Raw genomic sequence first — 54,713 nt, forward strand, 5'->3', positions numbered from 1 at the left:
AGCGGCTGCTCCGGCCGGATGAAGTACGCGCCCACCAGCACCACGACCCACAGCACGAGGCTGCCCAGGATCGTGCGCTTCGCTCCCAGCCGGCGCGCGACCAGGCCGTGCAGCACCCCGCCGACGTAGGCGAGGAACTGGATCACCAGCACCGTCACGATCAGCACCTCGTCGGAGAACCGCAGCTCGTCCTTGCCGTACTGCGCCGAGACCGACACCACGGTCGAGATCCCGTCGGCGAAGAGCAGGTAGCTGCCCAGGAACGCGAGCGTGAGCGGGAACGCCTTCGCCTCCACGATCGTCCGCCGCAGCTCCCGGAACCCGGCACGCAGCACCGGCACCCCCGGCTCGACGTTCACGGGCGTGTGGGTGCGGGGGAGCCGGCGCAGCACCGGGATGGTGAACACCGCCCACCACAGCCCCGAGGTCAGGAAGCAGATCCGCACCGCCGTGCCGGTGTCCACGCCCAGCGCGTCGCGGCTGAGGTAGAACGCCAGCTGTAACGCCAGCGCCAGCCCGCCACCCAGGTACCCGAACGCCCAGCCTTTCGCGGACACGTCGTCGCGCTCGTCGGGCTCCGCGACGTCGACCAGGAACGAGTAGTACACGACCAGCGAACCGCCGTAGCCGATGTTCGCGACGACGAACAACGCCGCACCCAGCTGCCAGTCGGACCCGGCCATGAAGAACATCAGCGCCGACGCCACGGCACCCAGCCACGCGAACCAGCCCAGGATCCGCCGCTTGTTCCGGCTGCGGTCGGCCACCGCGCCCGCGATCGGCAGCACCAGCACCTGCACCACCGTCGCCACCGACAGCAGGTACCCCCACATCGAACCGGCCGGGAAATGCAGCCCGAACAACGACACGTCGCAGTTGTTGAGCTTGTCGTCCACACCGGACGCATCGAGGCACGCCCTGTCCCCGTTAAGGGTGATGTTCTGCTTCGCGTCCGCTGCCGCGACAGTGCTCATGTAAAGCGCGCCGAACACGGTGATCACCGACGAATAGAAGGGCGAATTGGCCCAGTCGTAGAAGTACCAGCCCCACCGTTCCCGCTTCCTGTCACGGGTTTCGGCCAGCGTCATCCACGGCTCCTCAGCGGTCGCGTATCTCCAGGTCAGGCGGCAGACTACTGGGGCGGGACCCCGCGACAGACGCCGAACGGGCAAACCGTGTCCGGTTCGTCGCCCGGTGATCATCCGCATTCACCGAACGGCCTCCGAAACAGCGCTCGCGGCGTGTCGCTCACGTGATTTTTTCGCGTTTTGTGTGAGACTGATGTGTGTGGTGTGACTCTTGTGGTCAATGGGTCGCGTGCTTACTGTGCACCCATGACCAACCGCGTTCGCACTGCTCACCGCGGTGCCGCGAGGATCCTGCTCCTCGCGGCCGCCGTCCTGGGGCTGCAGCTCGCCGTCACCGGCGCCGCGTCCGCGGACCCCGCCACGACCGCCTGGGCCAAGCTGCGCATGTGCGAGTCGAGCGGCCGCTACACCATCAACACCGGCAACGGCTACTACGGCGCCTACCAGTTCGACCTGCCCACCTGGCGCAGCGTCGGCGGACAAGGCCGCCCCGACCAGGCCAGCCCCCGCGAACAGGACTACCGCGCCCTCTACCTCTACCGCATGCGCGGCTGGCAGCCCTGGCAGTGCGCCGGGATGCTCAAGCTCACCGGCGACGCCGACGCCCGCAGCAAACGCGTCCCCTCCTACGACGAATCCGCCTACATGGGCGGCACCGGCCTGCCCGCCCCGCCGCCCCCGAAGCCGACACCCCCGCCGGCCCCGCCCGCCGGCGGCATGCCCGCCTGGCCCGGCGTCGTCTACGCCTACGGCGACTGCGCCCCCGCGCTCAAGACCTTCCAGCTGCGCATGAACGCCTTCGGCTACGGCTTCACCGGCACCGGCTGCTACTACGACAAGACCAAGACCGCCGTCCTCGACCTGCAGCGCGCCAACGGCATCAAGGACTCCGGGCGCCTCGGCCCCCTCACGTGGAAAGCCGCGTGGGAAGGCAAACGCCCCAGGTGAGCCCGGCCGCGGTGACGCTCACCGCCCCCGGCCGCACTCAGCCCGCCTGTTGCTGCCACACACCCCGCTCGACGAGCACCTCGCGCAACAAGTCCGGCCGATCCGTCACGATCCCGTGCACACCCAGGTCCAGCAGCTCCCGCATCTGCGCCGGATCGTCGATCGTCCACGTGTGGACCTCGAACCCCGCCCGCTCCGCCGCCCTCACGAACGACCGGTCCACCACCGTCAACGGACCCTGCTTCACCGGCACCTGAGCCAGACACCCACCCGCGAACCGGCTCAACGGCAACGGCGGCACCCACCCGTTGGCCCAGACCATCAGCACCGACCGCGGCCCCATCGCCGTGCACAGCTTCGGCCCCGCCAACCGCCGCAACCGCGCCAGCCGCGAGTCCGAAAAGGACGCCGCCGCCACCCGGTCGAACGCCCCCGTGCGCTCCAGCACCCGCAGAAACGGCTCCACCGCGCTGTTCGCCTTCACATCCACGTTGAACCGCACCTGAGGAAGCTCCTCCAGCACATCCTCCAACCGCGACAGCACCGCCCGGCCGCCCACCTTGACGCCCTTCACCTGCTCCCACGTCTGCGCCGCGATCGAGCCACGACCATCTGTCGTCCGGTCCAGCGTGTCGTCGTGGTGCACCACCACCACACCGTCCGACGTCGCGTGCACATCGGTCTCGACGTACCGGTAACCCTCCTCGACCGCCCGCTTGAACGCCGGCAGCGAGTTCTCCATCCCCTCCAGCTCGTCGAGGTGCCACCCACGGTGGGCGAACGCACGGGGGAGCGGATCGGCCAGGTACGGAAACGAGGGGCGCATCCCCACAGTGTGGCTCACCGGCATGGCCTCGGCATGAGAACACGATGGCCAGCTAGGGTCGGGCGGGTGAGGGAACTGGCCGAGCACCCGATGACCGGCGACGAACTGGTCGTACCACGCCGCAGCAACGCACCCAAGCACTGCGGCTGGTGCGGCCGCCGCCTGCCCGAAGCCGGCAACGTCGGCCGCCGCCGCCGCTACTGCGGACAGTCCTGCCGCCAGCGCGCCTACGAACGCCGCACCGCCCTGCAACGCAGCGGCCTACCCGAAGACGCCGTCGTGCTCTCCGACACCGAGATCGCCGCCCTCCAGGACCGCCTCTTCCAGCTCCGCTGCGCCGCCGAAGACATCGCCACCGCCACCCAGGACGGCGCCGACACCGACGAACTCCGCCGCCTCGCCGAAGAAATCGTGCACGCCGCCAAAGACCTCGAACAGCTCCGCTGAATTTCGGCCACCCTCGCACACCACCCCGGCGGACTACAGTCCGAAATGCCCCCCGGAGGACCAGCCGGCACCGTCGCCCGACCGCCGGCCGAGCGAGGGAGACGCCCGTGCCCAAGGCCGCGTTCACACCCGCCACCGAACTCGACGCCGTCCTCGAACTCACCGTCGGCGACCTGCTCCGCGAAGCCACCGCACAAGCACCCGACGCGCCCGCCCTCGTCGAAGGCGTTCCCGACCCCACCGAACGCCGCCGCTGGACCTACACCGAACTCCTCACCGAAGCCGAAGACGCCGCCCGCGCCCTGCTCGATCGCTTCGACCCCGGCGAACGCGTGGCCGCCTGGGCCAACAACATCCCCGAATGGGTCGTCCTCGAACTCGCCACCGCCCTCGCCGGCCTGACGCTCGTGACCGTCAACCCCGCCCTGCGCGAAAACGAAGTCCGCCACGTCCTCGGCCAATCCGAAGCCTCCGGTGTCTTCCTCGTCGCCGAATACCGCGGCACCCCCATGGCCGCCATCCTCGACCACGTCCGCCCCGACCTGCCCCACCTGCGCGAAACCGTCCGCTTCGAAGACTGGCTCGCCTTCCGCGGCTCCGGCTCACCCAGCCAGACCCTGCCGACCGTCCACCCCGGCGACCCCGCCCAGATCCAATACACCTCCGGCACCACCGGCACCCCCAAAGGCGCCGTGCTCCACCACCGCGGCATCACCAACAACGCCCGGCTCTCCTACGTCCGCGCCCTCGACATGCAACCCGGCGAGAACTTCGTCAACCCCATGCCCCTGTTCCACACCGCCGGCTGCGTCCTCGCCACCCTCGCCCCCATCGCCAGCCTCGGCACCCAGGTCCTCATGCCCTGGTTCGACCCCGCACTCCAGCTCGCCCTGCTCGAGCAGGAAAGGGGAGTGGTCTTCGGCGGCGTACCCACCATGCTGCTCGCCCTCCTCGGCCACCCCGACTTCCCCCGAACCGACCTCAGCTCAGTCCGCTACGCCCTCAGCGGCGGCGCCACCGTGCCACCCGCCCTCGTCCGCCGCGTCGAAGCCACCCTCGGCGTCCCGATGTGCATCATCTACGCCCAGACCGAAGCCTCACCCGGCATCACCATGACCACCCCCGCCGACGCCGCCGACGACCGCGCCGAAACCCTCGGCCGCGCCCTGCCCGCCTGCGCCGTGAAAATCATCGACCCCGTCACCGGCGAAGTCGCCGCCACGGGGGAGACCGGCGAACTCTGCACCCGCGGCTACCACGTGATGACCGGCTACCACGCCAGGCCCGACCAGACCGCCGAGACCATCGACCCCGAAGGCTGGCTCCACACCGGCGACCTCGCCCGCATGGACGACCGCGGCTACCTCACCATCGAAGGCCGCGTCAAAGAGATGATCATCCGCGGGGGAGAGAACATCTACCCCCGCGAGATCGAACACGTCCTGCTCGACCACCCCGCAGTCGCCGACGTCGCCGTGATCGGCATCCCCGACCCCGAATGGGGCGAACAAGTCGGCGCCTTCGTGCTCCTGCGCCCCGGCGCCGACGTCGGCGAAGACGAACTTTTCGCCCACGTCCGCGAACACCTCGCCCCGCACAAGACACCCAAGGTCTGGCAGTTCATGACCGAGTTCCCCCTCACCGGCTCCGGCAAGATCCGCAAACACCTCCTGCGCGAGCAGTACCTCGCACACCACTGAGCCCCAGCCGGTCAGCCCTGGCCGCCGAGCCGCGCTCAGCCGCCATCACCCGCGCCCAACCCGTCCAGCGCGCGGTAGGTCCGGTTGCTCGCCGCCGCAGCCCGCTGCTCCCGGCCCGTCGCCTCGATGTAGTTCTGGCTCGTCGCCAGGCTCGCGTGGCCCAGCAACGTCATGATCTCCGACGCCGTCGCCCCGTCCTCGGCCAGCCGCGTCGCGAACGTGTGCCGCAACGCGTGCAGATTCGCCCCCGCCGGCACCCGGTCGTGCAACCCCGCCCACCGATAACACGACTTCACCAGGTACTCCAACGCGCCCCGCCCGATCGGCTCACCCGCCCGATCCCGCAACAAGGGCTCCGACGCCGGGAACCGCTGCCGCGGAAACCGCCGCCGGCACGACTTCCCGTAGTCCTCGATCAGCTTCGCCAGCACCGGCTGCACCGGGATCGACCGATCCCGGCTGCCCTTGCCCGACACGTGCAACCGCAACTCACCCTCACGCCCCACCACCGAACGCGGCGTCAGCGCCCGCATCTCCGCCGCCCGCAACCCCGCCACCAGCCCGAGCGCCAGCACCAGCACGTCGCGCTCCGGCCACGGATCCCGCGTCCGCCGCGCACCGTCGGCCGCCGCGGCCAGCAACCGCTCCGGAGTTTCCTCCCCCCGCAACGGTTTCGGAACCAGCGGGGGAGTCTTCGGCCGGGCGACCGCACCCATCGGGTTGCCCGCCAAGAGCCCGTCGGACACGCAGAAGGTGAGGAACTGGTTCCACGTCGACCACGCCCGCAGCACCGAGCTCTTCGCGTGCCCGTCGGCGAACGCGCCGAACGCCGCCCGCAACGCCGCCGTCGTCAGATGCTCGACGTGCAGCTCCTCGGGCGCACGACCCAGCTCCTGGAGCAGGAGAGTGGTGATCCCGGCCAGGTCACGACGGTAGGCGGCGGTGGTGTGCGGCGAGTCCTTGCGCGGCCGCCGTGCCGCGAAGAACGCTTGCTGCGCCTCGGAAACCAGCATCCCGATCTTGTACCGCACGACACCGACAGTTCCGCACGGCGGATGGTGCCGTCGATATGCTGCATAATGGCGATTATGCATGAAACATGGCTACGGAAGGGCTGGATCCCCTTGGGGGACAACGGTTCTCTCGTTCTGGCCCACTCGGTCTGAGTGGTTCGTTCCGCGGGTTTTCGACCGTCGCGTGGTGAGCGCTCGGGGAATCGTTCATCTGTTCGAGTGGTTGTCCTGGCAAGCCCCAGCGGGGCCGGCGTTGATCGACTCGTGGCGCGTTGGTGAACTCGTCAGCCCCGTGGTTTCGATGTCCAGTCAGTCACGTTCAATTCGTCACGGTGACGAATTGAACGTGAGGTTTGGTGTGTCGTGCTGCTTGAAATCGGGGATCTCCGGCGGAGTTCTCCCGATGGCTTCAGTCGGCTTCATTGAGTGAGGGCTCGACGGGGCCGCGTTGCGGCCAGCGGGATCGACGACGCGGTCTGTGGCTGTCTCTCGCACACGGACGACTCTCTCGTCGGCTGCGTGCGCAACCGCCCGAATCGGCTGCCTGAGGCCCCTCTCCGGGCTTCCTTCAGCAGGTCAGCCATATGCCGATAATGTACATTATGTCAAGTGACGTTATCCGGCGGGCTCCTCCGTCGGTACCTCGCCGGACGAGCGGCGAAGTCGGGTCCGCGACCGGCCCGCCCAGAAGACCCAGCCGAAGACCATCAACAGATCGATGGCTCCGACCACGACCCCGACGGTGAAGTCGACCTCATCGGGTCGATGCAGATCCACCGCCGCAGCCGGATCGGCGACCACGGCGACGACCGAGCCCGGCTTGTCCCCGTCCACGGCCACGATGCCGTGCTGCCCGTCCGGCGTGACGACGGCCAGCGCCTGGCGCGTGTACTTGCTCGGCGGCGTGAACTGAGCGGCGGTCCAGTGGTCGGTGTAGCCGGTTGCGGTCGCCTGCACCTGCACGCCACGTGTCTCGAGGACGAATCCGTCGACAGCCGTGAGTCCGGCCATGAAGATCATCACGAGGTGGATGCCGGCGACGAAAATGCTCAGCAGGACGAACGCGCCGGACCGCGCGAGGATCGCCGGGATCACGAGGATCAGACCAGCGCTGACCCAGATCAGCAGCGTGCCGCCGGTGCCGTGGAACACGGTCAGCGCGACGCCGATCCAGGTCACCGCGACCAGTCCGAGTGTGGCCAGTACCGTGCGCACCCACAGCATGGCCGAATCGTAGCGGCGCGAGACGGCGGGACGCCGGGTGTTGCTCCCGGTGATCGCCCGGTCGAGGTCTCTGCGGGTGTGGAGCGGCCGGTCTCGGCTGCTTCTCCCCTGGCCTCACTGCTTCGCGAGCATGTCGACGTAGTGCGGGTTGGACATGATGCCGAGGACGTTGCCGAACGGGTCGACGACCGAGGCGGTGACGAAACCGTGGCCGCGTTCGCGCAGGCCGTCGTGTTCGGTGGCGCCGAAGGTCATGAGGCGGTCGAGTGCGGTGGGCAGGTCGTCGACGTGCCAGTACAGGATCGCGCCGGCGGGGCCGTCGGGTGCCGGGGGCAGGTACCGGCGGTCGATGATGCCGAGTTCGGCTTCGTGGTCGCCGAGGCGGTATTCGATGTAGCCGGGCCGGGCGAAGTACGGCTCGATGCCGAGCACGGCCGTGTACCACGCCTGGGCGGCGGTGAGGTCGTCGGCGGAGAAGTTCAGGGTGGCCATTCCTCGCAGCATGGTGTGGTCCTTTCGTCCGGTTTCCCAGCCAAGCACGCCCTGCTCCCCTTGTGTGCGTCACTTTTTTGGGGTGCGCCGGCGTGGTTGACCGAAGTAGTGAAACGGTGATTCACTTCTTCACATGCCCTACCGGCGGACTCCCCAGGTGCAGGAGCGGCTCGACGCGCTGCGCGGCACGATCGTCGCCGCGGCGGTCGAGCAGCTGGCCGAGTACGGGTATGCCGGGTGTTCGGTGGTGGCGGTCGCGGAGCGGGCCGGGGTGGCCGTGGGCACGCTGTACCGCCACTTCCCCACGAAGGCCGAGCTGGTCGTGCGGGTGTTCCGCCAGGTCGTGACGCGTGAGGTCGAGGCGGTGCGCGAGGCGTCGGCGGGGCCGGGTGAGCCGGCGGAGCGGGTGGCGGCGGTGTTCGAGACGTTCGCGGCGCGGGCGTTGAAGGCGCCGCGGCTGGCGTATGCGTTGCTGGCCGAGCCGGTGGATCCGTTGATCGACGCGGAGCGGCTGGAGTTCCGGCGGGCGTTCCGGGATGTGGTGGCCGAGCACGTGGCCGCCGGTGTCGAGGCGGGTGTGCTGCCCGCGCAGGATTCCGTGCTGACGGCGGCGGCGCTGGTGGGTGCCGCGGCCGAGGTGTTGATCGGGCCGCTGCGGGACGGTGTGGTGAGTGATGTCGTCGAGTTGCGGACGTTCGTCGTCCGGTCTTTGGGAGGTTCCGATGTCGGCCACGCATGAGGTCACGAACCAGGCGCCGCCGTTGGTCTACGACGTCGCGCGGGATCCGGCGCTGCTGGAGGCGCTGGACCGGGCGGATGCCGGTTGGGCGGCCGAACAGGTGCACGAGCTGGGCCGGCTCGCCGGGGGTGAGCAGGCCCAGGAGTGGGGCCGGCTGGTGAACGAGAACGAGCCGGTGCTGCGGACGCACGACCGGTTCGGGCATCGGATCGACGAGGTCGAGTTCCACCCGTACTGGCACGAGCTGATGAAGGTCGCGGTGTCGCACGGGTTGCAGGGTGCGCCGTGGCGGGACTCCCGCGCTGGGGCGCATGCGGCGCGGGCGGCGAAGATGTACGTGTGGGGCCAGGTCGAGGCGGGGCACACGTGCCCGATTTCGATGACGTACGCGGCGGTTCCGGCGTTGCGGGCGAATGCCGAGCTGGCGCAGCGGTACGAGCCGTTGCTGGCTTCGACCGAGTACGACTTCGGGTTGCGGGAGCCGAGCTCGAAGGTCGGGTTGATCGCGGGCATGTCGATGACGGAGAAGCAGGGTGGCTCCGACGTGCGGGCGAACACCACGACGGCGACGCCGGTGGCGGACGGCAGTTATCGGCTGGTGGGTCACAAGTGGTTCACGTCGGCGCCGATGTCGGATCTGTTCCTGACGTTGGCGCAGGCGCCGGGTGGGTTGTCGTGTTTCCTGCTCCCCCGCGTGCTGCCGGACGGCACTCGTAACGCGATCCGGTTGCAGCGGTTGAAGGACAAGCTGGGCAACCGGTCGAACGCGTCGTCGGAGATCGAGTACGAGAACGCGGTGGGCTGGCTTGTCGGCGAAGAGGGTCGTGGGGTGCGCACGATCATCGAGATGGTGAACAACACGCGGCTGGACTGCGCGCTGGGCAGCGCGTCGGGGATGCGGCTGGGTGCGGTGCGGGCGGTGCACCACGCGACGCACCGGTACGCGTTCGGGAAGGCGCTGGTGGACCAGCCGGCGATGGCGAACGTGCTGGCCGATCTGGTGGTGGAGTCGGACGCCGCGGCGACGGTGGCGATGCGGCTGGCGGCCGCGGGTGACAAGCCGGGTGACGCGCAGGAGCAGGCGTTCCGGCGGCTGGGGCTCGCGGTGACGAAGTACTGGGTGTGCAAGCGGGCGCCGGCGCACGCGGCGGAGGCGCTGGAGTGCTTCGGGGGCAACGGGTACGTCGAGGAGTCGGGGATGCCGCGGCTGTACCGGGAGGCTCCGTTGATGTCCATTTGGGAGGGTTCGGGCAACGTGGCGGCGCTGGACGCGTTGCGGGCGATGGCTCGGCAGCCGGAGTCGATGGCGGCGTTCTTCGGTGAGGTGGAGCTGGCCGCGGGGGCGGACTCGCGGTTGGACGACGCGGTGGACCGGGTGAAGAAGGAGCTGTCGGATCCGGCGGATCTGGAGTTCCGGGCGCGGCGGGTGGTGGAGTCGATGGCATTGGTGCTGCAGGGTTCACTGCTGGTGCGCCACGGTGACCGGGCGGTGGCGGACGCGTTCTGCGCGTCGCGGTTCGCGGGTGACTGGGGTATCGCGTTCGGGACGTTGCCGGCGGGCACGGACACGGCGGCGATCATCGAGCGGGCGCGGGTGTAGGCGGCGGGTTTTGTCGGGGTGGCGCGCTAGCGTCGTGGGTCATGACCGACTTCGATTTTGTGTCCGCCACCCGTGCTGCTTACGACACCGTGGCCGTGTCCTACGCCGAGGTACTGAAGGATGCGCTGGCCGAGAGCCCGTGGGACCGGGCGATGCTGGACACGTTCGCGGAGCTGGTCGGGCCTGGTGCCCGGGTCGGTGACTTCGGGTGTGGTCCGGGGCGGGTCACGGGCTACCTGGCGGGGCGGGGGCTGGCGGCGTTCGGCGTGGACCTCTCCCCCGGGATGGTCGAGGTGGCGCGGGCGGCGCATCCTGAGCTGGCGTTCGAGGTGGGGTCGATGGCCGCCTTGCCGGTGGGTGACGCGGAGGTGGCGGGTGCGCTCGCGTGGTACTCGCTGATCCACACGCCGCCGGAGCGGCTGCCGGTGCTGGTGGCGGAGCTGGCCCGGGTGCTCGTGCCGGGCGGGCGGCTGCTGACGGCGTTCCAGACCTCGTCGGAGGTCGGGGTTGGGGCCGAACCCCGGCACGTCAGCACTGCGTACGGGCACGACGTCTCGCTCGACGCGTACCGCCTGGACCCGGATTTCGTGACCGGGCTGCTGGGTGCGGCCGGGTTCGCGGTGGAGGCCCGGCTGGTCAGGGAGGCGGCGGCGCACGAGAAGACGCCGCAGGCGTATCTCTTGGCGCGCAAGGAAAGCTGAGCTGCTCGCGGAGGCGGGCGAGGACCGCGTCGAGGCCGCGGCGCACCGAAGTCGGGCACGCCGTTGTGGGCAGGTCGGTCATGAGCTGCTCGTCGATCCCGTTGGTCTCGCCCATCGGTGCCGTGGCAGGCAGTGGTGAAGTCGGTACGGTGAGCGTCGGACACGACCGAGGGAGCGCACCATGAGCCGCCTGCACGATCGCCGGATCTTCGTGACGGGTGCCGGTTCCGGCATCGGGCGCGCGACGACGTTGCGGTTGATCGAGGAGGGCGCTCGGGTGGTCGCCACCGATGTGTCGGGCGAGGGCGTCGCGGGGACGGCCGAGCTGGCCGGTGGCTCGCGGCTCGAGACGTTCGTGATGGATGTGGCCGACGAGGAGTCGGTGGTGCAGGGCACGAAGGCGGCGGTCGAGCACCTCGGTGGGCTCGACGTCCTGGTGAACGCGGCCGGGATCCTGCAGGCCGCGCACACGCACGAGACGTCGCTGGAGTTCTGGAACCGGATCGTCGCGGTGAATCTCACCGGCACGTTCCTGGTGACGCGGGAGGCGCTGCCGGCGTTGATCGCGGCCGGGAAGAGCGTGGTGATCAACTTCAGTTCGACGTCGGCGGCGTTCGCGCACCCGTACATGGCGGCGTACGCGGCGAGCAAGGGCGGGATCCAGGCGTTCACGCATTCGCTGGCGCTGGAGTACAGCAAGCAGGGCGTGCGGGCGGTGAGTGTCGCGCCGGGCAGTGTGAAGAGCGGGATCACGGACAACGCGGCAAGCTGGATGCCGCAGGACGTGGACTTCGGGTTGTTCGGCAAGCTGCTGCCGATCCTGCCGACGGGGCTCACGACGGCGGTGGGCAACCCGGTCGGGCCCCCGGAGGCAGTGGCGGGGGTGGTCGCGATGCTGGCGTCGGACGACGGGGAGTTCATCACCGGCACCGAGATCCGCATCGACGGCGGCACGCACGCCTAACGCGGCACCGGCGTGAACTCGGCGAGGTCCGGCAGCGGCGGCACCACCCTGGTGTAGGCGTCGGCGGCGAGGATTCCGTCTTTCCGCTGCCCGAGCTGGTCCAGCACCTCGCGTTCGCTGCGGCCGCGGGCGAGCAGGAGCACGAACGGGTCGGCGTCGAGCAGCCACGACACCTGGAACGACAGCGCGGCCGCGTGCCGGCACGGCAGGTCGAACCCCGGGCAGTCGCAGTCCGGGTCGAGGTCGCCGATGCCGGGCAGGAGCGGGACGTCGTCGGCGAGCTCCGGGGGCAGGTGGCGGTCGAGCAGGGCGGCGAGGTTCCCGGCGCGGGCGGCGGCGCGGCCGAGGAGCAGGTCCCAGTCCGGTGTGGACAGTTCGGCCAGGTGCACGCTCGTGCGGAACGGTCCGCCGTCGGCGTCGTCCACGGTCGCCGCGATCCGCCCCGGGCTCACGGTGATCGGTCCGACCAGGCCGGCGACGGCGTAGCGGCGGCCGTGGCGCAGCTGACGCAAGTCGAGCGCGGTGTCCTCCATCGCGCGCAGCCAGGCCCGGCCCCACCAGGTGCGGGCGAACGGGCCGCGGCCTTCGCGGGCGGGGAAGGCCGGAAATCCGCGCACGCGCTCGGTCATGCCTGCCTCCTCAGCCGCACGAGCTCGGCGAGCTCGGTGTCGGTCAGCTCGGTCAGCGCCACCTCTCCCCCGGCCAGTACGGCGTCGGCCAGGGCGCGTTTTTCCCGCAGCAGCGCGGCGATGCGGTCTTCGACCGTGCCTTCGGCCACGAGCCGGTGGACCTGCACCGGGCGGGTCTGCCCGATCCGGTACGCGCGGTCGGTCGCCTGGTCCTCCACGGCCGGGTTCCACCACCGGTCGTAGTGCACGACGTGGTCGGCGCGGGTGAGCGTGAGCCCGGTGCCGGCGGCCTTGAGCGACAGCAGGAACACGGGCACGGCGCCGTCCTGGAAGCGGCGCACCAGCTCTTCGCGCTGGGCGACGGGGGTGCCTCCGTGCAGGAGCTGGCTGGGGATCCCGCGGCCCGCGAGGTGGCGCCGCAGGAGCCGGGCCATCACCACGTACTGGGTGAACACGAGCACGGCACCGTCCTCGGCGAGGATCGTGTCGAGCAGCTCGTCGAGCAGGTCGAGTTTGCCCGACCGGCCGGCCAGCGGGGCGTCGTCGCCTTCGGCCAGGTAGTGGGCCGGGTGGTTGCAGATCTGCTTGAGGGCGGTGAGCAGCTTGACGATCCGGCCGCGGCGCGCCATCCCGTCGCTCGCACCCACCTCGGCCAGCAGCTCCCGCACCGCCGCCTCGTACAGCGCGGCCTGCTCGGCGGTCAGCGCGACGGGCCGGTCGGTCTCGGTCTTCGCGGGTAGCTCGGGGGCGATGCCGGGGTCGGACTTGCGCCGCCGCAGCAGGAACGGGCGCAGCAGCCGCGACAGCCGTTCGGCCGCTGCCGGGTCGCCGGTTTCCACGGGTTTCGCCCAGCGCGCCCGGAATTCGGTGAGCGTGCCGAGCAGGCCAGGGGTGGTCCAGTCCAGGATCGCCCACAGCTCGGCTAGTGTGTTCTCCACCGGTGTGCCCGTGAGCGCCACCCGTGCGGACGCCCGCAGCGTGCGCAGGGCTTTCGCCGTGCCCGAGCGGTGGTTCTTCACGTGCTGCGCTTCGTCGGCCACCAGCAGATCCCACGCCACGGCGGCCAGTGGCCCCGGGTCCGCGCGCAGCGTGCCGTAGGTGGTGAGCGCGAACCCGTCGAGGTCGTCGAGCGAGCGGGCGCCGCCGTGGAACCGCCGCACCGGCACGCCGGGAGCGAAGCGGTGGATCTCGGCTTCCCACGTGCCCAGCAGCGACGCCGGGCACACGACCAACGTCGGGCCGGTCGCGCGGTGCAGGTGCAGGGCGATGAGGGTGAGTGTCTTGCCCAGTCCCATGTCGTCGGCGAGGCAGCCGCCCAGGCCTAGCGACGTGACCGTGTCGAGCCAGCGCAGGCCGCGCAGCTGGTAGTCGCGCAGGGTCGCGGTGAGCCCGGCCGGCTGCGGCGCCGGCCCGGGCAGCTCGGCGAGCCGGGCGCGCAGCGTGGCCAGCCATCCGTCGGTGCCGATCTCGACCTCGGCGCCGTCCACCTCGGTCGTCCCGGCCAGCACGGCGGCCAGGGCGTCGACGGGGGTGAGGGGTTTCAGTGCCCGCTCGCGCGCGCGGCTCACCGACGCCGGGTCGAGCAGCACCCACCGGTCCCGCAGTCGCACCACGGGCCGGTGGGCTTCCGCGAGCACGTCCAGTTCGGCCGCCGAGAGCCGGGCTCCGCCGAGGGCGAGCTGCCAGTCGAGCTCCAGCGCGCGGCCGCCGGCGAAGAAGGCGGCGACGTCGTCGGGTGCGGTGTCGGCGCGCACGACCGCGCGGGCGCTCAGGCCCGTGAGCTCGGCGGGCCAGTGGACGGCGACCCCCAGCTCGGCCAGCCGTGCCGCCGCCGAGCCGAGCAGCTCGCGGATGTCGTCGTCGCCCAGGGTCACCTCGGCGGGCACGGGCGCGGCCAGCAGCGGAGTGAGCGGTGGCCACTCCTGGGCGCACCGGCGCAGCACGAGGAGCACCTCGTGGCGGGTCGCCTCGGCGCCCGAGAGCCACAGCTCCCGCGCGTCCACGAGCGTGTCTCCGTGTACCTGCACGACGGCGCGGAACCGGCCCGCGTCGAGGTCGTCGGGTTCCAGCCGCAGCGAGACCCGGGTCGCCGCGGCGAGCCCCGCGATCTCGCGGAGGAACCGCAGCAGCAGCGGGTACGGCTCGGGCAGCCGCGCCGGATCACCGGGCAGCGGGGTGGCGTGGGCGTGCGGGGGCATCGCGTCGGCGAGGCGGCGCAGCCACTGCTCTTCGGCCGGTTCGAGCGGTCCCGCCCAGCCCGCCTCGGTCAGCCGCGTCCCGGCCCGCGCGGCGACCGACCAGAACACCGCCGACGGCTCGTCGGAAACCTCCCGCAGCAGCTCCACGGCGTCGCCGACCGGCACCCGTCGTGCCTCGACCGTGCGCGGGCCGTCGGCCAGCACCACCTCGAGCGAACCGGGGGCGCCCGGTGTGGCCGGTGGTGCGCCGTCCGGGCGCCAGAACACGACGAATCCCGGTTCGACCACCACAGCGTCCGGCGAACCGCTCCCCACGGACCCCCCTTCCCGTCGGTTCCGTCCGCCGACTTTACCAGAATTCTGTACGACGTACGACGAAATGTAGGGCAGGATGGCGCGGATGAGCACGGAGCACACCGGCGGCGGCGACCCGCGGCGCACGATCGAGCTGCTGTGGGGTGTGCCCGGACCCCCGCGGCGTGGACCGAAACCCAAGCTCACCGTGGCCGACGTCGTCGCGACCGCGACCCGGCTGGCCGACGCCGACGGCCTCGAGGCCGTGACCATGCGCCGCGTCGGCGACGAGCTCGGTGTCGCCCCGATGTCGCTCTACACCTACGTGCCCGGGCACGCGGAGCTGATCGACCTGATGCTCGACGCCGCCCACGGCGAGCTCACCGCGCCGCTGCCCACCACCGGCTGGCGCGATGCGCTGACCACCGTGGCCGAGGACCTTTGGCGCCTCTACCACCGCCACCCCTGGCTGCTGCAGATCACCACCGGCCGCCCGCCGCTCGGGCCGAACACCTTCGCCAAGTACGAACGCGAGCTCGCCGCGCTCGACGGCCTCGCCCTCGACGAGCTGGAACTCGACGCCGTGGTCAGCCTCGTCGTCGGGCTGGTGCAGGGCACCGCCCGCGGCTCGATCGAGGCCGCCCGCCTCGCGCGCCGCACCGGGCTGACCGACGCCGAGTGGTGGGAACGCAGCGCGCCCGTGCTCGCCGGGATCCCCGCGGCCGACGCCGCCAACTTCCCGCGCGCGAGCCGCGTCGGCACCGCCGCGGGCCAGGCCCACAACGCCGCGTCGAACCCCGAGCACCACTTCCGCTTCGGCCTCGCCCGCATCCTCGACGGGGTGACCCTGCTCGTCGAGCACCGCTGAAGCGCTGGAGACTGTCGGCCCCCGGGTTACGTCCGATTGGCAACGATCGGCACGGGTTGCCAATCCGACCAGAAGCAGGCCGACGCTCTCGCGGCACGTCACCATTGCTACCAAGTCGTTCGGCCGTGACTGTGGTCGGATTGGTAACGATGGGCACAGTAGGTTCGGCCTCGGGTGTCGGTTTCGCCCGGGCCCGCTCGTCGGGCGGGTATGAGCGATCCGGACCCGGAGGGAGACCGGGTGGAGGAGCACGGGCACGACTCAGTGGTCGACGCGGAGGTCGAGGCCGCGGTCGCGCGGGCGTTCCGGGACGAGTGGTCGGCCGTGGTGGCCACCCTCATCCGGGCCACCGGCGACTGGGACCTCGCCGAGGAGTGTGCCCAGGACGCCTTCGCCCTGGCCGTGCGCACCTGGCCGCGCGACGGCGTGCCCACCCGGCCCGGAGCCTGGCTCACCACCACCGCCCGCCACCGAGCCGTCGACCGGATCCGCCGCGACGCCGTCGGCGCGGGCAAGCTCCGGGAGGCCGCGCGCATGATCGTCCCCGAAGAACCCGCCGGCGAAGACCCGACCGTGCCCGACGACCGGCTGCGCCTCATCTTCACCTGCTGCCACCCCGCCCTCGCCGTGGAAGCCCAGGTCGCGCTCGCCTTGCGGACACTGGCCGGCCTCAGCACCGCCGAGATCGCCCGCGCGTTCCTCGTGCCCGAGGCCACGATGTCGCAGCGGCTCGTGCGCGTGAAACGCAAGATCCGCACCGCCGGCATCCCCTACCGCGTGCCACCCGCGCACCTGCTGCCCGAACGCACCGCGGCCGTGCTCGGCGTGCTGTACCTGCTGTTCAACGAGGGCTACGCCGCCAGCGCCGGGCCCGATCTGCAACGCCCCGACCTCGCCGCCGAGGCGATCCGCCTCGCCCGCGTCCTCGCGCAGCTCATGCCCGACGAACCCGAGGTCACCGGGCTGCTCGCGCTCCTGCTGCTGCACCACGCCCGCCGCGGCACCCGCGTCGCGGCCGACGGCGAGCTGGTGCCCCTCGAAGAACAGGACCGAAGCCGCTGGGATCGAGCCGCCATCGCCGAAGGCACCGCGTTGCTGGAAGCCGCGTTGCGCCGGCGCAACCCCGGCCCGTACCAGGTGCAGGCCGCGATCGCCGCGTGCCACGCCACCGCCGCCCGCGCCGCCGACACCGACTGGGCGCAGATCACCGGGCTCTACCGCGAGCTGCGCCGCCACCTGCCCACCCCCGTCGTGGAGCTCAACCACGCCGTCGCCGCCGGAATGGCGTTCGGCCCCGGCACCGGGCTGGCGCTGGCCGATGAGCTCACCGCCCGCGGCACCCTCGCCGGCTACCACCTGCTGCCCGCGACCCGCGCCGACTTCCTGCGCCGCCTCGGCCGTGCCGACGAAGCCCGCACCGCCTACGGCGAAGCACTCGCCCTCGCGCCCACCGACTCCGAACGCGGCTACCTGAGGCGCAGGCTCGCCGGAATTCCCGCCGCCGGGGTGTCGGTCCCGGCGCCGCCCGTTCGTCGGCTGGACGAACCCACCCGTCCACCGGAAGGACCGCCATGATCACCCGAACCCTGCGCGTTCCCGGCGCCGAGCTGACCTACGACCTCGACGGCAGCGGCCCCGTGCTGCTGCTGGTGCCCGGCGGCCCCGCCGACGCCACCGCGTTCACCGCTCTGCGCCCGCACCTGACCAGCCGCTACACCGTGGTCACCTTCGACCCGCGCGGCCTCTCCCGCAGCCCGATCGCCGGCGAACCGGGCGAGGACGTCGTCGGCGAGCACGCCGACGACGTGCACCGCCTGCTCACCGAGCTCGGCGGCGGCCCCGCGCACGTGTTCGCCAACAGCGGCGGCGCGGTCACGATGCTGGAGCACACCCGGCGCCACCCCGGCCAGGTGGCGACCTTGGTCGCCCACGAGCCGCCGGTCAGCCGCTACCTGGGCGAGATGCTCGCCGACTTCCCCGACATCCCGGCCGTCTACCGCGAGCACGGCGTGGAAGCCGCGCTCGGCGCGTTCATGGCGGCCTCCGGCTTCGACGTGCCGCCTCCACCGGCCGACCCGACACCGGAAGAAATCGAGCAGGGCAAACGGATGCAAGCCAACTTCGCCTTCTTCTTCGGCCACCTCATGGCCGCGGTCGGCACCTGGGAGCCCGACCTCGACGCCCTGCGCGCCACCGACACACGGCTGATCGTGGCCGTCGGTGAAACCGCCGCCGGCACCCCCGCCCACACCGCCGGGCTCGGACTGGCCCGCGCCCTCGGGCGTGACGCCGTGCCGTTCCCCGGGGACCACGGCGGGTTCGCCGGCGAACCCGGCCCGTTCGCCGCCCGCCTGACCGAAGTCCTCACTCACGCCTAGGAGACCGCCCATGCGCTACCTGCTCATGATCGCCGGCGAAGAGCCCACCGAAGAACAGCGGACCGCCGGCTGCGGCGGCTGGTCCGACGACCTGCTCGCCCGCGGCATCTTCGTCAGCGGTGGCGGCCTGCACCCGCCCGCCACCGCCACCTCCGTCCGCGTGCGCGGCGACAACGTCCTGCTGACCGACGGCCCCTTCGCCGAAAGCAAGGAACAGATCGGCGGCTTCGTCATCATCGACTGCGCCGACCTCGACGAAGCCGTCGACATCGCCTCCCGCCACCCCGCCGCCACGTACGGCACCATCGAAGTCCGCCCCATGCTGGGCTGACCCGACCTCGAGGAGACCCCCATGCCGTCCCTGCTGGACCGCGAAGACCAGCCCTACGTCGGCTACCGCGCGACCGTCGGCCTCGCCGGCCTGCGCGAGGTCGCCCACCGCATCGCCGCCCTCGTCGGCGCCCTCGCCGAACGCGGGATCACCCCGGCCGACGCGCCGTTCTTCCGCTACCTCGTCATCGCCCCGGACATGACGAGCCTGACCGTGGAAGCCGGCGTGCCCGTCACCGAGCCGGTCGAGCTCGGCGACGACTACTTCACCGCCGTCGTGCCAGGCGGCAAGTACGTCAAGGCCACCCACCACGGCGCCCCCGACGGGCTCGTCGCCGCCACCGCCGAAGTCCTCGAGTGGGGCGCGGCGGAAGGCCTGCGCTGGGACCGCACCGAGGCCCCCGACGGCGACCACTGGACCGGCCGCCTGGAGGTCTACCGCACCGACCCGCGCGTGCAACCGGACGCGACGAAATGGGAGACCGACCTGTACTTCCGCCTGGCCGACTGACACTCGCCGGCCGGGGAGACCACCGTCAACCGGTTTCCCCGGCCAGCCACCCGACGAGCAGGCACCCGAACCCGCCCGTCGCGACGATCGCGCGCAGCAGGTTCCACCGCACCCAGCTCGTCTCGAACCGCGCCCGCAGCTCGGCCAGCGGTGCCGTGCCGCGGTCCAGCGCGTTGTTCATCGGGATGTTCTTCACCGCCGTGACCACGATCATCGCCAGCAGCAGCACGAACCCGGCGATCAGCCACGGCAGTGCCCCGCGCCCGCCCGCGACCAGGTCGAGCACCACCGCGGCCGCCGCCAGCAGCGGCGCCCCGAGGAAGGTGAGCAGGAACCAGCCGTTGACAATGGCCACGTTGATCTCCCGCATCGCCGTGACAAAGGTGTGGTCGTCCACCCGCGCCAGACCGGGCATCACCGACACCGCCCAGGAGTAGAAGAGCCCAGCGATCAGCCCCGCCGCCACGATCGCCACCACCAGCACCACTTCAGCTGCCATCATCCGCGCTCCCTTCCCCGGAACCGGACGATAGCGGACATCTCACCCCATGTCGGCGGAACTTCAGGAGGCCACCGTGGCTCCGACAACGTGATCAATGAAGCCGTACGCCAAGGCTTCCTCGGCGTCGAACCACCGGTCGCGGTCGGCGTCGGCGGTGATGCGGTCCACGGGCCGGCCCGTCTGGGCCGCGGTGAGCTCGGCGATGCGGCGCTTCATCTTCCCGAACACCTCCGCCTGGATCGCGATGTCGGTGGCCGCCCCGGAGATCCCCGCGGACGGCTGGTGCATCACGATCCGCGTGTTCGGCAGCAGGTACCGCTTACCCGGCGTGCCCGACGACAGCAGGAACTGCCCCATCGACGCCACGAACCCCAGCCCCCACGTGGCGACGTCGGGCTTCACCAGCTGCATCGTGTCGTAGATGGCCATGCCCGCCGTGACCGAACCGCCCGGCGAGTTGATGTAGAAGGTGATGTCCTTGTCGCTGTCGTCCGCAGCCAGCAGGAGCAGCTGGGCCGTGATCCGGTTGGCTACCTCGTCGGTCACCTCCGACCCCAGGAACACGATCCGGTCGCGCAGCAGCTGCTCGTACACCGACTCCTGGGGCACCTGCCCCGCGGCGTGCAGCTCGGGAACCGCCGTCAGCGTCATCGTCTTCTCCTTCATGCTGGGAATCCCTGCCGGCACCGAACGTAGGAGCACGGACCGACCCGTGGGGCCGCCGTTCGCTCACGGCGTGCGGCGTTCGCTCGCGGCGATCACCACCAGGTAGCTGCGCGAAGCAGCCACTTCCCGCCGAGACGTCGAGCGCCGCGGTTACGCTCTGCCCATGCAGAACACCGGTGACGACCGCGTCCCCACCCTGTTGCGCAGCCGGCCCACCTGGCTCGTTAATCAGCTCGCCACTCAGGTCTCCCGCCTGGTCGGCGACGCGTTCGACGCCGCCGGGTACCGCCGCTACCACTACGCCCTGCTGGCCGCGCTCGACGAGTTCGGCCCCGCGAGCCAGGCCGCGCTGGGCCGGCGCTGCCGCATCGACCGCAGCTACGTCGTCGAAGCCGTCGGGGAACTGCAGGCCGCCGGCTTCGTGCTGCGCGCGCCCGATCCGGCCGACCGGCGGCGCAACGTCGTGACCCTCACCGGCGAAGGCCGCACCCACCTCGCCGCGATGACGAAAACCCTCGACGAGGTGCAGGAGGAGCTCACCGCACCCCTGCCCGCCGCCGAACGCGAGCAGTTCACCCTCCAGCTCCAGCGGGTGCTGGACCATCTGCGTGAACCTCGCGGCGCCGGTCACGGCGCGAACATGCGTGATCTCGATCGAGGCATCGAACCTCGATAGCGTGATCGGGTCGGCTTCGTCGTCGGTCCGCATCCGGAGGATCCGCGTATGTCCACCCGCCCGTTTCGCTTCGGGGTCTCCCTGCTCCGCATCGGCACCCGTGAACAGTGGCGCGCCCGCGCCCGCGAGGTGCAGGACCGCGGCTACGAGGTGCTCCAGGTCCCCGACCACCTCGACCTGGCCGCACCGTTCCCGGCACTGGTCGCCGCCGCCGACGTCACCAGCATCGGCCTGGGCACCTACGGCCTCGACGCTGGCACATTCAGCCCCGCCCACTTCGCCCGCGACATCGCCGACGTGCAGCGACTCGCCTTCGACCGGCTCGAACTGGGCCTCGGCACCGGGTTCCGCCTCGTCGAGCCCGCGGCCGGCAGCCCACGGCCGGACTCCTACGGCGAGCGCCTCACCAAGCTGGAGAAGACCCTCACCGCCACGCGAGAACTCCTTGCCGCGCAAGCGGAAGTGCCGATGCCGCCGATCATGCTCTCCGGCGCCGACGACCGCATGCTGGCCCTCGCCGGCCGGGAAGCCGACATCGTCAGCTTCCCGTTCACAACCGCCCCGGAAGACGCCCTCGCCCAGCGGGTACAGGTACTGCGCGACGCCGCCGGCCACCGCTTCGGCGACATCGAGCTGAACCTGTTCGTGGCCGCGGTCGGCGACACCGTCGACGAGGTCGACCTCAGCGACCTCCGCCGGGCAACCGGCCTGCCCGACCGGAAGCTCGTGCAGCTGCCCGGCGTGCTCATCGGCTCGCCGCGCCGGCTCGCCGAACGGATCGAGCGGTACCGCGAAACCTTCGGGATCACCTACCTCAGCGTGCGCGAACCGCACCTCGCCGCCTTCGCCGAGGTCATCAAGTACCTCGACTGACACCGCGCGGCGCCTTGGCCGGGTTACCGCTTAAGCGGCAAGATCGCCCCGTGACCCCCGAGCTCGGCCCGACGACCCGCGTGATGCACGCGATGGAACAGCTGTGGGCCGAAATCCGCCGCCGGCACCCCGACGTGCCCGAAGCCATCCTCGTCCTGGCGTCCGGGACGATGGGCACCACCACCGAAATCCACGGCCACTTCGCCCGCTCGCGCTGGCACGTCGGCCCCGGCGTCGACCCGCGCGCCGAATTCTTCCTCGGCGCCGAAGGACTGCGCCGGCCCGCCCCCGAGATCCTGGCCACCACCCTCCACGAAGCCGCCCACGGCCTCGCCGCCACCCGCGACATCGTCGACGTCAGCGACGGCCGCTACCACAACAAACGCTTCGCCGCGCTCGCTCACGAACTCGGCGTCCGCGCCGAACAGGCCGACCGCATCGGCTGGTCCGCCACCACCGCTCTGCCCGCCACGATCGACGCGTACGGCCCCGAACTGCGCCTGCTCGAGAAAGCCCTCACGGTCTGGCGGCACACCGAACAGGAAGTCGCGGTCCGCGCCCAGGCCGCACCGCCGGGCCCCACCGACCCGGACCAGCCGGACGAAATCGACCCCGCGCCCGCGCCGATCGTCATCACCCCCGTCGACGGCCGCGGCGCCCACCGCGGCGGGCCGAACTACGTCGCCGCGATCTGCGGCTGCGACAAACCCCGCCGCATCCGAGCCGCCCGGTCGATCCTCGAACTCGGGCCGATCACCTGCAGCCTGTGCTACGCCCCGTTCACGGAAACCGGCTGATCACCCGGCGGGCTCGGCACCGTGGCGTCAACGGAAGCAGTAGGAGTCCGACGAGGCGTCGCCGCCGGACAACCGGACCTGGTGCGGCCGCAGCCCCCGGAAGTCGTCGCCGTGCAGGAAACACTTCCCGTCGACGCGCAGGCCCCCGCCGGCGTCCGGATCGGTCTCGAGCTTCGCCATCCACGCCCCGACGCCGTCGGGGTAGAACTGGTCGTCCCACGAGCCGTAGAGCGAGTTGGTCACGTAGATGCGGCGACCGTCGCGGCTCACCTCGACCATTTGCGGTCCGCCCGCCAACCGCAGCGACGGCGCGGCCGGATGCGGCACCCGGCCGGTGATCCCGCCCAGGCGCACCGAGCCGACCTCCCGAGGGTGGGCGGGGTCGCTGACGTCGAACTGCTTGAGCTCGCCGGTGCCCCAGCACGACACGTACAGGAACCGGTCGTCCACGCTCAAGCCGATGTCGGAGATCAACGGCGGCACGGCGCCGAACGGCCGCAGGGCCGGGGGCAGGTCCGCGGCGTCGGCGGGCTCGGCGCGCACGGTGATCACTTTGTCCGCGACCCAACTTCCGCCGTCGCGGTGCCAGCGCCACACCGACGCCGACAGGTCCTCTGTGGACACCACCACTCCGGCGAACCCCCACTCGGCCTCCGGATCGTGCGACGGGCGCAGCTCGAGCACCATCTGGTGCTGCTCGCCGAGGTCGACCCGCTGCTGGTGGCGGCCCGTGGCCAGGTCCCAGAAGTGCAGCGCGTGCCCGTACTTGTTGCCCAGCAGCAGTTCGGGATTGATCCCGTCCTCGATCATCGAAGGGGTGCCCCACTCGCTGCTGATCAGCGTGTTGCGGTTGAGGTGCCACCACGCGTCGTAGGCCAGGTACTGCGGGCCCCGGTCGGTCTCCCACGCGCCGAGCACGTCGAACGTGTCGTGGTCGAGCAGTGCGATGCCGCCCGGGCCACCCGAGCCCTCCCCGGTACCGAGGCACGACAGGTACACCCCGTCCGGCCCGCAGTGGGAGGTGTGCGGGCGGGAGTACCCGGCTTTCCCGGCCAGCTCAGCCGCGGTCACCGTCTTGTGCAGGACGGGCCGGCGCGGGTCGGGCTCGGTGTCGAACACGTGGATGTTCGAGGACCGCAGCCCGGGCAGCAGCAGGAACCGGCGGCGCAGCCCGTCGGGATCGTGCCCGGTGTGCGCGAACGCGCTGCTGCACGCGTTCCACCCGAAGTGGTGCAGCTCATCGCCGGTCGTCGGCAGCTCGGACCAGCCGACGACACTGCCGTAGGTGCCCGAATCGGGGTCCACGTCGATCGTCGCGAGGGCATCCGGTTTCTGTGCCGACCGGTCGAACGCCACCACGTACGCGAGTTGCTCCGGCGGGGCCGCGATCGCCTCGCCCGGGCTGCGGTAGAAGGTCGGATCCGGCTGTGTCCGCGCTGGCTGTCCGGTCATCACTCCTCCATCCCGGTTCCCCGCCGTCAATGTCCCGCGGACACTGTCGAGGTCGCAAGCGACAGGACGTGAGCCGGGCGCCTTGGCACGCAGGCGCGCCGACCCCGCAGAACGGCCGTCCCCGAGATCGCGAGCCCGGCCCACACCGGAAGCAACCCCGTGCTGCCCCAGGCAAAACGCTGCCACCGCGTCACCCTTCCCAGTGTCGCGGCCAGGCGGTTCACGACGTCCGCCCGACGCGGCGGCCGGTGCCAGGACCGGGTGAAAACTTCGTGATCAGGGCCGGGCGGAGCCACCGGGCAGGTCGAGCAGTTCCGCGAGCAGCCCGGCGCGCAGCTCGGAGGTTCCGGCGGGATCCGCGAGCGCGAGCCGGTGCACCCGCTCGAGCCGGGCGCGCAGGTTGTCGCGGTGCTCGGCTGCCCGGGTCAGCTCGGCGCGGGTTGCTTCCAGCCGACCGGCGAGTGCGGTCACTTCCCGCCGTTCGTCCTGGTGCTCGCGCACCGCGGCCCGCAGCCTCGCGGCCAGGTCGTCGGCCTGGCCACGCGCCGCGGTGAGGTCCGCCGAGGACGCGGCGAGCTGCGCGCTCAGGGCTTCGCGGAGTTCACCGGCACGGGTGAGCTCCGCGGCGGCCGCCGACCGGGCGTGGGTGAGTTCGGCGGTGAGGGTGTCGCGGGTTTCCTCGGCCTGTGCACGGGCCTGGGAGAGGTTCTCCAGGGCGGCATCGCGTTCGGTGGTGCGCACAGCGAGCTGCTCGGAGACCCGAGCGAGTTCAGTGGCCAGGGCGTCGGCGCGGGCGCGTTCGGTGCGGGTGTCAGTCGCGGCTTCGGCGGCGCGCTCGAGGGCGGCGGTGGCGGAAGCCTCGGCGCGGGCCTGGTCGAGCTCGGCGGCCTTGCGGGCTTTCACCGCGACCGCGGCAGCGTCCTTCGCCGCCTCGGCGAGCTCGACCTGGTCTTGAGCGTGCGCTTCGGCGGCCGACACCCGAGCTGAAGCTTCCTCGGCGCGCGTATCCGCGGCCTGGCGCAGGCCCTCGGCCTCCAGAGCCCGGGATTCGGCGGCTTCGGCGCGGGCCACGGCGGCGGTCACCTCGTCCTGCGCCCGGGCGGCGACGGTGTCGAGCGCGTTGCGCAGCGTCTGCAACGGCCCGCCCAGTTCGGTGGCGGCGCGGACGAACTCCGCCGCCGCGTCGGCGAGACCGGCGTGCGGCGCCGAGTCACCCAGCGCTTCCCGCAGGGCCTGGTCCGCGGCGGCGAGCTGCTTGCACGTGCGATCTCCGGGCCAGCGGCGATCCGGGCAGAACTCGAACGGCCGGCCCCCACGCGGACCCGGCGGCGGCAACGGCGCCCGGCACTGCCGGAACCCGCACAGCGCGACGGTCCGGTCCTCGATCACAGCTCCCTCAATCACGTTAGAACTCTATCCGATTGGTTATGTAACCCATAACCAGGGTTATAAATACTTAACCACTAACCCAGGTCGGCTACAGAACAGAGCTTTTGTTGCTAAGCTCTCGCCGGAGTTGATCGATTGACGGAGAGTGATGAAACCAGTAGCAGCGAGTGAAAACGCGGGCCTCGAACCGGCCCCGAAAACTGGGTACCCCCACCCCGCCGGAGAAACGGACGTCTGGCCCGGCGTCCACGACCCCGCCGCGCTGCTCGACGCGATCGCGGACTGGCTCGCCGGCTACGGCAACCAAGCCACCCGCCGTACCTACGCCGAAGGACTCGGCCTGCCCGTCACCGCCGCGGACCTCACCGAGTGGGCCACCCCCGGACTGCACACCCCGCACCCCGACACGTGGCGAACGGCCGTCCTCCGCTACGCCGAAGCCCTGCACCTCACACCGAGCCCTGCTGACAATCACGGCCCCGCCCGGAAACCCGGCACCGCTCCCCCGCCCGCACCCCGCGGCCGGCTGCGCACCCACCACTGGTTCCGCTGGTGCGTCACCCGCGGCCTCGACCCGGTGGCCGCCACCTCCACCGACGTCAAAAGCTGGCTCGACACCCTCACGACGGCCGACGCAGCCCCTGCGACCCGCGACCGCATGCTCGCCACGGTCAAAGCCCTCTACGGCTACCTCGCCGACACCGGCCTCGTCACCGGCAACCCCGCCGCCCTGAACCGCCGCCGGCTCGGGCTCGCGACGGCCGCGAGCAGCACCTCGGGCACCGTCACGCTCACCACGCGCCAGGTCCGAGCCCTCTACACCGCGGCCGCCACCCCGCGCCGCGGCGCGAGCCCGTTGGACACGGCACGGGCGGTGGCCGTGGTCGCGTTGTTCACCCTCGGGCTGCGCGTGAGCGAGCTGTGCGGCCTCGACCGCACCGACCTGCACGTCACCCGCGGCCGGCGGGCGCTGCGCGTGCTCGGCAAGGGTGGCAAGACGCGGGTGGTCTACCTCAGCGTCCCGGCGGAAAACGCACTGATGAGCTACCTCTCGGCGCGCGACGCCGCGGCCGCGTCGGGCCAGACCACCGTCGAACGCCGCACCCAGCCCCGGCACGCCCCGCCATCACCGCTGCTGCAGACCCGCACCGGCAACCGCTACCAACGTCAGGCGATCTGGCAGCTGCTGCGCCGCATCACCGCCACCGGCGGCCCCGAGCTGGAACCCCTCACCGGCGCCCTGCACCCCCACGCCCTGCGTCACTTCTACGTCACCACCGCCGTCGAAGCGGGCGCCCAGCTCGTCCACGTGCAGGCCGACGTCGGCCACAGCAGCATCGACACCACCCAGCAGACCTACGACCACGCCGCCCGCGCGCCCGAACGCAGCGCCGTCGACCTCGTCGCGAGCAGCTGGTTCCCCGACGACCCGCAGTGACCCGCGCCGATACGCTGGCAGGAACCCCCACCCGGCCAGGAGAACACTTGCCCCACCACGATCCCCTCACCGCCGACTGCGGCAGCTGCTTCGGCCTCTGCTGCGTCGCCCTCGCGTTCACGAAATCCACGGACTTCGCGCTCGACAAGGCGGTGGGCGACCCGTGCCCGAACCTCGAGCCCGCGTTCGGCTGCGGTATCCACGACCGTCTGCGGGACAAGGGGTTCCAGGGCTGCACCTTCTACGACTGCTTCGGTGCCGGGCAGAAGGTTTCGCAGATCACGTTCGCCGGCCGCGACTGGCGCAGCGAACCGGGCGGCGCCCAGCAGATGTTCGCCGCGCTGCCGGTGATGCGCCAGCTGCACGAACTGCTCTGGTACCTCACCGAAGCCCGCGCTCTCGAGACCACCCGTGAGCTGCACGCCGACCTCGACACCGCCCTCTCCGACACCGAGGAGCTCACCCGGACCGACCCGGACACCCTGCTCGCCCTCGACGTCGCCGAGCAGCGCGCTCGCGTGGACGTGCTGCTGCAAGCCACGAGCCGGCTCGTGCGCGCGGGGGCGCGGGGCCGCAAGAAGGACCGCCGGGGCGCGGACCTCATGGGCGCGAAGCTCTCCGGCGCCGATCTGCGGGGAGTGAACCTGCGCGGCGCCTACCTCATCGCCGCGGACCTGCGCCGCGCCGATCTTCGCCAGGCCGACGTGATCGGAGCCGACCTGCGCGACGCCGACGTGCGAGGTGCGGACCTCAGCGCGAGCCTGTTCTTGACCCAAGCGCAGGTCAACGCCGCGCGCGGCGACGCCACGACGAGGCTCGCCGACCGGCTCAGCCGGCCCGCCCACTGGTGACCGGGCGCGTCGACCCGACCACCACGCCACCGAGGCGCGCGACCCAACTGCCGCACAGGCAGCGCACGTAGTCGGCACGGCTGCCGGGCGAGGCGGCCACGACGGCGGACGGGGGCAGTTCGGCCAGTGGCCAGCCACAACGAGGGCAACGGTTCTCTTCCATGCCCCGATCGTGCTGTAATGAGTCAGTGCACTTCAACCCTTACGGCGGATCGGGCGCTCAGGTCGCCGCGGCGCTGGCCACGCTGGTGCGGCAGGAGCGTCCCTCGGCCGACGAGGTGCTCGGCACCTGCCGGGCCCAGGGCATGACGCTGACCCGCCTCACCGACGCCGAAGGCGCCCGCATCCTCGGCTGGGGCCGGCGGCTGCGCGAAGTCTTCTCCGCTGACGCCGCAGACCGCGTGGACCTGGTCAACCGGCTGCTGCTCACCGCCGCGGTCCGGCCGCACATTTCCAGCCACGACGGCAAAGCCCCGCACCTGCACTACGCGAGCGAAGACGCCGGCGCGGTCGAACGCGTGCAGGCGTACTCCGCCGGCGGGCTCGCCCACCTCGTGTGCGAAGCGCCCGAACGGTTCGGCCTCTGCGCCCGCGAAGGCTGCGGGATCGCGTTCGTGGACACTTCCCGCAACGGGCGCCGCCGCTTCTGCTCTACGCGCTGCGGCACGCGGGTCAACGTCGCCGACCACCGGGCCCGCCGGCTCAGCGTCTGAGACGACACTCCGGCCGAGGAGTCAGGCCATCTGCTCGTGGATCCAGTCGAGGATCGTGTCGACCCGGGCTGTGGTCTCGAAACCGGGCTGGGGACAGTCCGGGCCGTTGTCCTCCACGGCCACGAGCTCGCCCTCCTGATCGCCTTCCGGAACGAAGAACGGCGAACCCGAGTCGTCGTGGCACGGGCTGTTCTCGACCGTGCGTGCCTGCAGCGGGCCCATGTCCAGCTCGGTGCGGCGGATCTCGTGGACCTCGAAATGTCCGCTCTTCATGTGATCGGCGGGCTTGACGACGGTGGGCGAAAGCGAGCCCCAGCCCACGAAATCGACCTTCTCGCCGATCTTCGGCGGTCCCGTGGGCAGCCGCAAGGGCGAGATGTCGGTGATCGGTTCGCTGAGCTTGACCAGCGCGAGGTCGTTCACCGGCGACTGGCGCACGTCCACGGCCTGCACGACGTGCCCGCGCGGATCCCCGTCGTTGACCTTCCCCACGGCCACCGCCATGTGGTACTTCGGCGTGCCGCCGACCCGGGTGCCGGCGAGGTCGTGGAAGCAGTGCCCCGCCGTGATGATCCAGTCCGGCGCGATCAGGGAACCGCTGCAGCCGCCCCCGCGGACCCCACCGCCTTCGACGGGGATGTCCTTCGACGTGAGCTTCGCGTTGAACGGCATCACACTCGGCGGCAACGCCGGCGCAGTGCCGCTCGACGCGGGCGCGGGCTCGGGCTCGTCAGCGGGCGACGCGCCCGAGCCGGAGGCACCGGCGCGCGTGTGCGCGACATCCGCCGTGTCGGCGTGCCCCGCGGCGGAAGCCGGCGCACCCTTCTGGACCGTGACGTAGCCGCCCGCGAGGCCTGCACCGGCGACGATGGCGAGTGCCAGCGCGCCGTGCCGGGTTCGGCGGTGACCGGATCGTGACTTCACATTGAGGCCAACGCTCAAGAAGGCCGAGAAGTTCAACCATTCGTGGAGAAATCTCAGCGAATCTCGTCACTCTGTGACACGAGCGGTGATCAAGGGACGATTCGGGCTGCACTACTGTCCCCGTTATGACCAACCGCTTGGTATCCCTGGGCGACTCTTTCACCGAAGGTGTCGGCGACGACGATCCCGCGGCGCCGAACGGCGTGCGCGGCTGGGCCGACCGCGTCGCCGAGGTGCTCGCCGCCCGGGAGCCGGACTTCCGCTACGCCAACCTCGCCATCCGCGGCAGGCTCCTGCCCCAGGTGCTGGCCGAGCAGATCGAGCCGGCGCTGGCGATGGAACCGGACCTGGTCACGCTGTATGCGGGCGGCAACGACCTGATGCGGCCCAAGGTCGACATCGACGCCCTCACCGACTCGTACGAGCTCGCCGTCGCCCGCCTGCGTGGCACCGGCGCCCGGGTCGTGCTGTTCACCGGCGTCGACGGCGTCGAGGACGCGCTGTTCCGGCAGATGCGCGGGCGCGTGGCGATCTACAACGAGAACGTGCGCGGCATCGCGGCCCGCCACGGCACGCTGCTCGTGGACATGTGGTCGATGCGGCAGCTGCGCGACCGGCGGCTCTGGGCGCCGGACCGGCTGCACCTGAACTCCCGCGGCCACCTGGAGATCGCGATCGCGGTGCTCGACGTGCTCGGTGTGCCGCACGAGCTCACGCCGGCCGAGCTGGGACCGCGCCCCCGGCCGTCGGCCCGGCAGCGCCGGGAGGAGAACCTGCGCTGGAGCCGCGAGCACGCGTGGCCGTGGGTGCAGCGCAGGCTGCGTGGCGAGTCGTCCGGCGACACGATGAACCCGAAACGGCCGACACTGGAAGCGTTCGGACCGAGCCCGCTCGACTCAGGCAGTGTCGGATCGAACACCGGCGCTCGGAGCGTGCGCCGCTGAGGGGGCCGGGCGCAGGCCGTCGAAGAGGATCGCGACCACGCGGTCGCGCAGGGCGCGGTCGGCGCCGATGTGCTCGGCCGCCTTGGCCGTGCCGATGATCACCGGGATCAGCTCGGCCACGGTGAGGTCGGCGCGCACGGCGGTGGCGTCCTGCGCGCGGCGCAGCAGCACCCCGAGCGCCTCCAGCAGCCGGGTCGCGATGACCGAGCCCGCCTTGGGCAGGTTGACGCCGGCGGCGCTGAGGGCTTCGAAGTAGGCGTTCTTGGCGCTGGACACCTCGATCCAGCTGGTCAGGAACGTGAAGAACGCGGCGCCGGCGTCGGGTGAGTCCTGGGCGACGACGGCTTCGGCCTCGTCGACGAAGCGGTGCAGCCGCTCGTAGAGCACGGCTTCGAGCAGCGCTTCCTTCGTCGGGAAGTGCCGGAACACTGTGCCGACACCCACCCCCGCCGCACGGGCCACGTCTTCGGTCGGCGCGCCGGTGCCCCGGGAGGCGAACACCGTCTCCGCGGCTTCGAGCACCTTCGCCCGGTTGCGCCGGGCGTCGGCGCGCAGCGGTTTGGACTCCGTCACGGCCTGATCGTAGCCGGGTTCAGCCGGGCAGCGCGCTGAGCACGCGTTCCAGTGCCCGCGGCACGTGCGAGCGCCAGCCGCCGCCCATGATCCGGCGCGACACCCGCTCGATCTCGTCGTCCAGGTCGAAGCCCTCGTGGCTGAGGAACAGCCGGGTGCCCGTGCCCTCCGGCACCAGCCGCCACGTGACCGTCCACTTCGGACCCCACTTGATGCTCAGCTCGCGTTCGGGGTCGGCCACGAGCACCTCGCACTGCACGGGCCCGCCGGCGAACCCGGCTGCCGGCACGGGCTGGGTGAGCAGCTCGAACCGGTGTCCCACCACGGGTTTGATGTCGTTGGGCATCGTGAGCCACCGTTCGAGCAGTTCGGGTTCGGTGAGTGCGCGCCACACCTTGCGCGCGGGGTGCGGCAGGAACTGGTCCACGTGCACGGCGGTCGGGTCTTCGGTCACAGGTCTTCCTCGTCGAGCAGGTCCCGCAGGGCGGTGAGTCTGGTGCGCCAGAACTGTTCGAACGGGCTCAGCCACGTCGTCACTTTCTCCAGCGGCGCGGCTTCGAGCGTGTAGACGCGGTTGCGCCCGGCGCGCTGCTCGGTAACGAGCCCGGCTTCCCGCAGCACCCGCAGGTGTTCCGACAGGCTGGGCCGGCGCATCTCGAAGCGCTGCGCGAGGTCCCCGGCCGCCATCGGGCCGTCCAGCAGCAGGCGCAGCACCTCGCGCCGCGTGGGATTGGCGAGCGCGGCGAACACGTCGTCGTTGACGGGCACGCGCTCAGCCCGGCCGGTTGCCGAACGCCGAGGGCTCCAGCAAACCGACGCCGTTGCCGTCGAGGTCCTTGAACGAGGTCGCCCGCCCCCACGGCATCGCCTGCGGCGCGGGCACGTCGACGCCGTGCTCGCGCAACGCGGCGACGTCGGCGTCGAGGTCGGTGGTGTCGAGCTGGAAGTGCAGCGGCCCGGTGAGCGTGACACCGGAGATCTCGTAGTCGACCAGCACCAGACCGGTCTGTGCGCCCTTCGGCGCCACCATCACGAACCGGCCGGCAGGCCCGTTGCGGTCGACGACGACCTCGAACCCGAGCTTCTCGACGTAGAAGTCACGGGATTTCTCCTGGTCGGCCACGGGCACGGTGACGAACTGGATGCGGGAGACGGTCATGCCGCGAACAATAGGTAGGATGTTTCCTACGTGTCAAGCCTGAACCTCGCCGTGGTCAGGCACTTCCTCGTCGAGACGGGCAGGCCCGAACGACACCGCGGTCAGCCGCGCAGCTGGGCGTTGAGCCGGGCGGCCTGGCGGGTGAGGTGGTCGCGTTCGGGCAGGTTCGGGGCGGCCCGCGCCGCTTCGGCGTAGAGGCGGGCCGCGGTGGTGGGGTCGCCGTTGCGTTCGTGCAGGTAGGCCGAGGCCGCAGTGTGGCGCGGCAGGGTGGGGTCGAGTTCGGCCAGCGCGGCGAGGCCGGCGCGGGGGCCGTCGGCCTCCCCGACGGCGACGGCCCGGTTGAGCCGCGCCACGGGGCTGTCGGTGAGGCGGACGAGCTCGTCGTACCACTCGACGATCTGCACCCAGTCGGTCTCCTCGGCGGCCGGGGCGTCGGCGTGCAGGGCGGCGATGGCGGCCTGGGCCTGGAACTCGCCGAGGCGGTCGCGGGCGAGCGCGGCCTGGAGGATGTCGACGCCCTCGGCGATCAAGCGGGTGTCCCACCGGCCGCGGTCCTGTTCGGAGAGCGGCACGAGCCGGCCGTCGGGGCCGGTCCGCGCGGCGCGGCGGGCGTGGTGCAGCAGCATGAGGGCGAGCAGGCCGGCGACCTCCTCGTGGTCGATCCGGGTGGCCAGCTGCCGGGTGAGGCGGATGGCCTCGGCGGACAGGTCGACGTCGCCCGAGTAGCCCTCGTTGAAGACCAGGTACAGCACGCGCAGCACCGTGGCCACGTCGCCGGGCGCATTGAGCCGCACGCTCGACACGGTCTTCTTCGCGCGGCTGATGCGCTGCGCCATCGTCGCCTCGGGCACGAGGTAGGCCTGGGCGATCTGCCGCGTGGTCAGGCCACCGACCGCGCGCAGGGTGAGCGCGACGGCCGAGGCCGGGGTGAGCGACGGGTGCGTGCACAGGAAGTACAGCTGCAGCGTGTCGTCGGCGACCTCGGTCTGGCCGGGTTCGGGTTCCTCATCGGCCCGCAGCTCGCGGGCGCGCCGGGAGGTGTCGGCGCGCACGGAGTCGAGGAACTTGCGCCACGCGACCGTGACCAGCCAGCCCTTCGGGTCGCGCGGCGGATCGTCCGGCCACACCCGCACGGCCTCGACCAATGCTTCCTGCACGGCGTCCTCGGCCGCCGCGAAATCCGCTCCGCGACGGCCGAGGATCCCGATCACGCTGGGCGTGAGCGTGCGCAGCAGTGCTTCGTCCACTGCCGCCGTCACTCGGTGATCGTGGGGGGCTCGCCGTAGAAGGGGCGCACCTCGAGCCACTCGTGGATCGGCTTGCCCCCCGCGCCGGGGGCCGCCGACAGCTCGCCGGCCAGCTCGATCGCCCGCTCGGGACCCTCGACGTCGATGACCATCCAGCCGGCGATGAGGTCCTTGGTCTCCGCGAACGGACCGTCGGTCACCGGCGGGCGCCCCTCGCCGTCGTAACGGACGAACATGCCGTCCTGGGAGAGTGCCTGGCCGTCGACGTACTCACCGGTGCTTTCGAGCTTCGCGGCGAAGTCGCGCATGTACTGCATGTGGGCGGTGACCTCGTCGGGCGTCCACTGGTCCATCGGCACGTCGTTCACGGCCGCCGGAGCGCCGCGGTAGTGCTTGAGCAACAGGTACTTGGCCATCGTGGTTCTCCTTGGTGTGGTCCGGCTCATTCTGACCGGATTCGCCACGGGGACGCGGGCGGCTCGCGGTTCTCGACATCCCGGCCGGGATTTTTTTCCGGGGAACTTCGGGGAATCTCGACCCCCAGAGACGGCAGGACGAAAGACGCAGCCCGGATGACCGGTCAGGAATCGCCAAACCAGCCCGCGAGTATCACACTATCGAGTGACGAGAGGTGCATCCATGGTTCTAGGCGACAACGAAGTCAGCCAGTCGGTCCAAGCGTCCTCGGGAGATCGTCGGGTTCAGGTGCGGCGGGCGGCGCTCGCCGGGTCGATCGGCACGACGATCGAGTGGTACGACTTCTTCCTCTACAACACTGCAGCGGCACTGGTTTTCCCGCACTTGTTCTTCCCTGCCTCGACCGGTTACGCGGGCGCGATGCAGTCGTTCGCCACCTACGCGGTCGGGTTCGCCGCGCGGCCGATCGGTGCCGCGATCTTCGGGCACTGGGGCGATCGGCTCGGTCGCAAGGCGACGCTGATCGTGACGCTGCTGCTGATGGGCTTGTCCTCGGCGGTGGTGGGTGTGCTTCCGGGCACGGACTCGATCGGGTTCGCGGCACCGTTGATCCTGGTGCTGCTGCGGCTGGTGCAGGGCATCGCGATCGGGGGTGAGTGGAGCGGGTCGGTGCTGCTCGCGATGGAGTGGGGCGACCAGCGCAAACGCGGGCTGCTCGCGAGCTTCGCGCAGGTGGGCGTGCCGGTCGGGCTGGTGCTCGGCACCGGTGGCATGACGCTGCTGTCGGCGACGCTGTCACAGGAGCAGTTCGACTCGTGGGGCTGGCGGATACCGTTCCTGCTGAGCCTGGTGCTCGTGGTCATCGGTTTGGTGATCCGGCTGCGGATCCTCGAGACGCCGATGTTCGCGGCGGTAGTGGCGAACAAGAAGACGTCGAAGGCACCAGTGAAGGACGCGGTACGCCACCACTGGCGGGAGATCCTGCTCTCGGCGGGGCTGCGGTTCAGCGAGCAGATGCCGTTCTACCTGTTCACCAGCTACGTGCTCGTGTACGTGGTGGAGCGCCCGGAGTTCAGCAAGACGTTCATCCTCAACGCGGTGCTCGTCGGCGCGCTGGCGGAGCTGGCGCTGATCCCGCTGTTCTCCCGGTTCTCCGACAGTTTCGGCCGGAAACGCGTGTACCTCACCGGTGCCGTGCTCACGGCGGTGATCGCGTTCCCGTACTTCACGATCCTCAGCCACGGCGGGCACGCGCTGATCTTCGTCGCCGTGATCGTGTCACTGGTCGCGCACGCGATGCAGTACGGGCCGCAGGCCGCGCTCATCGGCGAGAGCTTCCCGACGCACCTGCGCTACGGCGGCGCCGGCCTGGGTTACCAGCTGGCGTCGGTGTTCGCGGGCGGGCCCGCGCCGCTGCTGGCGACCTGGCTGCTGCACCTCACGGGCACGCCGTACTCGGTGTCGATCTACATCGTGTTGTCCGCGGTGGTCACGGTCCTGTGCGTGATCGCGCTGCCGGACCGCTCGAAGGCGAACATCGACGACGCGAGCGTGTACGCGCGCTGACCCGACCCCGCCCGAGAAGAAAGGGGGCGTGCCCACTGGAATTCCGGTGGGCACGCCCCCTTTGCCTTGCGGTGGTCAGCGGCGCTGCTGCGGCGGCCCGCCCTGGGGTCCGCCGAACGGGCCCTGCTGCGGGAAGGGCCCGCTGCCCGGACCCTGCTGGCCGCCACCGAACTGCTGCGGCGGCGGCCCCTGGTACGGGCCACCCGGCGGGGTGGCCGGGGGCTGCGGCTGCGGCAGGTTCTGCTGCTGCACACCCGGCGGCGGGGTGCTGGGCTGCGGCCGCTCGGGCGCCGGCGGTGCTGCCGGCGGCGCGGGCGGCTCTTCCTCCTCGGCGGCCTCGGCCTGCGGTGCCGGCGTGGCTCCGCCGAGGGCGCGCCGCGGCGGGGTGGCGCCGAGCGGGCTCGGGACCTCCTTGCGGGCCACGGCTTCCGCGGCGGCGACAGCCTCGGCGACCTTCGGGTCACTCGAGGTGTCGAACCAGCCGGCGACCTCGTCGTCTTCGAGGTCGGGACGCTCGGGGGTGTCGTCCTTCGGCGGTTCGTAGCGGAACACGCCGTCGTCGCCGGGGGCGCCGAGCGCGCGGGCGAAGCCTTCGAGGGCCTTGCCGTAGTCGCTCGGGATCATCCAGACCTTGTTCGCGTCGCCCTGCGCCATCTGCGGCAGGGTCTGCAGGTACTGGTAGGCGAGCACCTCGGGCGTCGGGCGGCCGGCCTTGATGGCGGCGAACACCTTCTCGATGGCCTTCGCCTGGCCCTGCGCCTGCAGGTAGCGGGCGGCTCGTTCACCCTGCGCACGCAGGATGCGCGACTGCCGCTCGGCCTCGGCCGCGAGGATCGCCGCCTGCTTCTGGCCTTCCGCGGAGAGGATCTGGCTCTGCTTCTGACCTTCGGCGGTCTTGATCGACGACTCCCGCTGGCCTTCCGCGGTGAGGATCATCGCGCGCTTCTCACGGTCGGCGCGCATCTGCTTCTCCATCGAGTCCTGAATGGAGGGCGGCGGGTCGATCGCCTTGAGCTCCACGCGCGCGACGCGGATGCCCCAGCGGCCGGTGGCCTCGTCGAGCACACCGCGCAGCTGGCTGTTGATCGCGTCGCGCGAGGTCAGCGTCTGCTCGAGGCTCATGCCACCGACGACGTTGCGAAGCGTGGTGGTGGTGAGCTGCTCGACACCGATGATGTAGTTGGAGATCTCGTAGACCGCGGCGCGCGAGTCGGTGACCTGGAAGTACACGACGGTGTCGATGTTCACCGTGAGGTTGTCCTCGGTGATCACCGGCTGCGGCGGGAACGACACGACCTGCTCGCGCAGGTCGATGCGGGCGCGGACCTTGTCCAGGAACGGCACCAGGAACGTGAGGCCGGGCGAGGCGACCGTGCGGAACCGGCCGAGTCGCTCGATCACCGCCGACTGGGCCTGCGGCACCACCATGATCGCCTTGACCACCGTGATGATGACGAACAGGACGAGCAGCGCGACCACGACGATCGCAATAGTCGACAAGAGCGTTTCCCCTTACCTAGTACCGTTTTTCGAAGTTCTCGCGATCACGACACGATGTCCACCACGGCGGTGGCGCCGGAGATCTCGACCACGGTGACACTGGTGCCCGGCGCGATCGGCGGGTGCGATTCGTGCACGGCGCGGGCCGACCAGACCTCTCCCCCGATCTTCACCTGCCCGGCATCGTAGTCCACAGTGGACACCACGACGGCGCGGGCGCCGATGAGCGCGTCCGTGCCCGTGGGGGTGTGGGAGCCGGCGAGGAAGCGGCGCTTGAGCGCGGGGCGGGCGAGGGCGAGCAGCGCGACCGAGCTGACGGCGAACACGGCGACGTCGATGAAGATGTTGCCGGTGATCGCTTCCGAGCCCGCGCCGAGGAGCGCGGCGATGCCGAGCATGATCAACACGAAGTCGCCGGAGATGACTTCGGCGATCATCAGGACGATGCCGATGATCAGCCAGATCAACGCTACTGCCATGTGCTCATGCTCTCAGATCGCGCCGGTTCGCACCGGGTTAGTGACTCGACGTGACCCACGCGTGACCTTGTCCCGATCCGGACGAACCGGGCTCATTCCGGGCTCATTCCGCGGGTTCGGTGACGAAGTCGATGAGCCGTTCGACGGCGCCGATGAGCGGGGTCTCGAGGTCGCGGAAACTGCTCACGGCGGCCAGGACCCGTTGCCAGCCCTCGTAGGTCTCGCCCCAGCCGAGCGCGTCGCAGATGCCGACCTTCCACTCGACGCCGCGCGGGATCCGCGGCCACGCGCGGATGCCGACGGCCTCGGGTTTCACGGCCTGCCAGATGTCCACGTACGGGTGACCGGTCACGAGGACCTGCTCGTCGCAGACCTGCGCCACCAGCCGCGACTCCTTGCTGCCGGCCACGAGGTGGTCGACGAGCACACCGAGCCGGCGGCCGGGCCCGGTGCCGAACTCGGCGATCCGGTCGGCCAGCACGTCGACACCGTCGAGCGGCTCCACGACCACGCCTTCGACCCGCAGGTCGTGGCCCCACACGCGTTCGACCAGCTCGGCGTCGTGCTTGCCCTCGACCCAGATCCGCGAATCGCGGGCGACGCGGGCCTGCAGGCCCTGCACCTTCACCGACCCGGACGCCGACACCCGCTTGACCGGTGCGGTGGCCTTGCGGACCGGGACGAGCGTGACGGGTTTGCCCTCCAGCAGGAAGGCCGCGGGGCCGAGCGGGAACACGCGGTGGCGGCCCTTGCCGTCCTCGAGCACGACGTTGCCGTACTCGATCTTCACGACCGCGCCGCAGTAGCCGCTGGCGGGGTCTTCGACCACGAGCCCGGGTTCGGCCGGGATCTCGGGGACCTTCCGCTTGCGCGGACCCGACAGCACGTCGTCGTACGAATGTGAGCGCACGACGGACGAAGGTAGTGCTCGCACCGGCGCCGAGTCGTGCCGCCACGCCGGGCGGGCAGGGGATCCTCGACAAGCTTCGGCGGGGTGGGGAAAACCGGGCCGGAAATGTCGTACCGACGTGCGATTCTTCGCGTTCGTGCCGCGGTCGAAGGAGGGCGAGCGCATGGCTGGGGGCGTCTTCGGGGTGCTGACCGACGTGGTCGAGGCTCCGCAGCGGTGGTTGGTGCTGGTCACGGGGCTGTTCGCGGCCGGGGTGTCGGTGGCGACGTTCGCGGTCATGGCGAGCGAGAAGGGCGCGGTGATCGTGCGCGCCAACGTGCTGGGCACGGTGTTCCACGAGAGCGGGCACGCTCTCGTCAGCATCGTCACCGGTGGCGGGGTCCGCCGGATCGAGATCACGAGTTCCGACAGCGGTGCCACGTGGTCGTGGGCGCCCTCGCCGTTCTCCCGGGCGTTGACGACCGCGGCCGGGTACGCGATGCCGCCGCTGGCGGGGCTCGGGGCGGCCGCCCTGTTGCGCCACGGCCACGCGCCGGCGGTCCTGGCCCTCACGATCGTGGTGATGGCTCTGGTGCTGGTGTTCACGCGGGATCTGGTCACGTTCGTCGTGGTGGTCGCGCTCGGCGGGCTCGCGTTCGTCACGCTGCGGGCCGCGCCGGAGTGGCTGCAGAACGCCGCCGCGTACGGCGAGGCGTGGCTGCTGCTCACCAGCGAGATCGGCGGGGTCGCGGTGTTGGTGGCGAACCGGGTCCGCCACGGGCTGCGCGACCACTCCGACGACGCGGCGGGGCTGGCCGAAAGCACTTCCGTGCCAGCTTTCGTGTGGATCGCCGGGTGGCTGGTGCTGATCGGCTGGGCGCTGGAGAAAGCCGTTCCGCTGTTGTGGCCGTGACGCGCCGGCAGCGGTACCGCCGGTCATCCCAGGGCACGACAGCTTGGCCGATCGGACCGAATGCGGGGCGAGCGTCCCCCACCGCGGCGGAGGTGTTCATGGTGGAGGTGGTGTCCAGACCACCGACAGGAAGGTGTGATCCGCCATGACGGCAGCCGCATCCGTCACTCCGGCTCTTCCGGTGACGCGACCGGCCGGATGCCGTACGACCCGCCCGCCGAGTACGGCGTGCTGCGCGCCGCCGACCCGACGTCGCAGGTCCGCTGCCCGGCGGGGATGGAGGCCTGGCTGGTCACCCGCTACGCCGATGTGCGCGCGGTGCTCGCCGACCACTCGATGAGCTCGCGTGGCGCGGCTTCGGTGCACGTCACCCTGCGGGTCGACCTCGACGAGCCGGTCAGGCCGGGCTCGATCACCCAGCTCGACGGCGAACCGCACTCGCGGGTGCGCAAGGTGGTGCTCGCGCAGTTCACCGTGCGGCGGGTGGAGCTGCTGCGCACCTGCGTCCAGGAGCTCGTCGAGAGCCACCTCGACGCGATGCTCGCCCGGCCGGGCGAGGCGGACCTGGTGCGGGACTTCGCGTTGCCCATCCCGTCGCTGGTCATCTGCCAGCTGCTGGGCGTCCCGTACGCCGACCGTGAGCGGTTCCAGCGGCAAAGCGTCGGTGCTGATCAGCACCGACACCACGCGCGAGCAGGCGCGGCAGGCCTACGACGAGCTGGCTGGGTTCCTGGCCGGGTTGTTCGCCCAGAAGCAGCAGAACCCGCAGGACGACCCGTTCAGCCGAGCGGATCGCTCGCGGTGCCGCCACGGGTGATCCGCTCGGCCTCGAGGAGCTGGTGATGCTCGGGCTCAGCCTCCTGGTGGCCGGCCACGAGACGACGGCCAACATGATCGCGCTGAGCACCCTGGTGCTGCTGGGGCACCTGGAGCAGCGCGACGCCGTGCTGGCCGCGCCGGAACGCGCGGTCGAGGAGCTGCTGCGGTACCTGTCGGTGGTGCAGTTCGGCCTGCTGCGCCACGCCACGCAGGACGTGCAGGTGGGCGACCGACTGGTCAAGGCGGGAGAATGGCTGGTCGCCGCACTGAACTCCGCGAACCGGGACGAGGAGCTGTTTCCGGCTCCGGACGAGCTGGACTTCCACCGCGACTCACCTCGCGCGCACGTGGCGTTCGGCTACGGCGCGCACCAGTGCATCGGCCAGCAGCTGGCGCGCTTCGCACTGCAGGAGGCGTTGACGCGCTTGTTGCGCCGGGTCCCGGACCTGCGCCTGGCGGTGCCACGGGAGTCGCTGGTCTTCAAGCACAACACCCTGGTCCACGGCGTCCGCGAGCCGCCGATCGCCTGGGGCTAGGTCAGGCCTTGAGTGGTCGTGTCGCCGAGGTCGCCGACGACCGTGTCCCACTCGGTGCCGGTGTGCTGTTCGGGCAGCGGGAAAACGTCGGTCAGCACCGCGTGCAGGTGCTCGCGCAGCACGGCGATCAGCGGGCCGAGGATCGCCAGCACCGCGGCGCGGTGGGTCGCGGTCGGGTTCACGCGCCAGGTCGAGAGCGTGTCGATGACGTCGACGCTCAGGTAGGCGATGCGTTCGTGGTGGCGTTCGAGGTCGTCGGCCACCCGCGCGAACCCGGCCGGCCCGCGGTCGAGCAGGCGCGGCGAGACTTCGAGGTCTTCGCCGTGGTGCTGGTTCAGCACGGTGGTCAGGAGGGTGATGTGCTCGGACACGAGCTCGGCGCGTTCGCGGTCGCCTTCGGTGACGCCGGCCAGGAGGGTGGGCATGAGGACGAACTCGCGAACCAGCCCGGTGTGGACCATCTGCAGTTCCCGGGTCATCGCGACCGGGGTCTTCATCGCGGTCATTGGTCAGTCCTTCGGCAGCGGTGCCGGAACGGCTGTGTCCGGCACTTGCGACACGGAGCCCGAGCTGGTTGCGGTTTAACGGTGTGACCCGAGCCACGCTCAAGATCGCGCGAGGGTGAGCACCGCGTTGGTGAAGCGGGTGCGGCCGGTGCGGCGCAGCGGGCCCATCGCGACGAGCGGAGCGAGCGCGACGCACCACGCGCGGGTGCGGGCGGGGTCGGGCAGCAGCGCGAGGCCGTCCTCGAGGGAGCCGCCGGCGGACATCGGCAGGAACGCCCAGTCGACGGCGTCCAGCGCGGGGTCACCGAGACACGGACGGGGGTCGATGGCGACGATGCCGCGGACCGGGCCGGCGTCGAGGACGTTGCCGGGGTGCAGGTCGCCGTGCACGAGGGTGACGGGACCGGTCGTGGCGAGCTGTTCAGCGCGGGTGCGGCCGGTGCGCAGGACGTCGAGCGGCAAGTGGTGCAGCGCGCCGCTGGCGCGCAGGCGGCGCTCGGCAAGGTCGAACATCGCGTGGACCCGCCTCAGCTGGGCCGGGAACGGGCTGTCGGCCGGTGCGGTGACGTTGCGTTCCGGAGTGACGCTGGGTCCCGGAGTGACGCTGGGTTCCGGAGTGACGCTGTGCACCTGGGCCAGCAGATCGCGGACCTGGCCCCACGGAATGTCGGCGCCGGTGAGGGTGGTGCCGGGCACGAGGCCTTCGAGCAGGAGCGCGCCCGCGCCGAGGTCGGTGTCGAGCAACTGCACCACGCGGGGCAGTCCGGCCCACGCCCGCAGTGCGGCGGCTTCGGTCCGCGCGATGACGGGGTCGGGGCAGAGCTTCAGCACGCGGGGCCCGTCCGCGCCGTCGCAGAGCAGGGTGCGGCCGGTGTTGCCCGGGCGGGCTTCGCGCACGGTCAGGCCCCAGCGCCGCGCGAGCGTGTCGACGAGGCCGGGCAACGCGTCGCACCAGGGTTCGACGCTCGCGCCGAACCGGTCGACCAGCCGTGCGCGGGCGTCGGCGTCCAGGGGCTCGGTCGGCACGGCGGGGTCCGTCAGAACAGGGGCCAGGGGATCGCGCGCCAGTCGTCGCCCGGTTCGGGGAACACGCCTTCGGTGAGCAGGAAGTCGGTGCGGTCGGACAGCGCGCGGACCTCGAACGTGGTGAGGTGCTCGGCGAGGTTGGCGCCGAGTTTACCGTCGAGATCGGAGCGCAGTTTGCGCAGCTTCTCCACGGCGTCGTCCCCGAGGCGCTCGCCGATCCAGCCCCACAGCACGGTGCGCAGCTTCGGGTCGGTGTGCAGGCAGATGCCGTGGTCGACGCCGTAGACGCGCCCGTCGGTGCCCGCGAGCAGGTGCCCGCCCTTGCGGTCGGTGTTGTTGACCACGATGTCGAGCACGGCCAGCTCGCGCATGCCGGGGTCGTCGGCGTGGACGAGCACGGCCGGGTCGCCGAGGCGGTCGTGGGCGCTCAGCACCGTGCGCCAGCCTTCGGGGACCTCCTCGGGGGCGCAGACGTCGACGACATCGGCCTCCTCGTCGGTCTCGACCCACAGCTGGACCATGCCGGGGCCGAACGGGCCGTCGCGCAGGACCGTGGGCGGGATGGCGCCGAGGCCCGACGCGTCGGCGATCATCGCAGTGGCGACCTCGCGGCCGGCGAGGGTGCCGTCGGGGAAGTCCCACAGCGGCCGCTCCCCCGACACCGGCTTGTAGACCACGCGGCCGGTGACGCCATCGAGCTCGATCGCGCAGAACAGGGTGACGTTGGAGGCGTCGACGAGCCGGCCTTCCACATCGATGCGGCCGTGGGTCACGAACTCGCGGGCGGCGGGGTCCGTCGGCTCCGGTGGGGTGGCCGCCACCCTCAGTCCTCCGCCACGTCGACGTCGCGACGGTAGCCGTTCTGGCGCGGGCAGATGTGCCCGGTCGCGTCGAGGGGCTCCCCGCACAGCGGGCACGGTTTGCGCCCGGCGTTCACGACGCGGTCGGCGCGCTCGGCGAAGGCGCGGGCGGCGACCGGGGTGAGGAACACGCGCACGGCGTCGGGACCCTCTTCGGTGTCGTCCAGGACCACCGTCTCGTCGACCTCACCCTCGGTGATCGCGAGGAGCTCGATCACGACGGCGCTGGAGTCGGCGTCCCAGCCGAGGCCCATCGTGCCGACGCGGAACTCTTCCTCCACGGGGACCGTGAGGGGGTCGACGTCGAGGTGGTCGTCGGGGACGTCGGTGGGCACGTCGGCGCCGAAGCGGCTGGCGACCTCCTCCAGAAGGGAGCCGAGCCGCTCGGCGAGGACGACGACCTGCTGTTTCTCGATCGTCACGCTGATCGTCCTGACATCTTCCGACGCCTGGAGGTAGAACGTGCGATCGCCGGGCTCGCCGACCGTTCCGGCGACGAACCGGTCGGGCTTGCGGAAGACGTGGATTACGCGAGACATGGCACCCCCGACCCTAGGCCACGGGCGCATGATCGGCATCCGCCGCCCCTGGTTGACCGGGATTTCGACGCGGTGCGTGCGGGTGCGGACACGCAGCGCACCAGCGCACGGCTCCGCTCAGGGGCACCGCCGCGCGCCGTACCTGGTCGAACCGGCCGAACCGGGCTCGTGCGGACGGGTGGCCGACCGGGCTACGCCGGTAGCGAACGCGGGGGCGGCGGTGCCGATTCGGGCACGAGCGGAGTGGCCGCTCGAACGTGTGGCCGCCGATCGGACGACCGCTACGCTCGTGCGCATGCCGCCCGAGATCTCTTCGTATGGAACCTGGACCTCACCCATTTCGGCGGCGGATGTCGCCGCCGCGGGAGGTGGCGCCCAGTGGCTGGCCACGGTGGGTGACGAAGTCTGGTGGGCCGAGGCCAGGCCGGCCGAGGGCGGTCGTGTGGCGCTCGTGCGGGCGCTGCCGGGTGGCGGGGTCGAGGACGTGGTGCCGGCGCCGTGGAACGTCCGCAACCGGGTGCACGAGTACGGCGGGCGGCCCTGGGCCGTGGTCGGGGACGTCGTGGTGTTCACGCACTGGGCCGATCAGCGCGTGTACACGTCGGTCGCCGGTGAGGTGAGCCCGCTGACGCCGGAGCCCGCTTCGCCGCAGGGAGTGCGCTACGGCGACCTGCGGCCGGGCCGCCCCGGTGAGGTGTGGGCGGTGCGTGAGCGCAGCACGGGGCCACGGCGGACGGACATCGAGCGCGAGCTCGTGGCGATCCCGGTGGCCGGTGGGGCCGAGCGGGTGCTCGTGGCCGGGCACCGGTTTTTCACCGCGCCGCAGCTCTCGCCCGACGGCGCGCATGCGGCGTGGCTGGCGTGGGACCACCCGGCGATGCCGTGGGACGGGACGGAGCTGTTCGTGGCGCCGGTCGACGCGGACGGGGTGTTCGACGAGGCCCGGGTGCTGGCCGGTGGCGCGGACGTGGCGGTGTGCCAGGTGGAGTGGGAGACGCCCGACCGGCTGCTCGCGCTGCTCGACCCGGACGGCTGGTGGAACCTGCACCGCGTCGGGCTCGACGGTTCGGTGGTGAACCTGGCGCCGGTGGAGCAGGAGATCGGCGGCGCGATGTGGAAGCTCGGCGCGAGCTGGTTCCGCCCGCTCGGTGGCGGGCGGCACGCGGTGCTCGCCTCGGGTGGTCTGGCGGTGCTCGACGAGCACGCCGGCTCCCTGACGCCGGTGGCGGGCGAGCTGAGCGTGTGGTCGGCGTCGGGCCTGGCGGCGGTGCCGGGCGGGGTCGCCGGCATCGCGGGAGGTCCGGCGCGGGAGAGCGCCGTGGTGCGGGTGGATCTCGGGGCGGGCACGTGGACGGCGCTGACGCCGCAGCCGGCGGACCTGCCCGCGGCGGAGTATCTACCGGTGCCGGAGGAACGCGTGTTCACGGCGGCGGACGGTTCGCGGGTTCCCGCGTTCGTGTTCCCGCCGCGCAACCCCGATTTCGCCGGTCCCGAGGGCGAGCGGCCACCGTTCGTGGTCCACGTGCACGGCGGGCCGACGGGGCGCAGCGACGAGGCGCTGGATCTGACGATCGCGTACTTCACCAGCCGCGGGATCGGTGTGGTGGCGGTGAACTACGGCGGCTCGACCGGCTACGGCCGGGCGTTCCGGGAGCGGCTGCGGGAGCAGTGGGGTGTGGTCGACGTCGGCGACTGCGTGGCGGTGGCCGAGGCGCTGGTGGCCGAGGGCGCGGCGGATGGCGCGCGGCTCGGGATCCGGGGCGGCAGTGCGGGCGGGTTCACCTCGGCCGCGTCGATCACGATGACCCGCACGTATGCGGCCGCGACGGTGAAGTTCCCGATCCTGGACCTCGCCACCTGGACCGGAGCCGGTGGCGAGACGCACGACTTCGAGTCGCAGTACCTGGTGAGCCTGGTCGGGCCGTATCCGGAGATGGCCGAGCGCTACCGGGAGCGCTCGCCGATCACCCACGCGGGTTCGCTGGCGGGTCCGGTGTTGTTCCTGCAGGGGCTGGAGGACCAGATCTGCCCGCCGGAGCAGGCGGACCGGTTCGTCGCCGGGCTGGCGGGCAGCGGCGTCGAGCACGCCTACCTGCGGTTCCCGGGCGAGCAGCACGGGTTCCGGCGCGCCGAGACGATCGTGACAGCGTTGGAGGCCGAATTGTCCTTCTACGGCCAGGTGTTCGGCTTCGCGACGCCGGACGTGGCGAAGCTGGAGCTGTCGCGATGAGACCACCTCGGCTGGTGTCCGGGGACACAGTGGCGCTGATCGCGCCGTCGGGCCCGGTCGCGCCGGACCTGCTCGACGCCGCGCTGCCGGTGCTGCGCGGCTGGGGTGTGAAGGTGCGCGTGGGCGAGGCGGTGCCCGGTTCGTCGTCCGGGTACCTCTCGGCGCCGGACGAGGTGCGCGCGGCGGAGTTCACGGCCGCGTGGCTGGACCCGGAGGTGTCGTGCGTGCTGGCGGCGCGCGGCGGTTACGGCTCGCAGCGGATGCTGGACCTCGTCGACTGGGCGGCGCTGCGCTCGGCCGGCCCGAAGGTGCTGGCCGGTTCTTCCGACGTGACGGCGCTGCACCGGGCCGTGGCCGTGCACCTGGGCCTGGACACGCTGTTCTCGCCGATGCCCGCCTCGGTCCTGTTCGACGAGTTCGCCGCGGAACACCTGCGGCGCACCCTGTTCGAACCCGAGCGCACCCGCGTGCTGCACGCGCCTGCCGCCGATGTGCTGGTGGCGGGCCGGGCCTCGGGCGTGCTCGTGGGCGGGAACCTGTCGATGCTCGCGGCCGGCCTGGGCACGGCTGAGCAGGGCTCGGCCGACGGTGGGATCGTGCTGCTGGAGGACGTGACCGAGAGCGTGTACCGCATCGACCGGATGGTGACGCAGCTGCTGCGCTCGGGCTGGCTGACCGGGGCGTGCGGGGTGGTGCTGGGTTCGTGGGCCGCATGCGGCGACCCGGTGGAGATCCGGGCGCTGCTGCTGGAACGGCTGCAGCCGCTGGGAGTGCCGGTGCTGGGCGCCTTCGGGTTCGGGCACGTGGCTTCGTCGCCGACTCTGCCGTTGGGTGCGCGGGCTTCGCTGGACACAGACCTGGCGACGTTGACCCTCGACTCCCCCGCGCTGGCGTGAAGCTCTCCGCGGACGAGGCGCGCGCCCGCTTCGCCGCTGCCCGCGTGGCCCGGCTGGCGACCGCGTCGGCTTCGGGTGTGCCGCACGTCGTTCCGGTGACCTTCGCGGTGTCCGGGTCGGAGATCGTGTTCGCGGTGGACCACAAACCGAAGTCGTCGACTTCGTTGCGCCGCCTGGCGAACATCGCGGAGAACCCCGCGGTGTCGTTCCTGGTCGACGCGTATTCGGACGACTGGTCGCAGCTGTGGTGGGCCCGGGCTGACGGCGTGGCGCGGGTTGTCGCCGAGTCCGAGCGGGCGGAGCGGGTCGGATGGCTGGTGGCGAAGTATCCGCAGTATGCGGAGAGGCCGCCGGAGCACGCGCTGGTGTCGACGACGGTGGGTTCGTGGCGTGGTTGGGCGTTTGGGTAACGATCGCTCGGTGTTCGGCGATCTTGGTGCCGTGATCAGGAAAACGGCGGTGGTGGCGGGTCTCGTGCTGGTGCTTGCGGGGTGCTCTGCAGGTGAGGTGAAGACGGCGGAGCCGACCGCGCCGCCGTCGCCGACCACGAGCCACAAGTCGCACCTCCCGAAGCCGGCGGACCTGTCGCAGTTCCTGCCGACGGAAGAAACGCTGGCATCGGTGGGGTTCGCCGTGGACCGCGAGCCGCGGTCGATCATCAGCTCGGTGTACCCGAAGAAGCTCATCGTCGCCTGCGGGCGCGAAGCTATGGAGCCCTGGGACGAGGCCGTGGTCGAGGGCAGTTCGGCCGGCTGGTTCAAGACGAGCAGCGGCGCGAACCCCGCACTGACCTCCGAGGGCGTGGAAGAACGCATGGGCCGCTACGACGGTTTGACCGGCGCCGAGGTGGTGGGGCGGATCAAGGCTGCGATGGCGTGCGGCACGTTCACCGAAACGGCCGAGGATTTCAAGGTGGACGAGAAGTTCGCCGCTCCGGCATTCCCCGGGGTCGACGCGCAATTCGGGTTCTGTGGTGCGGCCACCGACGCTCCTGATGTGCGCCGGTGCTTCCTGTTCCTCGCGCACGGCGATCGGGCTGAAGTGCTCGAATCGAGCGAGACCGACGACGACGGGTTGAAACCCGGCAAGGCCAAGAAGACCCTGCTGACCACGCTGCCGATGTTCGCGGCGGCGTTCGCGAAAGACCGGTAACGATCGCCGGGTGATCGGCGATCTTGGTGCGTGCACAGACGGATTTTGTGGAAAACGGCAGTGGTGTCCGGTCTCGCGGTGCTGGTCGCGGGGTGTTCGTCCGGTGTGGCGCAGACGCAGGTGAGCGCCACCAAGACGGAGGCCGCGCCTGCCTCGATCAGTGCGCCGCCGTCGTCGGATTCGCGGAAGTTGCCGGAGCGTTTCTTGCCGACCGAGGACGAGATGGCGAAGCTCGGGCAGGACGACTACGGCGGGCCGGTCGAATACTCCATCAGTGAGCACACGCCCTTGCGGCTGGTGTACGCGTGCGGTGCGGCGCAGCCGTGGGATGCGAAGGCCAAGGTGGGCGCGCAGGCACGGTCGAAGGGTGGCGAGGGGCAGATCGCGCAGCTCGTGGCCGAGTACGACGGCTACTCGGGAGCGCAGGTCGTGGCCGGGGTGAAGAACGCGCTCGCCTGTGGGCACGTGACGGTGCACGACCTGGATTTCGCGTCGGTCAGCGAGTTCGCGGTGCCGAAGGTGGCGGATGCGCAGTACGGGTTCTGTGCCTCGCCGACCGACCCGATCGGTGCGCGGATCTGCGTGCTGGTGCTGGGCAAGGGGGACCGTGCCGAGGCGACCATGTACACGAACACGGACTGGGTCGACAAGGCCGGCGAGCCGGTGTTGAAGAAGGTCGCCCCGGTGTTCGCCGAGGCGCTCGGCCGGCCCTAGTCGCCCTGGGTGGGGGCCGCGGGGAGGAACTCTTCTTTCCGCGGCCGCCGCCAGGCCGAGATCAGGCCGAGGGGGTCCGGGCGCAGCAGCGACGCGGCGGCGTAGAGGCTGACCACGACGACGATCGCGATGAACCACCAGTCGTACAGGGCCTGTTCGCCGGTCGGGTAGTACACGAGCGTCACGAACACCGACACCGCGACGACCGCGGAGAGGTTGCGGCGCTCCCAGGGGAACGCGGAGATCAGCACGAAGCCCCAGGTGAGGTACCACGGCAGGGTCGGCGGCATGAGGATCGCGACGGCCAGCAAGGTGATCGCGGCGCGGTAGACGGCCTTGGCGCCGCCTTCGCGGGCGAGCCACCACTGGCGGATGCCGAAGGCGGCGAGGCCGATCATGGCGATCGCGCGGGCGACGGTGACGAACGGCGAGGGCTGGACGTTGGCGACGAGGTGCACGAGGTTGTACACGGCTTCGCCGATGCCGGTCGGGAAGTTGAGCCAGTTGGCGATGAGCTGGGGTGCCGCGAGGCCCGACCACCAGCCGAGGTTGAGCGAGCCGAGCGAGAGCCAGGTGCCGGCGACGAACACGGGCAGGAAGAGGCCCACGGACGCGGCGCCGGCCTTGAAGAAGTTCTTGACCTTCGACTCGCCGGTCATGTTCGCGGCCCACATCCACACGAGGAAGGGCAGCGCGACGGCGGCGGTCGGCTTGATCAGCATGCCGATGGTGACGAGCACGACGGCGACGATGTACTTGCGCTCGAGCGCGGCGAGGACGCCGGTGGTGAGGAAGCCGAGCATCATCAGGTCGTTGTGCGGGCCGCCGAAGAGGTGGATGACCATCATCGGGCTGGCGACCGCGAGCCAGAGTGCCACGGGCAGCTTGCCGCCGAGGTGCTTCACGAGCCGCGGCAGCGCCCACAGCGTCATGCCGAGCCCCACGAGCAGCACGACGCGGGTGAGGATCACGCCGGCGATCATGTTGTCCTGCGTGATGGACACGATGCCCTTGGAGATCAGCAGGAACAGCGGCCCGTACGGTGCGGGCGTGGTCTGCCAGAGGGGGTGCACGTTCTGCACGACGTTGGGCAGCACGTCGAGCTCGGCGGGGCCGTTGGCGTACGGGTCGAGGCCGTAGAGCAGCTGCGCGCCCTGGCCGAGGTAGGAGAAGACGTCGCGGGTGAACAGCGGCGGCGACACGAGCAGCGGCGCCATCCAGCACAGCGCGGCGACGAGGATCGGCTTGCTGCCGATGCGGCCGGCGAGCACGTAGCGGCCCAGGCGCACCCACGCCCACACGACGAGGGCGAAACCGAGGTAGAGCAGCCCGTTGGCGAGCGCGCGGCCGTGGCCGTAGCGGATCCAGGACAGCGCGCCGTGGCCCAGGACGGGGTCGCGGATCAGAATGCCGCCCGCACCGAGCGCGGCGAGCATCAGCAGCGTGGTCCCGATGGTGCCCATCGCGATCGTGCGGTACGGGAACCGCGAGGGCGTGAGGAACTGCGCGTCCGGAGCGCTGATCGCGGACGGCTGCGCGGAGTCGGTGGTGGTCGCCATTTCGATCCAGGAGATTACCGGGTGAATCTTCGTCACACCGCACGGCCTCCCGCATGGCGCGTGTTTCGCGCAGGTGTTCGGGCGCCTGCTGTGCGGTCCGGGTGAATCGTCCCGCTCTGCGGCGCCGACCGCCGGCTTTTAGGCGGACGGTCGGCTTCCGGTGACGAGCCTGCTGCGGATTTCGTCCAGCGCGGCCGCCCCGGCGGCGGCGAGGCACTGACGGGCGTCGAGCCCGTCGAGGGTGGTGAGCAGGGCGGCCGTGGTCGTGGTGGCGCGCCGGTCGAGCACGGACTTGATCAGCGGGCCCTGGTCCTCGACGCCGAGCGCGGCGTACAGGGGCCGGACGGCTTCGGTGGACAGGTCGTAGTCGGCGGCGATGGCCGCGGGTTCGACGTCGGCCAGGGCCAGGAGCAGGAGCGCGGTGAGGCCGGTCCGGTCCCGGCCGGAGCCGCAGTGGAAGAGCACGCCGCCGGGTTCGGTCCGTGCGATCGTCTCGATGAGCGCCGCGCACCGTGCGGCTTTGTGCTGCAGGAACAGTGGGTAGTAGAGCGGGCTGCCGTCGAGTTCCTCTTCGCTGATCCGCCGCCAGAGCGCGGTGTCCTCGACGTCGTCGAGGGGGAACTCGACGCGCGTGATGCCGGGTGGCGTCCGCGCGCCGATGGGGCCCGGGTTCAGGCGGGTTGAACCGGCGAAGGCGGACGCTGTGGGGCCGGGCCGGATTTCGGCGGGGTTGCGCAGGTCGATCACGGTCCGCACCCCGGCTTCGCGGGCCTGGGCCCAGCCGGCGTCGGTGACGAACCGCAGGTCGGCGGCCCGGTAGAACGCGCCGTGGCACGTCGTGCCGCCACCGCGGATCGGGAGGCCGCCGAGGTCGCGGGTGTTGTGGAAGCCCGCCCACCCGATCGCGCGGTCCACCTCAGCTGCCGGACGTCGTGCGCTGGGCGGTGCCGCCGGGCAAAGCGGCGAGCAGGGAGCGGGTGTAGTCGTGGTGCGGGTCCAGCAGGACCTGCTCCACTGTGCCCGTTTCGACGAGTTCGCCGCGGTACATGACGGCGACGCGGTCGGCGATGTTCCAGGCCAGGCCGAGGTCGTGGGTGATCACGAGGGCCGCGAGGCCCAGGGAGCGGCGCAGGCGCAGCAGCAGGGCGAGGATTTCGCCGCGGACGGAGGCGTCGAGTGAGGCCACGGGTTCGTCGGCGACGAGCACGGCGGGGTTCAGCGCGAGTGCGCCGGCGATGACGACGCGCTGGCGCTGGCCGCCGGAGAGTTCGTGGGGCAGGCGGTCGAGGAACTTCTCCGGGGGGCGCAGTTCGGCGGCTTCGAGGGCGCGCAGCACGGTGTCGTGTTCGTCCGGCAGGCCGTGGATGCGCGGGCCTTCGGCGACGGCCTCGTAGACGGTGTGGGCGGGGTTGAGCGCGCTGGTGGGGTCCTGCAGCACGAGCTGCACCTCGCGCCGGTACGCGCGCAGGGCGGCGCCGCCGGTCGGGATGGGGCGGCCGGCGTGGCGGACGGCGCCGGAGTCGGGTTTCTGCAGGCCCAGCAGGGTGCGGGCGAGGGTGGTTTTGCCGGAGCCGGATTGGCCGACGAGGGCGACGATCTCGTCGCGCCGCACGGAGAGGTCGACGCCCTTGACGGCGTGGATGCGTTTGCCGGTGCGGTCGCGGAAGCTGACGTGCAGGTCGGCCGCCTCCAGCAGGGGCGCGTCGTCGGCGTCGGCGTCACCGCCGCGGGTTTCGGGTTCCGGGGGCAGCGGGGTGCTGGTGGCCGGGGCGAAGCGGGACACGGGGTCACCGACGGTGGGGAACGCGGCGGCGAGGGCGCGGCTGTGGGGGTGGTGCGGGTCGGCCATCAGCTCGGCGCTGGGACGTTCCTCGACGAGCTGCCCGTCGTACATCACGGCGATGCGGTCGCAGGTGGCGGCGAGCACGGACAGGTCGTGGCTGATCATGACGAGGCCGATGTCCTGCTCGGCGACGAGTTTCGACAGCAGCGCGAGCACTTGGGCCTGCACGACCACGTCGAGCGCGGTGGTGGGTTCGTCAGCGATCACCAGCCGGGGCGAGCAGGCCAGGGCCATCGCGATCATCACGCGCTGCTTCTGCCCGCCCGAGAGCTCGTGCGGGTACGCACCGGCGCGCGCGGGCGGCAGGTCGACCTGTGCCAACAGCTCGGCGACGCGGGCGTCGACCTGCTTCTCGGTGAGCGCGCCGCTTTCGGGCGGGTGCAGGCGGAGGGGTTCGGCGATCTGCTCACCGATGCGGCGCACGGGGTTGAGCGCGTGCATGGCGCCCTGGAACACCACCGACGCCTCGGCCCAGCGCACGGCCCGCAGGCGGCCCCAGCGCATGGTGGTGACGTCTTCGCCCTCGAGCAGGATCTCGCCGGTCACGGTGGCGCTGCGCGGGAGCAGCCGCAGCACGCTCATGGCGACGGTGGATTTGCCCGAGCCGGACTCCCCCGCCACGCCGAGGGTGCCGCCGGCTTCGAGGCGCAGGTCGACGCCGCGGACGGCGGGGATCTCGCCGCCGCCGGAGTGGTAGGTGACACCGAGGTTCTTGAGTTCGAGCAGGGGGGTCACGGGCTCGGTCATTTCCGTCCTTTGAGCCTCGGGTTCAGCACTGTCTCCAGCCCGCGCCCGACGAGGGTGAAGAACAGCACGACGAGCACGATCGCGATGCCCGGTGGGAGCAGGTTCCACCAGGCGCCGCGGGTCACGGCGCCGCTGCTGAGCGCCGTTTCGAGCATCGCGCCCCAGGAGATGGCGTTGGGGTCGCCGACGCCGAGGAACGCCAGGGTCGCGTCGGCGATCACGGCGTTGCCGACGACGAGGGTGGTGTTGGCGAGCACGAGCGGCAGCACGCCGGGCAGCACGTGGCGGCCGATCACGTGCAGGTGGCCGCCGCCGAGTGCGCGGGAGCGCTCGATGTAGGGGCGGCTTTCGACGGTGAGGGTCTGGGCGCGCACGAGCCGGGCGGTGCTGGGCCAGGCGGTGAGGCCGATGGCGAGGATGATCGTGCGGGTGCTCTGCGGCAGCACGGCCGAGAGCGCGATCGCGAGGATCAGCGAGGGCAGCACGAGGAAGAAGTCGGTGAACCGCAGCAGGACCGCGGAGATCCAGCCGCCGAAGTGGGCGGCGGCGATGCCGACGACCGTGCCGATCAGGACACTGAGGACGGTCGCGGAGAAGCCGACGAGCAGGGAGAGCCGGGTGCCCCAGATCGTCATGAGCAGCACGGAGCGGCCGTCGATGTCGGTGCCGAGCCAGAACTGCCCGTCGGGTGGGCTCAGTGGCCGGCCGGTGGCTTTGGTGACGTCGAGGCCGCCGGAGTCGCTGATCAGCGGCAGCGCGAGCGCGACGACGACGGTCAGCGCGAGCAGGCAGAACCCGGCGAGCGCGCCTTTCTGGGTCGCGAACTCGTGCCAGGTGCGGGCGAGGCCGGCGCGACGGCGGCGCCAGGCGATGGCGCGCGGGGCTTCGGCGGGAACGGTCGTGGTCATGCGGTGCGCACCCTCGGGTCGAGTACGCGGTAGAGCAGTTCCGCGAACAGGTTCATCAGGACCACGGCGCTCGCCAGGACCACGAGCACGCCTTGCAGGACGGGCAGGTCGGGGCCGTGGATGGCGTCGTAGGTGAGCTGCCCGAGGCCGGGCCAGGAGAACACGGCCTCGACGGTGACGGCGCCGGAGACGACCATGCCGAACTGCATGAACACCAGGGTGACGGTGGGCAGCAACGCGTTGGGCACGGCGTGGCGGCGGCGCACGAGGTCGTCACGCAGGCCTTTGGCGCGGGCGGTGGTGAGGTAGTCGGCGTTCATCTCCCCCAGCAGCGACGAGCGCATCACCAGCATGTACTGCGCGTAGAAGACCACGAGCAGGGTCACACACGGCAGGACGAGGTGGTGCAGCACGTCGAGGGTCTGCAGCAGGACGCCGGGCGCGGCGTCGGGTGAGTGCATGCCGCGGCTGGGGAACAGGCCGCCGGTGGCGACGAGCAGGATCAGGCCGAGCCAGAACTGCGGCACCGACCACAGCGTCAGCGCGATGCCGGTCTGGGTGCGGTCGAAGAAGCTGTTGCGTTTCCACGCGGTGCGGATGCCGAGCCACAGGCCGATCGCGACCGCGAGCACGGTGGCGCTGCCGACGAGCAGCACCGTGGGCCACAGGCGTTCGCCGATCATGTCGAGCACGGGCCGGCGTTCGATGTAGGACTCGCCGAAGTCGCCGCGGAACAGGCCGGTGAAGTAGTCCCAGAACTGGGTGAGCATGGGCTTGTCGACGCCGAGGCGTTCGCGCAGCTCGGCGATCTGGGCGGGATCGGTGGGCCGTTCGCGGACCATGTAGGCCACGGGGTCGCCGGGCAGGAGCCGGAACAGCAGGAAGCCCAGCACGATCACCAGCAGGATGCTGCCGATCGCCTCGGCGACCTTGGTCAGGACGAAGCGGAGGGTCCCGGTCCCGCCTCGGTGCTCGTCGGGGTCGATGAGCACCGAGGCGGGGTCCGAAGAGGACAGTGCCTGTGTCAAGAGGGGTTACTCCCGGTCGTCGGCGGCTTTGCCGCGCCGGCCGATCATGATGCCGCCGCCGACGAGCACGACCACCACCACGACACCGAGCACGATCCACAGCACGGTGTTGGAGCCGCCGCTCTCGGCCGCGGCGTCGGTGGTGCCGGCGGGGACGGCGCCGTAGACGCCCCAGTAGCCGGTCTGCTCCAGGATCGAGCCCTGGGGCTGCGGCTGGGTCTGGAAACCGGAGAACTTGTCGGAGCGGTAGGCCTCGAGCGCGTTGTCGTAGTCGAGGACGACGTTCACGGCCTGGCTGTAGAGGCGGGCCTGGGCCTGCTTGACGTAGCCGGCGCGGGTGGCCGGGTCGGTGTCGGTGAGCTGCTGCTTGTAGAACCCGTCGTAGGCCGGGTCGCAGAAGAACGTGTCGGTGGTGGCGCCCTTGCCCTGGGC

The 54,713-nt window shown here is 71.5% G+C and carries 59 protein-coding genes (2 of these 59 only partly in view); 28 read left to right on the plus strand and 31 right to left on the minus strand.

Features of this window, described 5'->3' with window-relative positions:
- Window positions 1-1,088: the 5' portion of an MFS transporter gene (locus ACWEOE_RS20740; protein WP_452011442.1), read on the minus strand. Its footprint begins 313 nt before the window's first position; only the first 1,088 of its 1,401 coding nucleotides appear in the window; its start codon is at window positions 1,086-1,088; its stop codon lies off the left edge, out of view.
- 246 nt (window positions 1,089-1,334) lie between these two features.
- On the opposite strand from ACWEOE_RS20740, the gene ACWEOE_RS20745 reads away from it, so the two are divergent.
- Window positions 1,335-2,036 (plus strand): transglycosylase family protein, encoded by a 702-nt coding sequence (locus ACWEOE_RS20745; protein WP_452011444.1) that lies wholly within the window; start codon window positions 1,335-1,337, stop codon window positions 2,034-2,036.
- A 37-nt stretch (window positions 2,037-2,073) separates the two neighbouring features.
- Here ACWEOE_RS20745 and ACWEOE_RS20750 read toward each other — a convergent pair whose 3' ends face one another.
- A complete protein-coding gene (locus ACWEOE_RS20750) occupies window positions 2,074-2,862 on the minus strand; it encodes a glycerophosphodiester phosphodiesterase (protein ID WP_452011447.1) in 789 nt (262 codons plus the stop codon).
- 90 nt (window positions 2,863-2,952) lie between these two features.
- Here ACWEOE_RS20750 and ACWEOE_RS20755 point away from each other — a divergent pair, with 90 nt between their 5' ends.
- Together ACWEOE_RS20755 and ACWEOE_RS20760 are read left to right on the plus strand one after the other, a co-directional pair.
- On the plus strand, window positions 2,953-3,309 hold the full coding sequence (locus tag ACWEOE_RS20755) for a hypothetical protein (protein ID WP_452011705.1): 357 nt from the start codon (window positions 2,953-2,955) through the stop codon (window positions 3,307-3,309).
- Between the two features lie 107 nt (window positions 3,310-3,416).
- Window positions 3,417-5,009 (plus strand): AMP-binding protein, encoded by a 1,593-nt coding sequence (locus tag ACWEOE_RS20760; RefSeq protein WP_452011449.1) that lies wholly within the window; start codon window positions 3,417-3,419, stop codon window positions 5,007-5,009.
- A gap of 35 nt (window positions 5,010-5,044) precedes the next feature.
- Here the strand turns inward: ACWEOE_RS20760 and ACWEOE_RS20765 are convergent, their stop codons facing one another.
- From ACWEOE_RS20765 to ACWEOE_RS20775, 3 genes are all read right to left on the minus strand, one after another.
- A complete protein-coding gene (locus ACWEOE_RS20765; protein WP_452011452.1) occupies window positions 5,045-6,040 on the minus strand; it encodes a tyrosine-type recombinase/integrase in 996 nt (331 codons plus the stop codon).
- A gap of 597 nt (window positions 6,041-6,637) precedes the next feature.
- The gene (locus ACWEOE_RS20770) at window positions 6,638-7,246 is read right to left on the minus strand and encodes a hypothetical protein (protein ID WP_452011454.1); all 609 of its coding nucleotides are present in this window, start codon (window positions 7,244-7,246) and stop codon (window positions 6,638-6,640) included.
- 114 nt (window positions 7,247-7,360) lie between these two features.
- Window positions 7,361-7,738 (minus strand): VOC family protein, encoded by a 378-nt coding sequence (locus ACWEOE_RS20775; RefSeq protein ID WP_452011456.1) that lies wholly within the window; start codon window positions 7,736-7,738, stop codon window positions 7,361-7,363.
- A gap of 133 nt (window positions 7,739-7,871) precedes the next feature.
- Here ACWEOE_RS20775 and ACWEOE_RS20780 point away from each other — a divergent pair, with 133 nt between their 5' ends.
- The 4 genes from ACWEOE_RS20780 (at window position 7,872) to ACWEOE_RS20795 (ending at window position 11,742) form a co-directional block, all read left to right on the plus strand.
- On the plus strand, window positions 7,872-8,477 hold the full coding sequence (locus ACWEOE_RS20780) for a TetR/AcrR family transcriptional regulator (protein WP_452011459.1): 606 nt from the start codon (window positions 7,872-7,874) through the stop codon (window positions 8,475-8,477).
- Window positions 8,461-10,077 (plus strand): acyl-CoA dehydrogenase family protein, encoded by a 1,617-nt coding sequence (locus ACWEOE_RS20785; RefSeq protein ID WP_452011462.1) that lies wholly within the window; start codon window positions 8,461-8,463, stop codon window positions 10,075-10,077. The genes ACWEOE_RS20780 and ACWEOE_RS20785 overlap by 17 nt, the downstream gene beginning before the upstream one ends.
- Before the next feature lie 41 nt (window positions 10,078-10,118).
- Complete coding sequence (locus ACWEOE_RS20790; RefSeq protein ID WP_452011464.1) at window positions 10,119-10,778, plus strand: class I SAM-dependent methyltransferase; 660 nt, start codon at window positions 10,119-10,121, stop codon at window positions 10,776-10,778.
- A gap of 181 nt (window positions 10,779-10,959) precedes the next feature.
- Window positions 10,960-11,742 (plus strand): SDR family NAD(P)-dependent oxidoreductase, encoded by a 783-nt coding sequence (locus tag ACWEOE_RS20795; protein WP_452011467.1) that lies wholly within the window; start codon window positions 10,960-10,962, stop codon window positions 11,740-11,742.
- Here the strand turns inward: ACWEOE_RS20795 and ACWEOE_RS20800 are convergent.
- The gene (locus tag ACWEOE_RS20800) at window positions 11,739-12,371 is read right to left on the minus strand and encodes an SWIM zinc finger family protein (protein ID WP_452011469.1); all 633 of its coding nucleotides are present in this window, start codon (window positions 12,369-12,371) and stop codon (window positions 11,739-11,741) included. The two genes, ACWEOE_RS20795 and ACWEOE_RS20800, sit on opposite strands and share 4 nt — an antisense overlap.
- Window positions 12,368-14,716, minus strand: coding sequence for a DEAD/DEAH box helicase (locus tag ACWEOE_RS20805; protein ID WP_452011708.1), 2,349 nt, complete (start codon window positions 14,714-14,716; stop codon window positions 12,368-12,370). Before ACWEOE_RS20805 ends, ACWEOE_RS20800 begins: the two co-directional genes overlap by 4 nt.
- 244 nt (window positions 14,717-14,960) lie before the next feature.
- On the opposite strand from ACWEOE_RS20805, the gene ACWEOE_RS20810 reads away from it, so the two are divergent.
- The 5 genes from ACWEOE_RS20810 to ACWEOE_RS20830 all read left to right on the plus strand — a co-directional run bounded on the left by ACWEOE_RS20810 (window position 14,961) and on the right by ACWEOE_RS20830 (window position 18,950).
- Window positions 14,961-15,731, plus strand: coding sequence for a TetR/AcrR family transcriptional regulator C-terminal domain-containing protein (locus tag ACWEOE_RS20810; RefSeq protein WP_452011472.1), 771 nt, complete (start codon window positions 14,961-14,963; stop codon window positions 15,729-15,731).
- Between the two features lie 240 nt (window positions 15,732-15,971).
- Window positions 15,972-17,306, plus strand: a complete 1,335-nt coding sequence (locus ACWEOE_RS20815) for an RNA polymerase sigma factor (protein ID WP_452011474.1) — start codon at window positions 15,972-15,974, stop codon at window positions 17,304-17,306.
- Window positions 17,303-18,109 (plus strand): alpha/beta fold hydrolase, encoded by an 807-nt coding sequence (locus ACWEOE_RS20820; protein WP_452011476.1) that lies wholly within the window; start codon window positions 17,303-17,305, stop codon window positions 18,107-18,109. Before ACWEOE_RS20815 ends, ACWEOE_RS20820 begins: the two co-directional genes overlap by 4 nt.
- Before the next feature lie 10 nt (window positions 18,110-18,119).
- On the plus strand, window positions 18,120-18,440 hold the full coding sequence (locus ACWEOE_RS20825) for a YciI family protein (RefSeq protein WP_452011478.1): 321 nt from the start codon (window positions 18,120-18,122) through the stop codon (window positions 18,438-18,440).
- A 21-nt stretch (window positions 18,441-18,461) separates the two neighbouring features.
- On the plus strand, window positions 18,462-18,950 hold the full coding sequence (locus ACWEOE_RS20830; RefSeq protein WP_452011481.1) for a GyrI-like domain-containing protein: 489 nt from the start codon (window positions 18,462-18,464) through the stop codon (window positions 18,948-18,950).
- A 25-nt stretch (window positions 18,951-18,975) separates the two neighbouring features.
- On the opposite strand, the gene ACWEOE_RS20835 is transcribed toward ACWEOE_RS20830, so the two are convergent.
- Together ACWEOE_RS20835 and ACWEOE_RS20840 are read right to left on the minus strand one after the other, a co-directional pair.
- Window positions 18,976-19,452: an anthrone oxygenase family protein gene (locus ACWEOE_RS20835; protein WP_452011484.1), complete on the minus strand. Its 477-nt coding sequence runs from the start codon at window positions 19,450-19,452 to the stop codon at window positions 18,976-18,978.
- Window positions 19,453-19,512: 60 nt separating this feature from the next.
- On the minus strand, window positions 19,513-20,103 hold the full coding sequence (locus ACWEOE_RS20840; RefSeq protein WP_452011711.1) for a ClpP family protease: 591 nt from the start codon (window positions 20,101-20,103) through the stop codon (window positions 19,513-19,515).
- Between the two features lie 178 nt (window positions 20,104-20,281).
- Here ACWEOE_RS20840 and ACWEOE_RS20845 point away from each other — a divergent pair, with 178 nt between their 5' ends.
- From ACWEOE_RS20845 to ACWEOE_RS20855, 3 genes are read left to right on the plus strand one after another with little or no spacing between them, the layout of a single operon-like run.
- Entirely contained in the window at window positions 20,282-20,794 is a 513-nt protein-coding gene (locus ACWEOE_RS20845) for a MarR family winged helix-turn-helix transcriptional regulator (protein ID WP_452011486.1), read from the plus strand.
- A gap of 48 nt (window positions 20,795-20,842) precedes the next feature.
- Window positions 20,843-21,667 (plus strand): TIGR03621 family F420-dependent LLM class oxidoreductase, encoded by an 825-nt coding sequence (locus ACWEOE_RS20850; protein WP_452011488.1) that lies wholly within the window; start codon window positions 20,843-20,845, stop codon window positions 21,665-21,667.
- A 50-nt stretch (window positions 21,668-21,717) separates the two neighbouring features.
- Window positions 21,718-22,464, plus strand: coding sequence for a hypothetical protein (locus ACWEOE_RS20855; protein WP_452011490.1), 747 nt, complete (start codon window positions 21,718-21,720; stop codon window positions 22,462-22,464).
- Window positions 22,465-22,491: 27 nt separating this feature from the next.
- On the opposite strand, the gene ACWEOE_RS20860 is transcribed toward ACWEOE_RS20855, so the two are convergent.
- Together ACWEOE_RS20860 and ACWEOE_RS20865 are read right to left on the minus strand one after the other, a co-directional pair.
- Window positions 22,492-23,916, minus strand: a complete 1,425-nt coding sequence (locus tag ACWEOE_RS20860; RefSeq protein ID WP_452011493.1) for a selenium-binding protein SBP56-related protein — start codon at window positions 23,914-23,916, stop codon at window positions 22,492-22,494.
- A gap of 276 nt (window positions 23,917-24,192) precedes the next feature.
- Window positions 24,193-25,320 (minus strand): response regulator receiver protein, encoded by a 1,128-nt coding sequence (locus ACWEOE_RS20865; RefSeq protein WP_452011496.1) that lies wholly within the window; start codon window positions 25,318-25,320, stop codon window positions 24,193-24,195.
- 133 nt (window positions 25,321-25,453) lie between these two features.
- Between ACWEOE_RS20865 and ACWEOE_RS20870 the strand changes: the two genes are divergently transcribed.
- The 3 genes from ACWEOE_RS20870 to ACWEOE_RS20880 all read left to right on the plus strand — a co-directional run bounded on the left by ACWEOE_RS20870 (window position 25,454) and on the right by ACWEOE_RS20880 (window position 28,307).
- The gene (locus ACWEOE_RS20870) at window positions 25,454-26,743 is read left to right on the plus strand and encodes a tyrosine-type recombinase/integrase (RefSeq protein ID WP_452011498.1); all 1,290 of its coding nucleotides are present in this window, start codon (window positions 25,454-25,456) and stop codon (window positions 26,741-26,743) included.
- A 47-nt stretch (window positions 26,744-26,790) separates the two neighbouring features.
- Entirely contained in the window at window positions 26,791-27,594 is an 804-nt protein-coding gene (locus tag ACWEOE_RS20875; protein WP_452011499.1) for a pentapeptide repeat-containing protein, read from the plus strand.
- A 188-nt stretch (window positions 27,595-27,782) separates the two neighbouring features.
- Entirely contained in the window at window positions 27,783-28,307 is a 525-nt protein-coding gene (locus tag ACWEOE_RS20880; RefSeq protein WP_452011501.1) for a CGNR zinc finger domain-containing protein, read from the plus strand.
- 21 nt (window positions 28,308-28,328) lie between these two features.
- On the opposite strand, the gene ACWEOE_RS20885 is transcribed toward ACWEOE_RS20880, so the two are convergent.
- Window positions 28,329-29,231, minus strand: a complete 903-nt coding sequence (locus ACWEOE_RS20885) for a trypsin-like serine protease (RefSeq protein ID WP_452011503.1) — start codon at window positions 29,229-29,231, stop codon at window positions 28,329-28,331.
- Between the two features lie 125 nt (window positions 29,232-29,356).
- On the opposite strand from ACWEOE_RS20885, the gene ACWEOE_RS20890 reads away from it, so the two are divergent.
- Window positions 29,357-30,175, plus strand: coding sequence for an SGNH/GDSL hydrolase family protein (locus tag ACWEOE_RS20890; RefSeq protein WP_452011504.1), 819 nt, complete (start codon window positions 29,357-29,359; stop codon window positions 30,173-30,175).
- Here ACWEOE_RS20890 and ACWEOE_RS20895 read toward each other — a convergent pair.
- From ACWEOE_RS20895 to ACWEOE_RS20920, 6 genes are all read right to left on the minus strand, one after another.
- Window positions 30,128-30,748: a TetR/AcrR family transcriptional regulator gene (locus ACWEOE_RS20895; RefSeq protein ID WP_452011507.1), complete on the minus strand. Its 621-nt coding sequence runs from the start codon at window positions 30,746-30,748 to the stop codon at window positions 30,128-30,130. The two genes, ACWEOE_RS20890 and ACWEOE_RS20895, sit on opposite strands and share 48 nt — an antisense overlap.
- 19 nt (window positions 30,749-30,767) lie before the next feature.
- Window positions 30,768-31,202, minus strand: coding sequence for an SRPBCC family protein (locus tag ACWEOE_RS20900; RefSeq protein ID WP_452011509.1), 435 nt, complete (start codon window positions 31,200-31,202; stop codon window positions 30,768-30,770).
- Window positions 31,199-31,516 (minus strand): ArsR/SmtB family transcription factor, encoded by a 318-nt coding sequence (locus tag ACWEOE_RS20905; protein ID WP_452011511.1) that lies wholly within the window; start codon window positions 31,514-31,516, stop codon window positions 31,199-31,201. The genes ACWEOE_RS20900 and ACWEOE_RS20905 overlap by 4 nt, the downstream gene beginning before the upstream one ends.
- A gap of 4 nt (window positions 31,517-31,520) precedes the next feature.
- Window positions 31,521-31,907: a VOC family protein gene (locus tag ACWEOE_RS20910; protein ID WP_452011514.1), complete on the minus strand. Its 387-nt coding sequence runs from the start codon at window positions 31,905-31,907 to the stop codon at window positions 31,521-31,523.
- Between the two features lie 101 nt (window positions 31,908-32,008).
- Window positions 32,009-33,154, minus strand: coding sequence for an RNA polymerase sigma factor (locus ACWEOE_RS20915; RefSeq protein WP_452011713.1), 1,146 nt, complete (start codon window positions 33,152-33,154; stop codon window positions 32,009-32,011).
- A gap of 8 nt (window positions 33,155-33,162) precedes the next feature.
- Window positions 33,163-33,570 carry a YciI family protein gene (locus ACWEOE_RS20920; RefSeq protein WP_452011516.1) on the minus strand — a complete coding sequence of 136 codons (408 nt, stop codon included), beginning with the start codon at window positions 33,568-33,570 and terminating at the stop codon, window positions 33,163-33,165.
- Window positions 33,571-33,793: 223 nt separating this feature from the next.
- Here ACWEOE_RS20920 and ACWEOE_RS20925 point away from each other — a divergent pair, with 223 nt between their 5' ends.
- Window positions 33,794-35,137 carry an MFS transporter gene (locus tag ACWEOE_RS20925; protein WP_452011518.1) on the plus strand — a complete coding sequence of 448 codons (1,344 nt, stop codon included), beginning with the start codon at window positions 33,794-33,796 and terminating at the stop codon, window positions 35,135-35,137.
- A gap of 75 nt (window positions 35,138-35,212) precedes the next feature.
- Here ACWEOE_RS20925 and ACWEOE_RS20930 read toward each other — a convergent pair whose 3' ends face one another.
- The 3 genes from ACWEOE_RS20930 to ACWEOE_RS20940 form a co-directional block, all read right to left on the minus strand.
- Entirely contained in the window at window positions 35,213-36,565 is a 1,353-nt protein-coding gene (locus ACWEOE_RS20930) for an SPFH domain-containing protein (protein ID WP_452011716.1), read from the minus strand.
- A 116-nt stretch (window positions 36,566-36,681) separates the two neighbouring features.
- Window positions 36,682-37,116, minus strand: a complete 435-nt coding sequence (locus ACWEOE_RS20935) for an NfeD family protein (RefSeq protein WP_452011521.1) — start codon at window positions 37,114-37,116, stop codon at window positions 36,682-36,684.
- A 103-nt stretch (window positions 37,117-37,219) separates the two neighbouring features.
- Window positions 37,220-38,026: a DUF3097 domain-containing protein gene (locus tag ACWEOE_RS20940; RefSeq protein ID WP_452011523.1), complete on the minus strand. Its 807-nt coding sequence runs from the start codon at window positions 38,024-38,026 to the stop codon at window positions 37,220-37,222.
- Window positions 38,027-38,189: 163 nt separating this feature from the next.
- On the opposite strand from ACWEOE_RS20940, the gene ACWEOE_RS20945 reads away from it, so the two are divergent.
- The 3 genes from ACWEOE_RS20945 to ACWEOE_RS20955 all read left to right on the plus strand — a co-directional run bounded on the left by ACWEOE_RS20945 (window position 38,190) and on the right by ACWEOE_RS20955 (window position 40,273).
- The gene (locus ACWEOE_RS20945) at window positions 38,190-38,918 is read left to right on the plus strand and encodes a M50 family metallopeptidase (protein ID WP_452011525.1); all 729 of its coding nucleotides are present in this window, start codon (window positions 38,190-38,192) and stop codon (window positions 38,916-38,918) included.
- A gap of 135 nt (window positions 38,919-39,053) precedes the next feature.
- On the plus strand, window positions 39,054-39,761 hold the full coding sequence (locus ACWEOE_RS20950) for a hypothetical protein (RefSeq protein WP_452011527.1): 708 nt from the start codon (window positions 39,054-39,056) through the stop codon (window positions 39,759-39,761).
- Window positions 39,761-40,273, plus strand: a complete 513-nt coding sequence (locus ACWEOE_RS20955; protein WP_452011530.1) for a cytochrome P450 — start codon at window positions 39,761-39,763, stop codon at window positions 40,271-40,273. The genes ACWEOE_RS20950 and ACWEOE_RS20955 overlap by 1 nt, the downstream gene beginning before the upstream one ends.
- Here the strand turns inward: ACWEOE_RS20955 and ACWEOE_RS20960 are convergent.
- The 4 genes from ACWEOE_RS20960 to ACWEOE_RS20975 all read right to left on the minus strand — a co-directional run bounded on the left by ACWEOE_RS20960 (window position 40,270) and on the right by ACWEOE_RS20975 (window position 43,204).
- Window positions 40,270-40,779, minus strand: a complete 510-nt coding sequence (locus ACWEOE_RS20960; protein ID WP_452011532.1) for a hemerythrin domain-containing protein — start codon at window positions 40,777-40,779, stop codon at window positions 40,270-40,272. The two genes, ACWEOE_RS20955 and ACWEOE_RS20960, sit on opposite strands and share 4 nt — an antisense overlap.
- A 99-nt stretch (window positions 40,780-40,878) precedes the next feature.
- Window positions 40,879-41,805, minus strand: a complete 927-nt coding sequence (locus tag ACWEOE_RS20965) for a phosphotransferase (RefSeq protein WP_452011535.1) — start codon at window positions 41,803-41,805, stop codon at window positions 40,879-40,881.
- Window positions 41,806-41,816: 11 nt separating this feature from the next.
- The gene (locus tag ACWEOE_RS20970) at window positions 41,817-42,626 is read right to left on the minus strand and encodes an SCO1664 family protein (RefSeq protein WP_452011537.1); all 810 of its coding nucleotides are present in this window, start codon (window positions 42,624-42,626) and stop codon (window positions 41,817-41,819) included.
- 2 nt (window positions 42,627-42,628) lie between these two features.
- Entirely contained in the window at window positions 42,629-43,204 is a 576-nt protein-coding gene (locus tag ACWEOE_RS20975; protein ID WP_366575999.1) for a DUF3090 domain-containing protein, read from the minus strand.
- A 295-nt stretch (window positions 43,205-43,499) separates the two neighbouring features.
- Here ACWEOE_RS20975 and ACWEOE_RS20980 point away from each other — a divergent pair, with 295 nt between their 5' ends.
- The 5 genes from ACWEOE_RS20980 (at window position 43,500) to ACWEOE_RS21000 (ending at window position 48,196) form a co-directional block, all read left to right on the plus strand.
- A complete protein-coding gene (locus ACWEOE_RS20980; protein WP_452011539.1) occupies window positions 43,500-45,434 on the plus strand; it encodes a prolyl oligopeptidase family serine peptidase in 1,935 nt (644 codons plus the stop codon).
- Window positions 45,431-46,330 (plus strand): S66 peptidase family protein, encoded by a 900-nt coding sequence (locus tag ACWEOE_RS20985; RefSeq protein WP_452011542.1) that lies wholly within the window; start codon window positions 45,431-45,433, stop codon window positions 46,328-46,330. Before ACWEOE_RS20980 ends, ACWEOE_RS20985 begins: the two co-directional genes overlap by 4 nt.
- Window positions 46,327-46,740 carry a TIGR03668 family PPOX class F420-dependent oxidoreductase gene (locus ACWEOE_RS20990; protein ID WP_452011545.1) on the plus strand — a complete coding sequence of 138 codons (414 nt, stop codon included), beginning with the start codon at window positions 46,327-46,329 and terminating at the stop codon, window positions 46,738-46,740. The genes ACWEOE_RS20985 and ACWEOE_RS20990 overlap by 4 nt, the downstream gene beginning before the upstream one ends.
- Before the next feature lie 31 nt (window positions 46,741-46,771).
- Complete coding sequence (locus tag ACWEOE_RS20995) at window positions 46,772-47,482, plus strand: hypothetical protein (RefSeq protein WP_452011547.1); 711 nt, start codon at window positions 46,772-46,774, stop codon at window positions 47,480-47,482.
- Between the two features lie 63 nt (window positions 47,483-47,545).
- Window positions 47,546-48,196 (plus strand): hypothetical protein, encoded by a 651-nt coding sequence (locus ACWEOE_RS21000; RefSeq protein WP_452011549.1) that lies wholly within the window; start codon window positions 47,546-47,548, stop codon window positions 48,194-48,196.
- Here the strand turns inward: ACWEOE_RS21000 and mptB are convergent.
- From mptB to ACWEOE_RS21030, 6 genes are all read right to left on the minus strand, one after another.
- On the minus strand, window positions 48,193-49,755 hold the full coding sequence (gene mptB, locus ACWEOE_RS21005; protein ID WP_452011551.1) for a polyprenol phosphomannose-dependent alpha 1,6 mannosyltransferase MptB: 1,563 nt from the start codon (window positions 49,753-49,755) through the stop codon (window positions 48,193-48,195). The two genes, ACWEOE_RS21000 and mptB, sit on opposite strands and share 4 nt — an antisense overlap.
- Before the next feature lie 138 nt (window positions 49,756-49,893).
- Complete coding sequence (locus ACWEOE_RS21010; RefSeq protein WP_452011554.1) at window positions 49,894-50,670, minus strand: tyrosine-protein phosphatase; 777 nt, start codon at window positions 50,668-50,670, stop codon at window positions 49,894-49,896.
- 1 nt (window position 50,671) lies between these two features.
- Window positions 50,672-52,345, minus strand: a complete 1,674-nt coding sequence (gene nikE, locus ACWEOE_RS21015) for a nickel ABC transporter ATP-binding protein NikE (RefSeq protein WP_452011557.1) — start codon at window positions 52,343-52,345, stop codon at window positions 50,672-50,674.
- Window positions 52,342-53,253 carry an ABC transporter permease gene (locus ACWEOE_RS21020; RefSeq protein ID WP_452011560.1) on the minus strand — a complete coding sequence of 304 codons (912 nt, stop codon included), beginning with the start codon at window positions 53,251-53,253 and terminating at the stop codon, window positions 52,342-52,344. Before ACWEOE_RS21020 ends, nikE begins: the two co-directional genes overlap by 4 nt.
- Window positions 53,250-54,281: an ABC transporter permease gene (locus ACWEOE_RS21025; protein WP_452011563.1), complete on the minus strand. Its 1,032-nt coding sequence runs from the start codon at window positions 54,279-54,281 to the stop codon at window positions 53,250-53,252. Before ACWEOE_RS21025 ends, ACWEOE_RS21020 begins: the two co-directional genes overlap by 4 nt.
- 6 nt (window positions 54,282-54,287) lie before the next feature.
- On the minus strand, window positions 54,288-54,713 hold the final stretch of the coding sequence (locus tag ACWEOE_RS21030; protein WP_452011719.1) for an ABC transporter substrate-binding protein. Its footprint extends 1,362 nt past the window's final position; 426 of the gene's 1,788 nt are visible here — the last part of the coding sequence; its start codon lies beyond the right edge, outside the window; its stop codon occupies window positions 54,288-54,290.

Source organism: Amycolatopsis sp. NPDC004368 (assembly GCF_053602515.1).

Excerpts from the sequence above, each read along its gene's own strand:
- ACWEOE_RS20745 (WP_452011444.1), top strand. The coding sequence starts at position 1,335 with ATGACCAACCGCGTTCGCACTGCTCACCGCGGTGCCGCGAGGATCCTG.
- ACWEOE_RS20750 (WP_452011447.1), bottom strand. The coding sequence starts at position 2,862 with ATGCGCCCCTCGTTTCCGTACCTGGCCGATCCGCTCCCCCGTGCGTTC.
- ACWEOE_RS20755 (WP_452011705.1), top strand. The coding sequence starts at position 2,953 with ATGACCGGCGACGAACTGGTCGTACCACGCCGCAGCAACGCACCCAAG.
- ACWEOE_RS20770 (WP_452011454.1), bottom strand. The coding sequence starts at position 7,246 with ATGCTGTGGGTGCGCACGGTACTGGCCACACTCGGACTGGTCGCGGTG.
- ACWEOE_RS20775 (WP_452011456.1), bottom strand. The coding sequence starts at position 7,738 with ATGGCCACCCTGAACTTCTCCGCCGACGACCTCACCGCCGCCCAGGCG.
- ACWEOE_RS20780 (WP_452011459.1), top strand. The coding sequence starts at position 7,872 with ATGCCCTACCGGCGGACTCCCCAGGTGCAGGAGCGGCTCGACGCGCTG.
- ACWEOE_RS20785 (WP_452011462.1), top strand. The coding sequence starts at position 8,461 with ATGTCGGCCACGCATGAGGTCACGAACCAGGCGCCGCCGTTGGTCTAC.
- ACWEOE_RS20790 (WP_452011464.1), top strand. The coding sequence starts at position 10,119 with ATGACCGACTTCGATTTTGTGTCCGCCACCCGTGCTGCTTACGACACC.
- ACWEOE_RS20795 (WP_452011467.1), top strand. The coding sequence starts at position 10,960 with ATGAGCCGCCTGCACGATCGCCGGATCTTCGTGACGGGTGCCGGTTCC.
- ACWEOE_RS20800 (WP_452011469.1), bottom strand. The coding sequence starts at position 12,371 with ATGACCGAGCGCGTGCGCGGATTTCCGGCCTTCCCCGCCCGCGAAGGC.
- ACWEOE_RS20810 (WP_452011472.1), top strand. The coding sequence starts at position 14,961 with ATGGCGCGGATGAGCACGGAGCACACCGGCGGCGGCGACCCGCGGCGC.
- ACWEOE_RS20820 (WP_452011476.1), top strand. The coding sequence starts at position 17,303 with ATGATCACCCGAACCCTGCGCGTTCCCGGCGCCGAGCTGACCTACGAC.
- ACWEOE_RS20825 (WP_452011478.1), top strand. The coding sequence starts at position 18,120 with ATGCGCTACCTGCTCATGATCGCCGGCGAAGAGCCCACCGAAGAACAG.
- ACWEOE_RS20830 (WP_452011481.1), top strand. The coding sequence starts at position 18,462 with ATGCCGTCCCTGCTGGACCGCGAAGACCAGCCCTACGTCGGCTACCGC.
- ACWEOE_RS20835 (WP_452011484.1), bottom strand. The coding sequence starts at position 19,452 with ATGATGGCAGCTGAAGTGGTGCTGGTGGTGGCGATCGTGGCGGCGGGG.
- ACWEOE_RS20840 (WP_452011711.1), bottom strand. The coding sequence starts at position 20,103 with ATGACGCTGACGGCGGTTCCCGAGCTGCACGCCGCGGGGCAGGTGCCC.
- ACWEOE_RS20845 (WP_452011486.1), top strand. The coding sequence starts at position 20,282 with ATGCAGAACACCGGTGACGACCGCGTCCCCACCCTGTTGCGCAGCCGG.
- ACWEOE_RS20850 (WP_452011488.1), top strand. The coding sequence starts at position 20,843 with ATGTCCACCCGCCCGTTTCGCTTCGGGGTCTCCCTGCTCCGCATCGGC.
- ACWEOE_RS20860 (WP_452011493.1), bottom strand. The coding sequence starts at position 23,916 with ATGACCGGACAGCCAGCGCGGACACAGCCGGATCCGACCTTCTACCGC.
- ACWEOE_RS20870 (WP_452011498.1), top strand. The coding sequence starts at position 25,454 with ATGAAACCAGTAGCAGCGAGTGAAAACGCGGGCCTCGAACCGGCCCCG.
- ACWEOE_RS20890 (WP_452011504.1), top strand. The coding sequence starts at position 29,357 with ATGACCAACCGCTTGGTATCCCTGGGCGACTCTTTCACCGAAGGTGTC.
- ACWEOE_RS20910 (WP_452011514.1), bottom strand. The coding sequence starts at position 31,907 with ATGACCGTCTCCCGCATCCAGTTCGTCACCGTGCCCGTGGCCGACCAG.
- ACWEOE_RS20920 (WP_452011516.1), bottom strand. The coding sequence starts at position 33,570 with ATGGCCAAGTACCTGTTGCTCAAGCACTACCGCGGCGCTCCGGCGGCC.
- ACWEOE_RS20925 (WP_452011518.1), top strand. The coding sequence starts at position 33,794 with ATGGTTCTAGGCGACAACGAAGTCAGCCAGTCGGTCCAAGCGTCCTCG.
- ACWEOE_RS20930 (WP_452011716.1), bottom strand. The coding sequence starts at position 36,565 with ATGGTGGTGCCGCAGGCCCAGTCGGCGGTGATCGAGCGACTCGGCCGG.
- ACWEOE_RS20935 (WP_452011521.1), bottom strand. The coding sequence starts at position 37,116 with ATGGCAGTAGCGTTGATCTGGCTGATCATCGGCATCGTCCTGATGATC.
- ACWEOE_RS20945 (WP_452011525.1), top strand. The coding sequence starts at position 38,190 with ATGGCTGGGGGCGTCTTCGGGGTGCTGACCGACGTGGTCGAGGCTCCG.
- ACWEOE_RS20955 (WP_452011530.1), top strand. The coding sequence starts at position 39,761 with ATGCTCGGGCTCAGCCTCCTGGTGGCCGGCCACGAGACGACGGCCAAC.
- ACWEOE_RS20960 (WP_452011532.1), bottom strand. The coding sequence starts at position 40,779 with ATGACCGCGATGAAGACCCCGGTCGCGATGACCCGGGAACTGCAGATG.
- ACWEOE_RS20975 (WP_366575999.1), bottom strand. The coding sequence starts at position 43,204 with ATGTCTCGCGTAATCCACGTCTTCCGCAAGCCCGACCGGTTCGTCGCC.
- ACWEOE_RS20980 (WP_452011539.1), top strand. The coding sequence starts at position 43,500 with ATGCCGCCCGAGATCTCTTCGTATGGAACCTGGACCTCACCCATTTCG.
- ACWEOE_RS20985 (WP_452011542.1), top strand. The coding sequence starts at position 45,431 with ATGAGACCACCTCGGCTGGTGTCCGGGGACACAGTGGCGCTGATCGCG.
- mptB (WP_452011551.1), bottom strand. The coding sequence starts at position 49,755 with ATGGCGACCACCACCGACTCCGCGCAGCCGTCCGCGATCAGCGCTCCG.
- nikE (WP_452011557.1), bottom strand. The coding sequence starts at position 52,345 with ATGACCGAGCCCGTGACCCCCCTGCTCGAACTCAAGAACCTCGGTGTC.
- ACWEOE_RS21020 (WP_452011560.1), bottom strand. The coding sequence starts at position 53,253 with ATGACCACGACCGTTCCCGCCGAAGCCCCGCGCGCCATCGCCTGGCGC.